This is a genomic window from Pseudoalteromonas sp. OF5H-5, from assembly GCF_021530695.1.
GTDB lineage: Bacteria > Pseudomonadota > Gammaproteobacteria > Enterobacterales > Alteromonadaceae > Pseudoalteromonas.
Genome location: NZ_JAKGBF010000026.1, coordinates 1 through 53,996, shown reverse-complemented (window position 1 = coordinate 53,996; position 53,996 = coordinate 1). Strand labels below are relative to the sequence as shown.

At 43.6% G+C, this 53,996-nt stretch carries 42 protein-coding genes and 4 tRNA genes; 20 read left to right on the top strand and 26 right to left on the bottom strand.

Features of this window, described 5'->3' with window-relative positions; all coding sequences use genetic code 11:
- Nucleotides 1–224: 224 nt before the first annotated feature.
- Complete coding sequence (locus L1271_RS23230) at nucleotides 225–2,381, bottom strand: tetratricopeptide repeat protein (RefSeq protein ID WP_102056248.1); 2,157 nt, start codon at nucleotides 2,379–2,381, stop codon at nucleotides 225–227.
- 101 nt (nucleotides 2,382–2,482) lie between these two features.
- Between L1271_RS23230 and L1271_RS23225 the strand changes: the two genes are divergently transcribed.
- Nucleotides 2,483–3,142 (top strand): hypothetical protein, encoded by a 660-nt coding sequence (locus L1271_RS23225; protein ID WP_174170849.1) that lies wholly within the window; start codon nucleotides 2,483–2,485, stop codon nucleotides 3,140–3,142.
- Between the two features lie 18 nt (nucleotides 3,143–3,160).
- On the opposite strand, the gene L1271_RS23220 is transcribed toward L1271_RS23225, so the two are convergent.
- Together L1271_RS23220 and L1271_RS23215 are read right to left on the bottom strand one after the other, a co-directional pair.
- Nucleotides 3,161–3,889 (bottom strand): SIR2 family NAD-dependent protein deacylase, encoded by a 729-nt coding sequence (locus L1271_RS23220; RefSeq protein ID WP_235368896.1) that lies wholly within the window; start codon nucleotides 3,887–3,889, stop codon nucleotides 3,161–3,163.
- 29 nt (nucleotides 3,890–3,918) lie between these two features.
- Nucleotides 3,919–4,425 carry a winged helix-turn-helix domain-containing protein gene (locus tag L1271_RS23215; protein WP_235368895.1) on the bottom strand — a complete coding sequence of 169 codons (507 nt, stop codon included), beginning with the start codon at nucleotides 4,423–4,425 and terminating at the stop codon, nucleotides 3,919–3,921.
- A gap of 261 nt (nucleotides 4,426–4,686) precedes the next feature.
- Here L1271_RS23215 and L1271_RS23210 point away from each other — a divergent pair, with 261 nt between their 5' ends.
- Both L1271_RS23210 and L1271_RS23205 read left to right on the top strand, forming a co-directional pair.
- Nucleotides 4,687–5,058, top strand: coding sequence for a hypothetical protein (locus L1271_RS23210; RefSeq protein WP_235368894.1), 372 nt, complete (start codon nucleotides 4,687–4,689; stop codon nucleotides 5,056–5,058).
- 137 nt (nucleotides 5,059–5,195) lie between these two features.
- Nucleotides 5,196–5,789, top strand: coding sequence for a porin family protein (locus L1271_RS23205; RefSeq protein WP_010607368.1), 594 nt, complete (start codon nucleotides 5,196–5,198; stop codon nucleotides 5,787–5,789).
- Between the two features lie 55 nt (nucleotides 5,790–5,844).
- On the opposite strand, the gene uvrB is transcribed toward L1271_RS23205, so the two are convergent.
- Together uvrB and L1271_RS23195 are read right to left on the bottom strand one after the other, a co-directional pair.
- Nucleotides 5,845–7,848, bottom strand: coding sequence for an excinuclease ABC subunit UvrB (uvrB, locus tag L1271_RS23200; protein ID WP_102056245.1), 2,004 nt, complete (start codon nucleotides 7,846–7,848; stop codon nucleotides 5,845–5,847).
- A complete protein-coding gene (locus L1271_RS23195) occupies nucleotides 7,848–9,224 on the bottom strand; it encodes an MATE family efflux transporter (protein WP_235368893.1) in 1,377 nt (458 codons plus the stop codon). The genes uvrB and L1271_RS23195 overlap by 1 nt, the downstream gene beginning before the upstream one ends.
- Nucleotides 9,225–10,485: 1,261 nt before the next feature.
- On the opposite strand from L1271_RS23195, the gene L1271_RS23190 reads away from it, so the two are divergent.
- The 12 genes from L1271_RS23190 (at nucleotide 10,486) to nth (ending at nucleotide 20,713) form a co-directional block, all read left to right on the top strand.
- Nucleotides 10,486–10,562 (top strand) — tRNA-Asn (locus tag L1271_RS23190).
- A gap of 19 nt (nucleotides 10,563–10,581) precedes the next feature.
- Nucleotides 10,582–10,658: transfer RNA gene (locus tag L1271_RS23185), tRNA-Asn, on the top strand.
- A 34-nt stretch (nucleotides 10,659–10,692) separates the two neighbouring features.
- A tRNA-Asn gene (locus L1271_RS23180) sits at nucleotides 10,693–10,769 on the top strand.
- Nucleotides 10,770–10,816: 47 nt separating this feature from the next.
- A tRNA-Asn gene (locus tag L1271_RS23175) sits at nucleotides 10,817–10,893 on the top strand.
- Nucleotides 10,894–11,080: 187 nt separating this feature from the next.
- The gene (locus L1271_RS23170) at nucleotides 11,081–13,024 is read left to right on the top strand and encodes an EAL domain-containing protein (protein WP_102056243.1); all 1,944 of its coding nucleotides are present in this window, start codon (nucleotides 11,081–11,083) and stop codon (nucleotides 13,022–13,024) included.
- 598 nt (nucleotides 13,025–13,622) lie between these two features.
- Complete coding sequence (gene rsxA, locus L1271_RS23165; RefSeq protein ID WP_010370383.1) at nucleotides 13,623–14,204, top strand: electron transport complex subunit RsxA; 582 nt, start codon at nucleotides 13,623–13,625, stop codon at nucleotides 14,202–14,204.
- 2 nt (nucleotides 14,205–14,206) lie between these two features.
- Nucleotides 14,207–14,761, top strand: a complete 555-nt coding sequence (gene rsxB, locus L1271_RS23160; protein ID WP_010370380.1) for an electron transport complex subunit RsxB — start codon at nucleotides 14,207–14,209, stop codon at nucleotides 14,759–14,761.
- Between the two features lie 9 nt (nucleotides 14,762–14,770).
- A complete protein-coding gene (rsxC, locus tag L1271_RS23155) occupies nucleotides 14,771–17,596 on the top strand; it encodes an electron transport complex subunit RsxC (protein ID WP_235368892.1) in 2,826 nt (941 codons plus the stop codon).
- Nucleotides 17,593–18,654, top strand: coding sequence for an electron transport complex subunit RsxD (gene rsxD, locus L1271_RS23150; protein WP_235368891.1), 1,062 nt, complete (start codon nucleotides 17,593–17,595; stop codon nucleotides 18,652–18,654). Before rsxC ends, rsxD begins: the two co-directional genes overlap by 4 nt.
- Nucleotides 18,651–19,286, top strand: coding sequence for an electron transport complex subunit RsxG (rsxG, locus tag L1271_RS23145; protein WP_235368890.1), 636 nt, complete (start codon nucleotides 18,651–18,653; stop codon nucleotides 19,284–19,286). The genes rsxD and rsxG overlap by 4 nt, the downstream gene beginning before the upstream one ends.
- Complete coding sequence (locus tag L1271_RS23140; protein ID WP_010370368.1) at nucleotides 19,283–19,981, top strand: electron transport complex subunit E; 699 nt, start codon at nucleotides 19,283–19,285, stop codon at nucleotides 19,979–19,981. The genes rsxG and L1271_RS23140 overlap by 4 nt, the downstream gene beginning before the upstream one ends.
- 96 nt (nucleotides 19,982–20,077) lie before the next feature.
- Complete coding sequence (gene nth, locus L1271_RS23135; protein WP_235368889.1) at nucleotides 20,078–20,713, top strand: endonuclease III; 636 nt, start codon at nucleotides 20,078–20,080, stop codon at nucleotides 20,711–20,713.
- 149 nt (nucleotides 20,714–20,862) lie between these two features.
- Here the strand turns inward: nth and L1271_RS23130 are convergent, their stop codons facing one another.
- A complete protein-coding gene (locus L1271_RS23130; RefSeq protein WP_206471279.1) occupies nucleotides 20,863–21,858 on the bottom strand; it encodes a YncE family protein in 996 nt (331 codons plus the stop codon).
- Nucleotides 21,859–22,158: 300 nt separating this feature from the next.
- Between L1271_RS23130 and L1271_RS23125 the strand changes: the two genes are divergently transcribed.
- Nucleotides 22,159–24,069: an aminotransferase class V-fold PLP-dependent enzyme gene (locus L1271_RS23125; RefSeq protein WP_010607380.1), complete on the top strand. Its 1,911-nt coding sequence runs from the start codon at nucleotides 22,159–22,161 to the stop codon at nucleotides 24,067–24,069.
- 501 nt (nucleotides 24,070–24,570) lie between these two features.
- Here L1271_RS23125 and L1271_RS23120 read toward each other — a convergent pair.
- Nucleotides 24,571–25,281 (bottom strand): SIMPL domain-containing protein, encoded by a 711-nt coding sequence (locus L1271_RS23120; protein ID WP_010607381.1) that lies wholly within the window; start codon nucleotides 25,279–25,281, stop codon nucleotides 24,571–24,573.
- Between the two features lie 145 nt (nucleotides 25,282–25,426).
- On the opposite strand from L1271_RS23120, the gene L1271_RS23115 reads away from it, so the two are divergent.
- Both L1271_RS23115 and L1271_RS23110 read left to right on the top strand, forming a co-directional pair.
- Complete coding sequence (locus tag L1271_RS23115) at nucleotides 25,427–28,096, top strand: bifunctional acetate--CoA ligase family protein/GNAT family N-acetyltransferase (protein ID WP_010607382.1); 2,670 nt, start codon at nucleotides 25,427–25,429, stop codon at nucleotides 28,094–28,096.
- Between the two features lie 32 nt (nucleotides 28,097–28,128).
- Nucleotides 28,129–29,076: an ion transporter gene (locus L1271_RS23110; protein ID WP_102056235.1), complete on the top strand. Its 948-nt coding sequence runs from the start codon at nucleotides 28,129–28,131 to the stop codon at nucleotides 29,074–29,076.
- Nucleotides 29,077–29,091: 15 nt separating this feature from the next.
- Here L1271_RS23110 and L1271_RS23105 read toward each other — a convergent pair whose 3' ends face one another.
- The 3 genes from L1271_RS23105 to L1271_RS23095 are packed head-to-tail and all read right to left on the bottom strand — an operon-like array spanning nucleotide 29,092 to nucleotide 34,194.
- Complete coding sequence (locus tag L1271_RS23105; RefSeq protein WP_235368888.1) at nucleotides 29,092–33,546, bottom strand: EAL domain-containing protein; 4,455 nt, start codon at nucleotides 33,544–33,546, stop codon at nucleotides 29,092–29,094.
- Nucleotides 33,547–33,565: 19 nt separating this feature from the next.
- The gene (locus tag L1271_RS23100) at nucleotides 33,566–33,991 is read right to left on the bottom strand and encodes a GNAT family N-acetyltransferase (protein WP_102056234.1); all 426 of its coding nucleotides are present in this window, start codon (nucleotides 33,989–33,991) and stop codon (nucleotides 33,566–33,568) included.
- On the bottom strand, nucleotides 33,991–34,194 hold the full coding sequence (locus L1271_RS23095; RefSeq protein ID WP_010607386.1) for a DUF3283 family protein: 204 nt from the start codon (nucleotides 34,192–34,194) through the stop codon (nucleotides 33,991–33,993). Before L1271_RS23095 ends, L1271_RS23100 begins: the two co-directional genes overlap by 1 nt.
- Before the next feature lie 167 nt (nucleotides 34,195–34,361).
- Here L1271_RS23095 and L1271_RS23090 point away from each other — a divergent pair, with 167 nt between their 5' ends.
- Nucleotides 34,362–35,051 (top strand): hypothetical protein, encoded by a 690-nt coding sequence (locus L1271_RS23090; protein ID WP_010607387.1) that lies wholly within the window; start codon nucleotides 34,362–34,364, stop codon nucleotides 35,049–35,051.
- Here the strand turns inward: L1271_RS23090 and L1271_RS23085 are convergent.
- From L1271_RS23085 to L1271_RS23060, 6 genes are all read right to left on the bottom strand, one after another.
- On the bottom strand, nucleotides 35,035–35,283 hold the full coding sequence (locus L1271_RS23085) for a DUF1289 domain-containing protein (RefSeq protein WP_102056233.1): 249 nt from the start codon (nucleotides 35,281–35,283) through the stop codon (nucleotides 35,035–35,037). The genes L1271_RS23090 and L1271_RS23085 overlap by 17 nt on opposite strands.
- 142 nt (nucleotides 35,284–35,425) lie before the next feature.
- The gene (gene lpdA / locus L1271_RS23080; RefSeq protein WP_010607389.1) at nucleotides 35,426–36,850 is read right to left on the bottom strand and encodes a dihydrolipoyl dehydrogenase; all 1,425 of its coding nucleotides are present in this window, start codon (nucleotides 36,848–36,850) and stop codon (nucleotides 35,426–35,428) included.
- Between the two features lie 211 nt (nucleotides 36,851–37,061).
- Nucleotides 37,062–38,954 (bottom strand): pyruvate dehydrogenase complex dihydrolipoyllysine-residue acetyltransferase, encoded by a 1,893-nt coding sequence (gene aceF / locus L1271_RS23075; protein WP_010607390.1) that lies wholly within the window; start codon nucleotides 38,952–38,954, stop codon nucleotides 37,062–37,064.
- Between the two features lie 11 nt (nucleotides 38,955–38,965).
- Nucleotides 38,966–41,632 (bottom strand): pyruvate dehydrogenase (acetyl-transferring), homodimeric type, encoded by a 2,667-nt coding sequence (gene aceE / locus L1271_RS23070; protein ID WP_206471282.1) that lies wholly within the window; start codon nucleotides 41,630–41,632, stop codon nucleotides 38,966–38,968.
- Between the two features lie 70 nt (nucleotides 41,633–41,702).
- Complete coding sequence (pdhR, locus tag L1271_RS23065; protein WP_010370324.1) at nucleotides 41,703–42,452, bottom strand: pyruvate dehydrogenase complex transcriptional repressor PdhR; 750 nt, start codon at nucleotides 42,450–42,452, stop codon at nucleotides 41,703–41,705.
- Nucleotides 42,453–43,026: 574 nt separating this feature from the next.
- Nucleotides 43,027–43,779, bottom strand: a complete 753-nt coding sequence (locus L1271_RS23060; protein WP_206471283.1) for a substrate-binding periplasmic protein — start codon at nucleotides 43,777–43,779, stop codon at nucleotides 43,027–43,029.
- Between the two features lie 319 nt (nucleotides 43,780–44,098).
- On the opposite strand from L1271_RS23060, the gene L1271_RS23055 reads away from it, so the two are divergent.
- Nucleotides 44,099–45,127: a DUF1570 domain-containing protein gene (locus L1271_RS23055; protein ID WP_235368887.1), complete on the top strand. Its 1,029-nt coding sequence runs from the start codon at nucleotides 44,099–44,101 to the stop codon at nucleotides 45,125–45,127.
- Nucleotides 45,128–45,963: 836 nt separating this feature from the next.
- Here the strand turns inward: L1271_RS23055 and L1271_RS23050 are convergent.
- The 10 genes from L1271_RS23050 to L1271_RS23005 form a co-directional block, all read right to left on the bottom strand.
- Nucleotides 45,964–46,224, bottom strand: a complete 261-nt coding sequence (locus L1271_RS23050; protein WP_235368886.1) for a hypothetical protein — start codon at nucleotides 46,222–46,224, stop codon at nucleotides 45,964–45,966.
- A 56-nt stretch (nucleotides 46,225–46,280) separates the two neighbouring features.
- Nucleotides 46,281–46,700 (bottom strand): tetratricopeptide repeat protein, encoded by a 420-nt coding sequence (locus L1271_RS23045; protein WP_211859304.1) that lies wholly within the window; start codon nucleotides 46,698–46,700, stop codon nucleotides 46,281–46,283.
- A complete protein-coding gene (locus tag L1271_RS23040) occupies nucleotides 46,697–47,122 on the bottom strand; it encodes a hypothetical protein (protein WP_039491885.1) in 426 nt (141 codons plus the stop codon). Before L1271_RS23040 ends, L1271_RS23045 begins: the two co-directional genes overlap by 4 nt.
- The gene (locus L1271_RS23035) at nucleotides 47,119–47,784 is read right to left on the bottom strand and encodes a GH-E family nuclease (protein ID WP_328266236.1); all 666 of its coding nucleotides are present in this window, start codon (nucleotides 47,782–47,784) and stop codon (nucleotides 47,119–47,121) included. The genes L1271_RS23040 and L1271_RS23035 overlap by 4 nt, the downstream gene beginning before the upstream one ends.
- A gap of 443 nt (nucleotides 47,785–48,227) precedes the next feature.
- Nucleotides 48,228–48,713 carry a PoNe immunity protein domain-containing protein gene (locus tag L1271_RS23030; protein ID WP_235368884.1) on the bottom strand — a complete coding sequence of 162 codons (486 nt, stop codon included), beginning with the start codon at nucleotides 48,711–48,713 and terminating at the stop codon, nucleotides 48,228–48,230.
- 62 nt (nucleotides 48,714–48,775) lie between these two features.
- Nucleotides 48,776–49,174: an immunity 22 family protein gene (locus L1271_RS23025; RefSeq protein ID WP_235368883.1), complete on the bottom strand. Its 399-nt coding sequence runs from the start codon at nucleotides 49,172–49,174 to the stop codon at nucleotides 48,776–48,778.
- Between the two features lie 427 nt (nucleotides 49,175–49,601).
- A complete protein-coding gene (locus tag L1271_RS23020) occupies nucleotides 49,602–50,069 on the bottom strand; it encodes an SMI1/KNR4 family protein (protein ID WP_235368882.1) in 468 nt (155 codons plus the stop codon).
- Nucleotides 50,070–50,078: 9 nt separating this feature from the next.
- Nucleotides 50,079–50,786 carry an HNH endonuclease signature motif containing protein gene (locus L1271_RS24895; RefSeq protein WP_328266233.1) on the bottom strand — a complete coding sequence of 236 codons (708 nt, stop codon included), beginning with the start codon at nucleotides 50,784–50,786 and terminating at the stop codon, nucleotides 50,079–50,081.
- A gap of 1,266 nt (nucleotides 50,787–52,052) precedes the next feature.
- A complete protein-coding gene (locus L1271_RS23010) occupies nucleotides 52,053–52,730 on the bottom strand; it encodes a GAD-like domain-containing protein (protein WP_235368880.1) in 678 nt (225 codons plus the stop codon).
- Between the two features lie 13 nt (nucleotides 52,731–52,743).
- A partial coding sequence (locus L1271_RS23005; protein WP_235368879.1) for a polymorphic toxin type 15 domain-containing protein occupies nucleotides 52,744–53,996 on the bottom strand: 1,253 nt, incomplete at its 5' end.

The following is a 53,996-nucleotide window of genomic DNA, read 5'->3' as shown; positions in this document are numbered from 1 at the left end:
TCGTAGGAGCCGCTTTACGCGGCGATATCTAATGCCATATCGCGATGTGAAATCACTCCTACACATAATATATAACGTCTCGTAGGAGCCGCTTTACGCGGCGATATCTAATGCCATATCGCGATGTGAAATCACTCCTACACATAATATATAACGTCTCGTAGGAGCCGCTTTACGCGGCGATATCTAATGCCATATCGCGATGTAAAAGCAGGTTTGCGTTTTTATTCACAAGGTATGATAACACTCACTTTCAACCCACCTAATTCGCTGTGCACAACGGCAATGCTACCACCGTGCAATTCAACCAGTTTTTGACAAATAGATAAACCTAAGCCGGAGCCACCAAGATCTCGGCTACGGGACTTATCACAGCGGAACAAACGTTCAAACAATCTCCCCAAAGCTTCATCGCCCACGCCTGGGCTTGAATCTTCAATAACACATTGGATTTGCTGGCTTTGATAGCTAATATCCACACAGACTTCTCCCGGCTTGTCGGTATAATTCACACTATTACGAGCCAAGTTATTGAATACCTGAGCGAACCGAGTTACGTCAATGTCGATTTCCAGTTCATCAGGTAGTTCAATATGGGCATTAAACTCAAGCCCTTCATCCGTCACAAAGTCATCAATATCTTCAACAAGACCAATAAAGGCTTGTTTGGCATTGACGCGCTCTAACGCCAAGTTAAGGCTGCCGGTATCTGCCTGCGCGAGTTCGTAGATATCTTTAATTAATGTGTTAAGAGTATCAAGACGGCGGTTAAGCACTTTGTAGCTCTGCTGGGGATTTTCCACCAAATTATGTTCAAGAGATTCAATATGTAGCTTAAGTACGGTAAGTGGTGTTCTTAATTCATGAGAAATATCTGCAAGTAGTTGCTGCTTTAAGTCCAAGGTTTTGTTGAGAAGCTGCTTCTCGAGTTCCAGTGAGCGACGTTTGTTTCTCGCAAGTAGTAAAAATGCGCTCAGTAGAACGACCAAAACTCCCACCACTGCTGCCGTTACTATTTGTTCTACGCGCTGTTCGGCCAGCTCTACATCACGCTGTGTTTTTAGACTTTGTAGCTCATATTGATTTTTCTGGTACTCGGTATCCATCTGATAGGCCAAGGCTTTTTGACTGGCTTCTTTTTCAAGCTGAGAAACCTTAGATTCCGCATATTGTAAGTGATAATTAAGCGCAGACTCAAAATCACCTTTCGCGCTGTAGGCGTCCTTTAACACTCGTAATGCGGTTTCCTTGAGGCCAAGATAAACCTCATCTTGAGCAATAATTTGCTCCATACTTTGAATAAAAAAATCAGCTCGTTCAGGTAAAACAATTTGCGCATAGGTAGTCATCGTCTCTTGATAAAGCACTTTACTTTGTACCGGATCAATTAACTCTAGCGCCTGTTCAACATACTCTTGAGCCTTAGCTTTTTCATTTGCTTTTAATTTAACTTCAGCCAAATTGCTCAGGGCCCAGCCCTGATTTCTGGTGTGGTCATTCTCCTCGAAAATCGTAAATGCTTTTTCAAATGACGCTTGTGCATTGTCATATTGGCTGAGTTTCATTTGTTCACGACCAATGCGGATCAACGTGTAAGCTGAATAAACGACATTGCCCGCTTTAATGTCATAGTCATATGCGGTTTGATAAGCTTCAAGCGACTTTGCATGGTCGCCAATCACTTGATGCGCACCACCTAGGTTATAGTAAACTTGTCCAAGTAAAACCGTATTTTCCTGTTTTTGGCTTTTTAGTACCGCTATCGATTGCTGCAGTAATTCAAGTGCTTTGTCCGGTAATGAAAGATCCGAGTAAACATCTGCTAACTGAGTGATCGCAGACACTTGCAAATCTGGGAGTTCATACTTCTTTGCCACTTCAATTGAGAGTTCGTAACTCTCTATCGAGTCTTTATAACTGCCATTGCTTTTGTAAGCAGCAGCCCGAAAGCGATAAGCGTGGCTTAACAATCGATGCATATCAAGCGCCGATAGCTGAGACACGGCTAGGTTTAAATAACTAATCGCATCGCTAAACTTTCCCTCTTTAAGCATGAGGTCACCATACGTTAACGAGTATTTAGCTTCATATTCGGGTAAGTGATGTGAGAGTAATACCTGTTTAAAACGCTCCACCCATTTATGTGCCTCTTCGAGCTGGAAACCATTTTTTAATGCAACTGTGGTCTTATGGTGAACGTCAGCGATTTCCTCAGGCGTTAAGCCTGACTCTAATACTTGGTCGACTTTTTGAAGCGCGCTATCACGTGTTTCTTGTTGCTGAATTTCTTTTATAAAAGCATCATATAAACGCTCATTAGCGTGAACTAGTGGGCTTAGTAGTAGGCAACAAGTAAGCAGGATTATCTTAAAGTGCAACACGTTATCGTCTCTTTTTTATTATCATTATAAATTGAGCAAAACAGCAGGCGAATAGGCTATCATATTGCGTGAGCATTAAATAATAAATTGTGGTTCTATGTATGTCGAATAATTGTCTAACTCAGTTTTTGTTAGCGTTAAAAAGCGCGGATATAGAAAAAATAAAAGCCGTGTATGCACAGGTGACCAGAGACGAGCAGATTGAGGTCCTCAAGTTTCTTTTTCAAAGTGCGCAGAGTAACACTGTACTCTATGGCCACTATCAAGATATAGCGAGTGTTTGCTTACAAGCAGCACGCTTTCCAGAGGCGATGATAGCTGCGATTAACTCCTTGGAGAAGTTTGCCTTTTTTTCAACACCATTGATCCAAGCTGAGCAAATCAATAACCTTAACCCGCAAGGAAATAACATACTACATATCCTTTTATCGCAAATGTCCGCGAAAGATAACGGTCTAAATTACCTTAGGACCTTATTGCACTTTGAAAGCAAAGAGCTACTTCAAAATGCACTGAGTCAAAGAAATGCAAAAAAGTTAACACCTCTAGAATGCTACTTAGCTTTTAATAGCCATACTGCGCCACTGAGCATTCAAGAATTAAGTGCGTTACTTGGCTTGATGGAAATCGAAAGGCGACATATAAGCGCAGTGGAACCCCACAACGCTAAAGTGATTGAATCACACCTCCAACAACAACACCGGCTCAGTGAATATAAACAATTTCTGCTAGCCACTTACTATCAAAGCAATGCAGGCTAACTTTCCTCAGGCTTTAAATTAAGAGGCAGGCAAACTGGCGATGTATTCACTTGCTGTCATGCGGTGATAGGTGACTTGTTTGTAAAGTAAGTGCGCTGGGTTTGGGTCAACCACTTCAATTGGAATTGCTTTGTGCCTTGCTATTTCCAAGGCCATTTGAGTGATATTGACACTAAAGGAAGTGCCCATAAAAATGATTCTATCCGCAGCATACATTCGTGACTGTGCTTCGCTAATACGATACAGATCGGTGTAGTATTCGTCGAATAACAATACATAGGGTTTAAGTGACACGCCTTTTTCTGGGCCTTGTCGCGCGATCTTGAAAAGTGCTAACAACGACTCGGCCAATCGACTTTCGTCTACCTCATCCCAAGGGGCAGTAAAACACGCTGTGGGCTCACCTTGGGTATGAAAGGGAGTCACTTGATCAACGCGTCCATGGATCGCAATAAAATGATTATTTCCCGCTTTACCATCTAAACCGTCGATATTTTGCGTGATCACATTTTTATCACTAAGCCATTGATGAACCTGATTGGGGCCGTGATTACGGTAAACCACAAAACGATGGTAGTACCATTTTAAGAATTCCGCCGGTTGCGATTTATACATTGCTCGCGTTGCCATTTCTTGAGGAGTGTAATTAGCCGAACCTACCGTCCAAAAACCATCATCTCCTCGAAAAGTCGGAATACCACTTTCGGCACTCACCCCTGCACCTGTGATATACAACGTTTGCAACATGACACAACCTCAACTCAAGTAAATTTGGCTCACGATAACGTAAAGTAGATACCCAAGGCTAGCAACACAAGTGCACCCGCAAGCCCAAACATAGGCAGTTTGCTACCAATAGATTCTGGTCTTTCGAACACTTCAGAAGGTGATTCAGTCACTACTGTTTCTTCTTCCACCGATTTTACATCCTGTTTAGTCGACTCATGGGGAGTAGTCTGAGGTGAAGCCTGAGCTTCCGCAGTCCCTTCAAAGGCCGTACAAGGGATCTGCCATTGATACCCTTTTCGTGAAAAGGTTTTGATGGCATCATCACCAAACAAAGCACGTAAATGGCCAATATTTTGAAATACGACCTGATCGGTTACTTTTCTATCTGGCCATACCTTCTCTAAGATGTCTTCTTTACTGTGGATGGTTTGAGGAGCAGATAAAAATAGCTCCAATATCTGAGCAGGTTTTTGTTTTAAATTGAGCTTTCTGTCGTCTTTATAAAGCTTCAGTTCTTTGCTATCAAACAAAAAATCCTTAAAAGCGAATTTCATTTCCCTAGTTCCCAACTTGGTCTTAATTACTGTAATAGTTATTGTTTTATTCGAATTTACTACAACTTAACATTGCATTTATAACGAAACATGCCGCGAAAATATAGGGCAATGTTACATCGGTTTACAAACTATTGATAAAATCGGCTTTAGTATAGAGCGATCACTCAGAAAATCACTACCTAATCCTTAGAATAATTCGAATAGACTCAAAACCTAAGCATATATAAACTGCATTTTCTGTAATTGTTAGGCTGACTCATGTTACTTGCTTTTATCTACTCCATCGTGTTGATAAAAACCTCATTACTCGGGCTGGGACTTGTCAGTATTGTGCTCTCAACAATCTTTATTCTCGCGCTACATCTCAATATACCCACCCTCTCAGCCAATGCAAAAAGCGAATTTACTAAATCCTTTAGGTTTGTGACCTTCTCGCACCTGCTCGGTTACTTGTTGTTATTGAGTAAACTTTTGTTTATTGATGGCTGGCAAGACGTACCTATGTTCATTGCAAGTCACTTGATCATGCATCATATATGGAGCGGACTTATTGCTGCGATTTTGACATTGACGACCTTACTAAAATATCAAACGTTCATTGCAAAATCTAAGGCAACTAAAAGCACTTAACAAGTGCGACTATTTATATTTGTAAAATAAAGAGAACCAAACTAGACGCCTTCTTACACTTTATGACAGCCCCCCAACAGACCTTGACACCTACCCTATTTATACTGTCCTCAAGTTAACCACAACGGACATTGATTATGAAAATTAAAGCGCTTTTATCTCTTGCATTACTCACAACAAGTTTATCGTCTTTTGCAGAACAAAATAACGAGACGCATCGCGTTGGTTTAGACATCTCTGGCGGCGGCGCTTCTTATAAAAGCTCAAGCAAAGATGGTGATGGTGTAGGCCAAGCATACCTGTATTACAACTATCACTTTACGCCAATTTTGGCGCTTGAATTAGGTTATAACAGCGGTGAAGACTTAGATGATTGGAAGTGTGAGGACGAAAATGATCGCAAGTTTACCTGTACGCAAAACAACAAAACTTTGTTTGGCCTTGGCGCTAACAATTTAGAATTTGATAACTTTGTTGTTGCCGCAAAAGGCTACTATCAAATTTCTGACAACAGCTATTTTTACGGCAAATTAGGTGCGAACTACTACGATTACGAAATCACTCGTGGCCGCACTAAATTAGTTACCGACGATGGCATCGGTTTTGTCGCTGAAGCGGGTTGGCAATATGACTGGGATAACGGCATGGCAGTTAACCTTGGCTATAAGTACCTTGATATGGGTGACTTGGATACATCGAGCCTATCTCTAGGTGTCAGCTACCGCTTCTAATACCCAACCAATAAAAAAGCATGTGAGTCTCACATGCTTTTTTATTCTTTAAAACCTAGGCTTTAATCAAACGCTTTTGTAAGATTTGAACTTGATCGCGCGCTTGAGCTGCTTTTTCAAACTCAAGCTCTTTAGCAAACTTCATCATTTGTGCTTCGAGTCGGTCTATTTCTTTAGCGATCTCTTTCGCATCCATTGCAGGCATACCTGGTTTAAATTTGGCATCGATATCAACCACTTTGTCATCAGCCACTTCCTCACCGAGATCCATCACATCCGTGATCTTCTTATTGAGTGCCGTTGGGGTAATGCCATTGGTCTCATTGTACGCCTCTTGCTTTTCTCTACGTCTTTGCGTTTCATCTATAGCTTGGCGCATTGAGTTCGTCACCCTATCACCATATAAAATCGCTTTACCATGTAAGTGACGTGCCGCGCGGCCAATTGTCTGAATAAGAGAGCGCGTCGAGCGTAAAAAGCCTTCTTTATCTGCATCAAGTATGGCAACCAATGAAACCTCAGGCATATCCAAGCCCTCTCGTAACAAGTTGATGCCGACTAATACATCAAAAACGCCTTTGCGTAGGTCTCGAATGATCTCCATACGCTCAACGGTATCGATGTCAGAGTGTAAGTAACGCACCTTAACGTTATGATCGTTAAGATAATCGGTCAGATCTTCTGACATGCGTTTTGTTAGCGTAGTAACCAGTACACGCTCATTCACTTCCACCCGTTTGTAAATCTCAGAGAGCAAATCGTCAACTTGAGTTGCAACTGGACGCACTTCTACTTCAGGATCTAATAGCCCTGTTGGGCGGATCACTTGCTCGGCAACATCACCCGCTGATTTATTCAATTCATAATCACCAGGTGTCGCCGAAACATAAATGGTCTGCGGCGAAATCGCTTCGAACTCTTCAAACTTTAGTGGCCTATTATCTAGCGCAGACGGCAATCTAAAACCATATTCAACCAAGTTTTCTTTACGACTGCGATCGCCTTTGTACATCGCCCCCACCTGCGAAACGGTAACGTGAGATTCGTCGATGATCATAAGCGCGTCATCCGGCAAGTAATCTAACAAAGTTGGTGGTGGCTCACCTGGTGCACGTCCCGATAAATATCGACTGTAATTTTCAATACCAGAGCAATAGCCAAGCTCGGTCATCATTTCAATATCGTACTGTGTACGTTGAGCAATGCGCTGCTCTTCAACTAAGCGGTTTTTATCCAATAATTGAGTGCGGCGGTCTTTAAGTTCCACCTTAATGCGCTCAATGGCATCAAGGATCTTTTCTCTTGGCGTTACATAGTGAGTTTTTGGATAAATAGTCGCGCGAACGAGGTGTTTTTCAACGGCACCAGTCAAGGGATCAAATAAACTGATCCGCTCTATTTCATCGTCAAACATCTCAACCCGTACCGCAATGGTTTCCGATTCCGCAGGAAAAATATCGATAACTTCACCGCGAACTCGATAGGTACCACGGCTAAAATCCATGTCATTACGCGTGTATTGTAGTTCTGCCAAACGCCTTAACATGTCGCGCTGATCGATAGTTTCACCGACTTTCAGCAACAGCATCATTTTCATATAAGAGTCGGGATCGCCAAGGCCGTAAATCGCTGAAACGGAGGCGACGATGATAGTGTCTCTGCGCTCAAGCAAAGCTTTAGTCGCAGATAAACGCATTTGCTCAATGTGATCATTGATAGACGCGTCTTTCTCAATGAAAGTGTCGCTGGCAACGACATAGGCTTCGGGTTGATAATAGTCATAATAAGAGACGAAATACTCAACCGCATTATGAGGGAAAAACTCTTTCATTTCGCCGTACAATTGCGCCGCTAGTGTTTTGTTATGCGCCATAATGATTGTAGGACGGTTAAGATTATTAATGATGTTGGCCATGGTAAAGGTTTTACCTGTCCCCGTAGCCCCCAGCAAGGTTTGATGTGCAAGGCCCGATTCTAAACCATCACACAGCTGAGCAATCGCAGTTGGTTGATCTCCGTTTGGCTGAAACTCAGAAACTAGCTGAAACTTATCTTCCATTACGCCTCCTTTTGAACCTCGCTTGCTGCAATTTCATTAATTACTTTCTTAAACCAATTGTAGGCTATGGCTGCGGTAAATAAATTCCCCAAAGCAGCGCCTGCAAATAGCCCTGGTAATCCTGCCAACTGTGAGCCTATATAAGCAATGGGTACATAAAATATGAACAACCGGATCACACTTAGAATGAGCGCATTCATCGGTTTATGCAACGCATTAAATGACGAATTGGTTAATATGATCACGCCTTGAAGGCCGTATCCTAGCGGCATGATATAAATAAATAACTGTATGGTTTCAACGACAGCAGGTTCATTACCAAAAGTATGACTGATGTAGTAAGCGCTCAATACCAGTAATAGATAGACCGCAAATTGAAAAGCAAGCACAAATTTAAGTGTTTGGGTATAGGCATCAGACACACGCTGGTATTGTTTTGCACCAAAGTTCTGACTTACAAAAGGAGGCAAAGTCATAGAAAGCGCCAAAACCACGAGACTTGCGATAGACTCGATACGACTCCCAACGCCAAATGCGGCCACAGCTTCTGGTCCATAACTGGCAATAAGTGCGGTCATTACCGCCATTGCCAACGGCGTCAGCATATTTGCGCCAGCTGCAGGCAGGCCGATGGTGAGAATTTTTTTTGCCGCATTTGTGAAGCTGGTGTATTTTGCAGACAGTGAGATAAGACGTTTTTTAACTATCAGCAAATATAAAATAATAGTTACCCCAAGACTCCAAGATAACACACTGGCCACTGCAGCCCCTTTTACACCCATTGCATCAATTGGCCCAAATCCGAAGATTAATATCGGGTCCAGCACCGCATTTACTAATCCCCCGAGTCCCATGACTAAACTTGGCGTTTTGGTATCACCACTGGCACGCAGCACTGAATTACCAATCATCGGCGTTATCAATAAAATCGAGCCAATGAACCACACGGACATATAGTCGTGTATAAATGGCATAACCGCTTCACCTGCCCCGAGGAGAATAAAGATCTCATCGACAAAAATAAAACCAAGAATAGAAAGCAGCGAAACAAAAATGGCAGAGATAATAATAGCCACTGCGGCATCAAACTTAGCTTCGTCGAGCAAATTGCTACCCAAAGCCTTCGCGATAACGGCGGATGTGCCAACACCTAGCCCGATGGCTAAGCTAATTACAGTAAAGGTAACTGGAAAGGTGAAGCTGATTGCTGCGAGCGGCTCGGTGCCAAGCATACTAATAAAGAAAGTATCAACGAGATTAAACATCATCAGCGTGATCATCCCGAATATCATGGGGATCGTCATTCGCTTTAAAGTCGCCCCAATATCACCAAAAAGGATATCGTTGCCATTGGAATTTGACTTAGCTTGAGTCATAACAACCTATTTCTGATACTTTAAGCGGCTCATTGTATGCTATTCAAGATGTTGACGCTATGCGGGAAACGTTAAGAGTCGTTATAAAGTCTAAATTAGCAACAGTTACCTATAAAAAGCTTGTGTTACGTCACAGGATTAAGGTTTAGTGTTGAAAATAACGATTCAGTAAGTTTTGACAAAAAAGTTACAACCTCGCTTGCAAAGTAGCATGTTTTTTGCACAACCAAAAAGGTAAAAAGTTCATAAAAGCTTCACACTGAGCAACAAATAAACAAAAATAACCAATCAAATATAAGCTATTGATATTGTTGAAATTAAATATTTATCGAATTTTACTTGAAACGGCTGCAGCGCCCTAATTTCATAGTCTTGCAATACTTCTCAAATAATAATAAACAATGTTATCCACAGATTCCGTGGATAAGTCGCTCCAAGCCAATAGAATAAAGGTTTTCAGCTTGGAGTAATTTTGATCAACGGCGAGTTTAGTGTGATCATTCTTAAAACAACAACTGGATCAATTTAGATCTCTAGGCTAACCTTGCTTCTGGAAGTAAAAAGCATCTAGCTACTAAGAATAACGAATATCACATATACAACTGTTTTAATTGAACTTTTTATTAATTCGTTGATTCTCACTTTGACGATAGTAACTACTTACTGTTTGCTACACCGCGTTTAAATAGAGATTATCAATATCACACTATTCATGCTCATTGATCTCATTCACGTGACAATTGCAATGATTTAAAGATCTCAAGAAAACATCATAAAATGAGCAGTTAGGGATATAATTCAAACAAAACGTTCAAAAAATACATTAAACAGAATATATCACTGTATAGATAAACAGTAAACACTGTATATGTTAATTTTATTCGACATCCCCCTACATGATGATTTAGGAATTTTATACAACAGCTTCTATTTCATATTTTGCAGCTCTTCATGATATGAGGTTTTTGAAACCGAAACTCGCTAAGAGTCATTATATTAACGATGATAAATTACCTATCACTCAACTTTTGCTTAGATTACTAGGCGGCAAGTCGAGCGCCGCGCTCAAAACCCACTCAGGGGAACAAAAATCAAACCGCAAAGGTCAACAGGACCTATATCAATAATACTAAACAAGCTAAAAAGCCAACAAATAGCGCATTAATTCATCGCTTAGTAGAGTTTTTTACGTTTCTGTGATTTTAGTGGTTGACACCTTGCAATGTCGTCATTAATATTTCGCCCCGTTGAGAGATACGCTTCCCCCTTAGCTCAGTTGGTTAGAGCGACGGACTGTTAATCCGCAGGTCCCCCGTTCGAGTCGGGGAGGGGGAGCCAAATTCTCACACTTGACTATTCCCCCTTAGCTCAGTTGGTTAGAGCGACGGACTGTTAATCCGCAGGTCCCCCGTTCGAGTCGGGGAGGGGGAGCCACTCCTTCACCGGAAAGTCAACATTTTATTGTAGTTCCCCCTTAGCTCAGTTGGTTAGAGCGACGGACTGTTAATCCGCAGGTCCCCCGTTCGAGTCGGGGAGGGGGAGCCAATCAATAAGATAGTGCTCAAAAGAGCATTCCTAAAGTTCCAAATTGTTCCCCCTTAGCTCAGTTGGTTAGAGCGACGGACTGTTAATCCGCAGGTCCCCCGTTCGAGTCGGGGAGGGGGAGCCAATTCCACGAAAGCATTAGACTTTTTCCAGCATTTACACTACTCTACAAGCAATATTCTCACTGCATTTGCCCAAATAACAACCTTCTCTGCAATTTATCGACCAGACAAAAATCAAACCGATGAATTTGATAAAGAAATTGGCAATGCACCCGATACTATGGAATAACTCTCTTTAAGAAGCGTACTATGGCTGGTTTTAAAAAACTTATCGTACTCCAAGTCACCTCTTGGCTATTATTCTCCTTGATTGGTAGCTTTTTTTTCGCAACAAGTTTTGACTCTGCAATCAACAAAGCACAACAAAGTGCCCATACCATGGTGACAGAGTATATAAAGGATAAGAAACTCACTGAAGTTACTCCTGAACATATCCGTCAGGCCTTAAATAGCGGGGATGTTTTCTCAACTTTTATCGTACGAGACTTTGACGGCCAAACTGTTTTGCAAGTCAACACACCAAGCAACCTCCCCTTTATCGCCGAACTCATAGAATCAAATATCAATGCTATTCGCCCCCAATTTGCTGTTAACGATACCAAAGACATCAAAATTGAATTCTTGATCAATGCACAAAGTCAGGCGCAATTACTACAACAAGCCCTACTGCTACTTATCGTTATTTCAGCGCTAGTTGCCTTTATTCCTGTTTTCTTTATGCAAGGCGTCTATAAGAAGCTCAATCGCAACGTCAGTATGACCGTGGCCAGTGCGGTAGATTCATACATCACACAAAACCAAGTTACCGACAATATTGAGTTTGATTTTAATGATGGCAAAGTGGCGGAACTCGGGCATGATTTAGTCCCCTCTTTTAAACGATTAGCTAGCTTTTTAAAGTCAAAGCAAGAAGACATTAAAAATGCCGCTCACACTATCAAGCAAGAAGCGTATAAAGATGTAGTCACCGATCTTGGCAACCGCAATATGTTCGTTGAACATTACGAGCAGTATATCGAGTCATCAGCTAAAAAGGCATTTGGCTCGTTGGCGATGATCCGCTGTTCTGAATTGCAGGTCATTAACCAAACTCGTGGTTATCAAAAAGGTGATGAATACATTAAGTCGGTATCGGATATCATCAAACACGTTACAGGTACTTATGCCGGCAGCCAGGTGTTCCGTTTAAATAGTTCCGATTTTGCAGTGATCTTACCCAATGTGCCAAGTAAAGAAGCGGAAGAGTTTGGTGAAACACTGCAAGCGCGTTTTACTCAGTTCCAGCAAAACCAAGAACTATCATCGGTTGCAAACACTGGGATTGTACCTTACGAGAACGGTAAACCACTTGGAGAGCTACTCTCGGTTGTTGATAATGCCATGAGTATGGCACAAAGCAAGCAAGCCAATGCTTGGCATATTCAGCGTGAATCTGACCTAGTGAATAATGTTAGTGCTGGATTTGGCAACCAAAACTGGCGTCGCGTGATCCGCGATGTGATCAACAGCAAACGTGTTAGCTTGATGATGCAAAATATCATGCCAATTGGTAAAAATTCTAAGGCCTATGCTGAGATCCAGTCTCGCTTCAAAACTGAAGAAGGACAGATGCTACCAACGGCTTCTTTCCTTGCCATGGCGGAAAAGCTGGAAATGGCCATCGAGATTGATCAGCTGATCATCGACACCTCGCTAGAACTTATCAAAACGCGTAACTTTAATGAAAAGTATTTTGGGATCAATGTCACCGCATCGAGCGCTCATAACGATCAATTTGTGATCTGGTTAGAGCGTCGTTTGTTAAAAGAAACCAATCTCGCCTCTAAACTGGTATTTGAAGTTAGCGAGTTTGGCTTACAGCAAAATATTAAAGCCAGTAAGCGCTTTATTGATATGGTTCATCGTGCTGGCGCTCGTATCACCGTTGAGCGTTTTGGTGTGGGTTTGACGTCGTTTAAGTTCTTTAGAGACTTAAAACCTGACTATATCAAAATGGATGCAAGCTATACTCGTGGTCTTGAAGAAGACAAGAATAATCAATATTTTATGCGCTTAATGGTTGACCTTGCGCACCGTATCGGTGTCAACGTATTTGCCGAAGGTATCGAGAGCCAAGAAGAAAAACACATAGTCGAAACGCTTTGTTTGGACGGTGTACAAGGCTATTACATCGAAAAGCCGAAAGAAATCTAAGTAACCAGAGCTTGGATAATTCACCTATTACCCAAGCTCGCAAAAAGCTCTAAGGGCAGCTTCTTTACCCCTCACTTTCCCGCTGCCATTACGCTGACTTTCGCACACTATCATTTGCCACACCAGTTACAATCTGTGTTACTATTGGCAGGAATTATCATCCAAGTTTGTCCATGGGATCTTAAGAAGTTCACAAAGATAAGCTTGAAGATTATTTCGGCGCTAGCGGTAATCCAATATCTAGCAATAAAATCACTCTATCACCATGATTTTATTGTTAAAAAGTCATATATTTAGCCTGATAAGCAAACTCTGAATTAGGATTACTTGCTAATAACTGAATGAAAACTGTCAGCATTACATGACAAGCTACAGCCTCATAAAATGTGAGACGCTAGCTTAAATGATAGCAAGGCACATGTTTTCACTTAAAAAATTCAAAGCGGAACGGTGCTATCGGTTTAATTCTACTAAAAAGTATTTTTAGCAGAATTAAATCCAGTCAAAACTTGCACCTAGTAAGTTCTTTAATACAGTTAACTATCACCTCGATTTGACGGGAAAACCCGCATAAAGTGAATAAGTTATAGAGGCAGGAATGACCGAATACATTTTGTTGCTCATTGGCACCGTGCTGGTGAATAACTTCGTTTTAGTCCAATTTTTGGGCTTATGTCCATTTATGGGGGTATCTGGAAAATTGGATACCGCAGTGGGAATGTCGTTAGCGACCACCTTTGTTCTTACGCTAGCCTCAGTCACCAGCTATTTGGTCAATCAGTATATTTTATTGCCGCTCGATCTCACTTTTTTAAGAACGATGAGCTTTATTTTGGTTATCGCTGTGGTTGTGCAATTTACAGAGATGGTGGTACGTAAAACCAGTCCAACCTTGTATCGGTTACTGGGAATTTTCTTACCTTTGATCACCACCAACTGCGCTGTACTAGGCGTCGCACTACTTAATATCAAAAAAGACCACACCTTTTTAGAGTCTGCAGTCTATGGTTTTGGCGCTGCGGTTGGCTTTTCTATGGTTTTGGTGCTATTCGCCGCTTTGCGTGAGCGTTTGGCTGTCGCTGACGTGCCGACACCCTTTAAAGGCGCATCGATAGCGATGATCACCGCAGGACTTATGTCGCTTGCGTTTATGGGCTTTTCTGGATTGGTTAAGTTTTAGATATGACATTACTTTACGCATTACTTGCACTGGGTGCGCTGGCGCTTATTTTTGGTATTGTGCTTGGCTATGCAGCAGTGAAATACCGAGTTGAAAGCAACCCAATTGTTGAACAAATAGACGCTATTCTGCCACAAACTCAATGCGGCCAGTGTGGCTATCCCGGCTGTCGACCTTACGCTGAAGCGATTGCGAATGGCGATGACGTAAATAAATGCCCTCCCGGCGGTGAAGCTACAGTGAAAAAACTGGCGGACTTAATGGGCGTAGAAGCAAAGCCACTGGCTGGCGGAGAAGACGCAGAGCCGGTCAAGAAAGTGGCTTACATTCGTGAAGACGAATGTATTGGCTGTACCAAATGCATTCAAGCTTGCCCCGTGGATGCTATCGTTGGTGCAACCAGACAAATGCACACCGTGCTCATCGACGAGTGCACAGGCTGCGATCTGTGTGTCGAGCCCTGCCCGGTCGATTGTATTGATATGATCCCGGTTGCACAGACCAAGCAAACGTGGAAGTGGCAGCTAGACGCCATTCCTGTGACACAGATTGATTAAGAGGTTTAAGTGGAAACATTACTTGAACAAATAGAAAGCGGAAAACTGTGGCAGTTCCCAGGTGGCATCCATCCACCAGAGCAAAAGACATTATCCAACCAGCAACCGATTGCTCGTTTACCTTTGCCTGATAAACTAATCCTGCCACTAAAGCAGCACATTGGTGCCAATGGTAGCCTGTTAGTTAACTCTGGCGATCACGTCCTTAAGGGTCAAGCATTGACGGCTCCAGGCACGAACTGGTCGCTGCCCATTCACGCCCCCACATCTGGCACCATTGAAGCGATAAAACCGATGCCGTCGGCGCATCCATCCGCGCTACCTGAGCTCAGTATTATTTTGCACCCAGACGGTGAAGATAAGTGGACACCACTGAACCCAATTAGCGACATTAGCACGCTGGATAACAAACAGCTTATCGATATTATCCACCAAGCTGGTATTGCCGGTATGGGCGGTGCGGGATTCCCAACCTATGTCAAAGCAGACAGCCCAAAGCCCATTGAGTTTTTAGTCGTCAATGGCATTGAGTGCGAACCATATATTACAGCCGATGATCGTTTGATGCGTGAGCACGCCAAAGAAATCATCGCAGGCGTCGAAGTGCTACAAGGCATATTGAAGCCACAAAAAGTGTTATTTGGCATTGAAGATAATAAACCTGAAGCCATTGCGGCGATCGCCGCAGCGGCTCAGCATAATCAGGATATCTTAGTCCGTAGTGTGCCAACCAAATACCCTTCTGGTGGTGAAAAGCAACTGGTCAAGCTATTAACTTCCAAAGAAGTACCAAGTGCTGGAATACCAGCGGATATCGGCGTTCTAGTGCAGAACGTTGGAACACTGTTCGCAATTTGGCAAGCCATTTTTGAGGGTAAACCACTTATTGAGCGTGTAGTTACCGTGACCGGTAATACCATTACTCAGCCAAGCAACGTGTGGGCTTTACTCGGCACTGAAATAAAGCACCTGCTAGACTCACAAGGCTTTTCGCCAGTAGAGGCACAGCGCGTAGTCATGGGCGGTCCAATGATGGGCTTTACCTTGCCATCGGTTAGGATCCCTGTGGTCAAAACCACCAACTGTATACTCGCGCCAGACAACCAAGAACTTGCGATCCCGGGTGATGAAAAGGCATGTATTCGCTGTAGTGCCTGTGCAGATGCCTGCCCTCAAAGCTTATTACCGCAGCAGTTACAATGGTTTGCTAAAGGCAAAGAGTACCAAAAATTAGAGGAATACAACCTCTTTGACTGTATCGAATGTGGTGCGTGCTCTTATGTTTGCCCAAGCGAAATCCCCTTAGTGCAATACTATCGAGTTGCCAAAGCCGACATTCGCGAACAAAAGCTTGAACAAGTCAAAGCAGAGCGTGCTAAAGAGCGTTTTGAAGCGAGAAAAGAGCGCTTAGAGCGCGAACAAGAAGAACGCCAAAATAAACATAAACGCCGTTCGGCGGGTGCTGCGCCGAGAGCCGCAGATAAAGAAAAAGTGCAAGAAGCACTCTCACGCGTTAAGGATAAGCAGTCAGATAAATCCGCGGTCCAAGCTGCGATTGCACGCGCCAAAGCCAAACGAGGTGAGAACGGCGAATTAGAGCCGGATAACAGCGCCATTGCAGAAGAGCGTGAAAAACGCAAAGCGCAGGCGCGTAAATATAAAGAAGAAAAAACTGATCAGCCTGAAAGCACAGATAAAAAAGACGCAGTAGCCGCCGCCATTGCCCGTGCAAAGGCGAAAAAGGCCGCAGCCCAAGCATCATCTGAGTCTGAGCCAGCAGCAACAGATGATAAAAAGGCAGCCGTAGCTGCTGCAATCGCCCGGGCTAAAGCCAAAAAAGCAGCTGCAGAAGGCACTGCTGACCCTGAAGCCAATGCAGCGCCAAGCGATAAAAAGGCTGCCGTTGCTGCCGCAATTGCCAGAGCTAAGGCCAAGAAAGCTGCTAAAGAGGCGGAAGAAGCTGGCGCAAGCGTGAGCGAACAAGCAGAAGCCGCCCCAACAGAAAGCGCCGAGGAAGATCCACGTAAAGCCGCCGTTGCTGCCGCAATTGCCAGAGCTAAGGCCAAGAAAGCAGCTAAAGAGTCTGAAGAAGCTGGCGAGAGCACAGTCGAACAAGCAGAAGCTGCTCCAACACAAAGCGCTGAGGAAGATCCACGTAAAGCCGCCGTTGCTGCCGCAATTGCCAGAGCTAAGGCCAAGAAAGCCGCTAAAGAGGCTGAAGAAGCTGGCGAGAGCACAGTCGAACAAGCAGAAGCTGCTCCAACACAAAGCGCTGAGGAAGATCCACGTAAAGCCGCCGTTGCTGCCGCAATTGCCAGAGCTAAGGCCAAGAAAGCAGCTAAAGAGGCTGAAGAAACTGGCGAGAGCACAGTCGAACAAGCAGAAGCCGCTCCAACACAAAGCGCCGAGGAAGATCCACGTAAAGCCGCCGTTGCTGCCGCAATTGCCAGAGCTAAGGCCAAAAAAGCCGCTAAAGAGGCGGAAGAAGCAGGCGCAAGCGTTAGCGAACAAGCAGAAGCCGCTCCAACGGAAAGCGCCGAGGAAGATCCACGCAAAGCCGCCGTGGCCGCCGCAATTGTCAGAGCTAAGGCTAAGAAAGCCACTAAAGAGGCACAAGAAGCTAGCGAAAGCGTGAGTGAGCAAGGCAAAGAAGCAAATGAGCCAACGGCGGGATCAGAAACAGACTCCAGCGGTACAGAGCAAGGTGCTGAGGGCACATCTGAGCAGCAACAAGCCAGCCCTGAAGCACGTAAAAAAGCCGCCGTTAAAGCCGCAATTGCGAGAGCAAAAGCGAAGAAGCAAGCGAAAGAACAAGAAGGAAATGAACCGTCATGAAACTAACCATGGCCTCATCCCCGCACAATCATAGCCATAAATCAGTCAACAAAATCATGATGACCGTCATGGCAGCCTGTATTCCCGGGATCTTAGTCCAAACCTACTATTTTGGTTTTGGTGTATTGATCCAGTTGGCTTTGGCGCTTATTACCGCAAGCCTTGCTGAAGCGCTAGTGCTAAAGCTAAGAGGTCGAGCGATATGGCACAGCCTCAGCGACGGTAGTGCTTGGCTCACTGCTGTGCTACTGGCCATCAGTATTCCGCCACTAGCCCCTTGGTGGATAACTGTCATTGGCGCATTTTTTGCCATCGCAATTGTAAAACAGCTATACGGTGGCCTAGGCTTTAACCTTTTCAACCCGGCCATGGCGGCCTATGTATTATTGCTGATCTCCTTCCCTGTACAAATGACTTCATGGTCACCTATTCAAGCGCTCACGCTAGAGTCGCTAAGCTTTGTCGACCAACTCGCGATGATCTTTACCGAGTCCACCAGCCAAGGTGTCTCACTTGACGTATGGCGTGCAGGGGTGATTGACGGTGCGACTGGTGCCACGCCATTAGACTCGGTAAAAACCGCAGTCTCGCAAGGCTTAACCGTGAATGAGGCGATGAATAAGCAGGGTTTTGGAGCACTTGCGGGACTTGGTTGGCAATATGTTAACCTGGCCTTTTTGCTAGGTGGTCTTTATCTGCTAAAAGCCAAAGTGATCAACTGGCATATTCCTGCAGCCTTTATTACCAGTCTTGGCCTTGCTAGCGCAATTGGCTATATCATTGCCCCTGAATCAGAGCCGGGCACCCTATTCCATTTGTTAAGTGGCGGCACTATGCTTGGTGCCTTTTTTATAGCCACCGATCCGGTGTCGGCCTCTACCACTAACTTAGGTCGCCTGATTTACGGCGCGGCAATCGGCTTAACAGTCTATGTTATTCGTCAATTTGGTGGCTATCCAGACGCCGTTGCATTTGCAGTTGTGATCATGAATATGGCAGTACCACTTATCGATCATTACACTCAGCCTCGTACTTATGGTCATGGAGCAAAATCATGATAATTCAATCGATGCAGAAAAATGGCCTCATCCTAGCGGCATTTGCACTGGCAACAACAGGAGCGGTCGCACTGATTAATGACCTCACTAAAGATAAAATTGCCAGCCAAGAGCAGCAGCACCTGATGCAACTACTTTCTCAGGTGATTGCAGCAGATAAGTACGACAATACTCTGTATTTGGATTGCACCACCAGCAACGCCTTAGAACTCGGCCCTGGTGGCCCGCACACAATTTACAGAGCCAGACTCAATGGCGAACCCTCAGCTCTTTTAGTGAGACACATCACCCCCAAAGGCTACAGTGGCAATATTGATGTCTTAACCGCTATCGATAGACAAGGTCTGATCTCAGGTGTGCGTGTAACGCGCCATGAAGAAACCCCAGGCCTTGGTGATAAGGTCGAGCTGGCAAAATCGGCTTGGGTAATGACTTTCAACGGTGTTCAAGTTGAAGGTGAAGCAGATCCTAAAATGAATGTGAAAAAAGACGGCGGTCAATTTGATTCATTTACTGGCGCAACCATTACCCCACGTGCCGTGGTAACCTCGGTAAATCAGGCCGCATGGTTTGCCAAAACGCATTTTGATGCGCTATTTAACGCGCCTAATACTTGCGAGGTGTCGCAATGAGTCAGTTAAAATCGCTCTTTCAAGAAGGTACATGGCAAAATAACCCTGCACTGGTACAGCTTTTAGGGCTATGTCCGCTCCTTGCGGTGACTTCAACGGTAACCAATGCGTTAGGGCTTGGTATCGCCACACTACTGGTACTGGTTGGTTCTAACTTTACCGTATCGGTGGTGAGAAACTGGGTGCCAAAAGACATTCGTATTCCCGTGTTTGTGATGATCATCGCTGCCTTTGTTACGGTTATTCAACTGCTCATGAACGCTTATACCTTTGGTCTGTATCAATCCCTTGGTATATTTATTCCGTTGATCGTGACCAACTGCGCCATTATTGGTCGTGCCGAGGCATTCGCTTCGAAGAATAGTCCGCTGTTATCGGTTTGGGATGGTTTAATGATGGGACTAGGTTTTGCACTGGTGCTATTTGTACTGGGTGCAATGCGCGAACTCATTGGTCAAGGAACACTATTTGATGGTGCCGAGCTACTCCTTGGCAACTGGGCAAGTGTATTGCGTATTGAGATCTTCTCATTCGATCATCAATTTTTAGTTGCAATCCTGCCACCTGGCGCCTTTTTAGGGCTTGGCTTTTTGATTGCTGCTAAAAACATTATCGACGCCCAACTCAAAGCCAAAGCAGCGCCAACAGCCGAAGAAGTAAAAGGCCCAAGAGCACGGGTCACTAACTTAAACTAATGCGGTAATAATGCCAATTTGCAGCGATACCGTCACTATCGCTGCTTAATGAAAACAACTGCATGCTACCGTCATTGAATTTAGCAAGTAAATCTTATGAATAAACAAAAACGTATAGAAATACTCACGCGGCTCAGGGACGAAAATCCGCACCCTGAAACTGAGCTAGAATACTCGTCACCCTTCGAGCTTTTAGTTGCCGTTACCCTCTCAGCACAAGCCACTGATGTTGGGGTAAACAAAGCGACACGCAAACTCTTCCCTGTTGCCAACACGCCTGAGAAAATTCTGGAGCTTGGCCTTGAGGGCTTAAGAGACTATATCAAAACCATTGGTTTGTTTAATTCAAAAGCCAATAACGTCTATAAAATGTGTCAGATCCTCGTTGACAAACACGGCTCCGAAGTTCCTGAAAACCGTGAAGCGCTAGAGGCACTGCCAGGTGTCGGCCGGAAAACCGCCAACGTGGTACTAAACTGCGCTTTTGGCTGGCCCACTATTGCTGTAGACACCCATATATTCCGCGTCTCCAACCGCACCAAATTTGCCATGGGTAAAGATGTAGTAGCAGTCGAGCAAAAGCTGGAAAAGGTTGTACCAAAAGAGTTTAAAGTGGACGTCCACCATTGGCTTATTCTCCATGGCCGCTATGTGTGTACTGCGCGTAAACCTAAATGCGGCAGCTGTATTATTGAAGACTTATGTGAGTTTAAAAAGAAGACTGATAGTTAATCTTTGTTTTAGCATAAGCACAACTTTTATTTGTGGTGGTTACCGTGAATTTGTTGTTTCGTAAAATTGTTCAAGCGATATGAAAGCACAGATCGCTGCGTAAAGCAGCTCCTACTTCAAGCCACATTCGTATCGACGTGATGGTTAGCCTAAGGCAATACCACTGCTGAATACCCTATTCCATCTGGTCCGTTACCAGTAGGGAGTTCAAATAAGGTTTTGCCAGATACAATATCTATAACAAGGACCTTATTTTTTTGGTAAGCGGATAAAAATAAAGTGCGATCGTCTGGATGGAGGATCACGCCTTTTGGTCCTGTTCCCGGCTCAAACTTTATTTGACGCAGCTTTTCTTTGTGCATTGCATCGATCACATCAAGGGTGTGATTCCTATAGTCTGAGATCACAGCAAACTGCTCATCGCGGGTAAGTAACACACGGTATGGAAAGCTATAGCCTTTCCATTGCTTAATTATACGCTCATTTGCTACATCAAACACGGTAACTAAGCCATCATCGTTGCTACCAACCCAGAGCTCTGAGCCACTTTTATTTATGGTGATAGCCTCTGGTACTTTTGGCATTGAAATTTTGCGAAGTAAGGCACCTGACTTTACATCTAATTCAGACACTGAATCTGCGCGCATATTTGTGGTGTAAACACGCTCGCTAGACGCCGGCAGCGCCACCATATGAGAGCCTCTTTGCTCTGTTGCTATTACTTTATCAATTTTCCCCGACTCTATATCAACGATTACCACACTGTCGGAGCCTTCAGACGATACTGCAACGCGTTTTTGGTCTTTTAAAAACAACACGCCATGTGGCCTTGGATAACGAGAAAAATCAATGGTTTTAACTTTTTTTGCTTGCCGAACGTCAAAAACACTTAGACTATTGCCACGTGCATAATTAGTGACAACAGCCGTATGCCCGTCGGCACTCATTGCTAATTCATGTGGTCCTCTGCCGGTTGCGAGCGTCAGCTTAATTTTTCGGCTGCTAAGATCGATGAAATCAACCGAGTCCCCCTTTTTATTTACAACAACCAATGTTCCCGACAAGTTATTTGTATCAGCCCATGAAGGGAAGCTGATTAAACACCCAAATAAGAACACATACACAACATAATTAACCAATCTCATTTTGACTCCTATTGATCTGTTAGCTAATACTGTTGTTTTTATCACTACTGTATTTATCATTGAAAAGCAATCGTAATACAGCCTTCAAAAACACCCTATCCCAAATTTAACTCAGACATGCCTGATACTCGAAACCTTCCTGTTTCCTATGTTGAATAGCACACTTTCCATCACTCGCAACAACTTCCTCGCCTACATCCGTTTTACAATTTCTAGAACATTTTCAATGTATTGATTTCACAAATCACTACGCTTTCTTTATGCTAATGAAAGTCTTTAAATTTTAATGCGAATATCATTATGCTACCTGTCCTTCGTATCTTGTTAATAGAACAAGAGCCAGCTGTATTGCAAGCGCTCTCAAGCAATTTGTCAAAAACGATCCCTAATTTTGAGCGAGAGGATGTTCAAATCGATATTATTGAATGTCTCGAACTTTCAAAAGCCTTGGAGCATGTCACTGAAGATGGTGATATTCAAGCTGTCGTGCTGAGTTGGGATGTGCAACAGAAAAGTGGCGAACAAACCTATAGTCGCTTTATCGAGCAATTAAAAAGTATTCGTCTAGAATTACCGGTTTATGTTATTGGTGATGACACTAAAGGGCTTGAGATAGTCAACGAATCCGAGGAAATCGAGTCTTTCTTCTTTAAAGATGAAGTTATCTCAGATCCTGAAGCCATTTTAGGGTATATGATCAACGACTTTGATGACAGAGCCGAGACGCCATTTTGGACGGCGTATCGCAGTTATGTCGGCGAAGCGAACGACTCTTGGCATACTCCAGGTCACAGCGGCGGTTCGAGCTTTAGAAACTCTCCTTATATCAAAGATTTTTATCAATTCTATGGCCGTAATGTATTTGTCGGAGACTTGTCTGTATCGGTTGATTCGTTAGGTTCACTGTCAGACAGCACCAATACCATTGGCCGCGCTCAGGAATCCGCAGCAGCAACGTTTGAGGTTAAACGCACCTACTTCGTGACCAACGGTTCGTCCACCTCGAATAAAATTATTTTGCAAACCCTACTTCGCAAAGGTGATAAGGTGATCATCGACCGCAACTGTCATAAGTCTGTGCACTATGGCATTTTGCAATCGGCCAGTTTCCCTATCTATTTATCGAGTATCTTAAATCCCAAATATGGCATATTCGCACCGCCTTCACTGGCTGACATCAAGCAAGCGATTGAACAAAATACCGATGCAAAACTACTGGTGCTCACAGGCTGTACCTATGATGGTTTGCTGAGCGATCTGAAACAAGTCGTAGAATTCGCCCATCAGCATGGCATCAAAGTCTTTATTGATGAAGCTTGGTTTGCTTACTCGCTATTTCATCCCAGTTTGCGCCATTATTCCGCCATTCATGCAGGTGCCGATTATGTTACTCATTCGGCGCATAAAGTCGTATCGGCATTTTCGCAGGCGTCTTATATCCATATTAATGACCCTGATTTTGATGCTGATTTCTTCCGTGAGATTTACAGTATCTACGCCAGCACCTCGCCCAAATACCAACTTATAGCGTCTTTGGATGTGTGCCAAAAGCAGCTAGAGATGGAAGGCTATAAGTTACTCAATGCACTGCTGAACCATGTTGCAGAATTCAAACAGCAGATGGCCTCGCTCAAACATATAAAAGTGCTTGATAAGCAAGATTTTATGAACATATTCCCACATTTTAGTGGCGATAATATGGGGCATGATCCGCTTAAAATCCTCATCGATATTAGTGAACTGCCATACTCATTAAAGGATATTCATAAGTTTCTGCTAGACGAAATTGGGCTGGAGATTGAGAAATACACGCACAGTACCATCTTAGTCTTACTAACCTTGGGTGGTACACGCTCAAAGATCATTCGTTTATACAATGCCTTAAAGAAGCTCGATGGCGGCAAGGTAAAACTATCGAAGTCAACGCGACGCTCGCGCTTGCCTGAGAATTTACCCGCAATTGACCTTGCTTGTATTCCTAGTGATGCCTTCTACGGTGAACGTGAATCTGTACCTATTAGCAAGAGCAACAACCGTATTTGTGCAGGTTTAGTCACCCCATATCCTCCGGGTATTCCGCTTTTGGTGCCGGGTCAACATATTACCCAAGAGCATATTGAATATCTCAAGGAACTGGCAGGCCAAGGATTGACCATTCAAGGTAGTTTCGATGGTGAGATCTACGTGCTTAAGGAGCAAGAGGAAAAATAAAGCGAGCCACTATCGTTAGTTGACTCACTGAGCAGCGATGTCATTAGACATTGCTGCACCAGCATTACATAAAAGATTATAAAGAGCTGTTAACTCACTGAGTATAGCCTTAACTGAGAAACAATTTGTTTATCAGGCTAATTACTACTAAGAATTATGATCCACCTGAGAACACATAAAAATTTAAAAATCAAATCGTTACCATCAAGTCCTGTATTATTACCCTTTAGCCTAAATTGACTAGCTCTACCCATCTAATCAATACACGCTGATAGAAAGGCACTATCTTTGGCTCAGCTTAAGATATTCCACTGATGATACAAAGTAATCAACCTGAGTCTTGGATAAGGAATAAGCTAACTTATTGTTTTTAAAGTTCACCTTAATTTCCCCCTTGTCCAGCCAGAGAGTTTTAGTGGTAACACTGCTTCCTGTAGGCAAGGCAAATTTACGCACCAATAGCTGGCATAGGGAGTGAATTCAATGCAGTTAGCGCTAATACTAATCCGATAAATAGTATTCTACGCTCGTGACCACACGTACAATTTTGATCTGCGGTGTATTACTGTCTCTATCGCGAATGCTAAATTGCCCTTGTCTTGCTGATTTTATTTTGCCAAGTACAGAGTCGGAATCTTTAGCAAATTTGACCGCCACTTCTCGTGCTTTTTGTGTGGCTTCTTGCACCATTTCAGGCTTAATATCATTAAGGCCAGTAAACAAATATTCAACTCGATTTTGATAATCATCTTTGGTGATGGCAATACCTTGTTTGGCCAGCTCACTTAACTGCCCTAGCGCTTGCGATACCTTATCTGGATTATTGGAGTACACTGTCACACCAGCTTTTGCCACATACCGAAACCCCTGATTATTTTGTCCGTACTCTTGGGCGTATTTATCTGTAATAGAAGGCGCTGATATCGAAAGCTCGGAAGCATCAAAGCCATGTAAGGTTAAGAACGCGCGGATAGCTGCGTTTTTCTTTTCAGTGCGCTCAACCAACGCTTCCAGATCGTTATCTGCATCACGATAAAATACAGGCCAAATCACCGTATCTGCCGTTACTTCCTTTTCCGATAACCCCTTTACACTTACCGTTCGCTCCATTCCTTTTACTTCTAGAATGGTCGATTTTACCATCCAGCCACTCACTATCACCGCCAGTGATAGCAAAGCCGCAGGAGCTAAATATTTACTCATAGTAGACATATCTTTGTCCTCAACGTTACGCCTCAGTCATGGTTTTCGTACAATTATTATAGGGATAGATCAAAGTCTACCTTAATTGCACTCGAAAACTGCGAGCAAAATGGTAGAGTGGTGCTTATGAGCTGCGGCTGAACTAGGAAACAGTATGAGCGTAAAGCGTATTAGCCAATTTTTTAACCCCCAATCTATTGCGGTGATTGGTGCTTCTAACAATCCAGATCGCGCCGGCTTTATTGTAATGCGTAACTTGCTGCAAGGCGGCTTTAAAGGGCCCATTATGCCCGTCAGCCCAAAACATACCGCAGTGCATGGAGTGCTTGCTTACAATACTATTAGACAGTTACCCAAAGTCCCTGATCTCGCTGTTATTTGTACCAACAAACAAACCCTAGTGCAAATCATCAATGAGCTTGGCGAAATTGGTTGTCAGCATGCAATCATCATCGCGGCGGGTCTCGATAATCAGCATAAACAACTATTAAAAGAAGCCGCCAAAATAGCCAAAGTCACCTTGCTTGGTCCTAATTGCCTCGGTTTACTCATTCCTCACTTGGGTATTAATGCTAGTTTTTCTCATACGGTTGCAGCACCCGGTAAGCTTGCTTTTATTTCACAATCGGCGGCGGTATGTTCAACCATACTGGACTGGGCACAACATAAAAAAATCGGCTTTTCTTACTTTGTTTCCGTTGGGGATTGCCTTGATATCGATTTCGACGAACTACTCGATTTCCTCGGACGGGATCCAAAAACCCAAGCTATTTTGCTTTATATTGATAATATCGACGATGTTAGGCGCTTTATTTCCGCAGCTCGAGCCGCTGCATTTAGTAAGCCCGTCATCGCCATAAAAACCGGTAAAACCAAGGCTGGCGCAATCGCTGCGCTGAATCACACCGGCGGCAATACCTCCGATGACGCAGTTTATGATGCCATGTTCCAACGTGCAGGTATGCTGAGGGTAAACGATCTTAGGGAGCTATTTGCTGCCACTCAAACCCTTGCTTTACACCCCAAATTGCTGCAAGTAGAACAGCTGACCATTTTAACCAATGGTGGCGGCCCTGGCATTATGGCGGTCGATACCTTACTACAGAACTCAGGCAAACTGGCGGTACTAAGCGAGCAGACCAAGCAAGCGCTCAGCGCCCTGATCCCACAAACGGATCATGCTTGTAACCCTATAGATATTTTTGGTGATTCCTCGCCAAAACGTTACCAACAAGCACTAGAAGTTCTGTTAAAAGCTGACGAAGTCAAAAACTTATTGATAATTCATACTCCTTCAGCGCTTGCGCCAAGTACCGCTTATGCCGAGATCATTGCACAAACCCTAGCCAAAATTCCAAAAATGGCGCGCCCTTATGTGATGACGAATTTTATGGGTGAAGAAGCGGCATATGCTGCAAGGCTTGTATGCGCAAATGCTAAGATCCCAACTTATCGTACACCCGAAGGTGCAGTTGGTGCCTTTATGCACTTGGTGAGCTACCGCCGAAACCAAAAACATCTCACACAGACACCAGAATCCTACAGTGATGAAGACCAGCTGCAACACCTGCAAAGCAAACGTTTAATCAATGACTTTTTAAACTCTGGCGCCAATAAACTCGCGACCCATTTAGCTTCTCAAGTGCTGGCTAATTACGATATAGAATGTATAGAGACGCAAATCGCACTCACCCCCTCAGAAGCAAAAGAGCAAGCTCAGCAGCTTGGCTTTCCCGTTGCACTTAAACTGATAAGTCATGACATCCCCTCTAAGTCGGAAGTAGGTGGGGTTGTGCTCAACCTCAATGATGCCGAAGAAGTAGAGCAAACCGCATTTTCGATGTTACTACGGATCCGCGAGGCTGCCCCCGAAGCTGAAATAGAAGGCTTCTCTTTACAACGCATGGCAAAACGCGCAGGAGGACAAGAATTACGGATAGCAGTAAAAACCGAACCCGGTGTTGGCCCTGTTATTTTACTGGGTGAAGCGGGCACCGGGCTTAATTTCTCGCAAGCTGCGGTGGCATTACCGCCACTGAATATGAACCTTGCAAAGTACCTGATTGCAGCCGCCCATGACAAAGGCTTTATCAAGGAGCGAGCACTGCCTGAAAAGGTCGATAAATACCGTCTGTGCGCCCTACTCACTCGTGTCTCTCAAATGGTAGTCGACCAACCCGATATTATTGATATGGAACTCAACCCTATTTTGGCCTGTTCGGGTCAGTTCCAAGTGCTCGACGCCAGTATTACGCTAAGACGATACGAGCCAGTATCAGGCCGTAAACGCTTGGCCATCCGGCCTTACCCCCGAGAGTTGGTAAAAACCGTGACATTAAAAGATGGCCGCCCTGCAACCTTGAGACCTATTCGCCCTGAGGATGAAAGAGCGCACCAAGAATTTGACCAGTCTTTAAGTAAAGAAGATAGATACCGCCGCTTTTTTGGCGAGCTGCCGCAATTTAATCATGAGCAACTCGCCAAAATGACGCAAATTGACTACGACCGAGAAATGGCGTTTATCGTCACTGTGCCGAATAAATCTAGCTACCAAACGCTTGGGGTATCACGCGTATTGATGGACCCAGATAACCAAGTGGCTGAATTTGCCGTAGTGGTACGCTCAGACTGCCAAGGACTTGGGCTTGGACGAATACTCATGGAAGCTGCTATAAAACACTGTCGTAAACAAAACGTACAAAGTATAGAAGGGATCACTCTGCCAGAAAATAGCGGTATGATAGGTCTTGCCAAAAAGCTCGGATTCACCGTATCTCGAGATTTTGAGGAAGGCACCATTCAGATGGTGTTACACTTAAACTAAACACAAAAAAGATAAGGGATGCTGGCAACTTGATGCAACTTCACATCAGAGAAAAAACGGCTGCGGTGCTCGAGGCTACAGGGCAATACCGCCGACTCGGGCGGGCAGTTGATATCTTCCTCATCACCCTGATTTTAACCAATGTCGTTGCCATCGTGTTGGAATCTGAGCGCGACTTAGCAACTGTGTACCATCACTACTTTCTCACCCTAGAGTTAGTCAGTGTGACCATCTTCGCCATTGAATACTTACTGAGATTTTGGTGCTGTGTCGATAAGCTTGATTACCGCCATTTGGATATACCAAATTGGAAAAAGCGCCTAAAGTATCTGATATCACCGCTGGCGGTGATTGATCTCATCGCTATTTTGCCAACCATATTAATGGCCTTTATCACCTTTGATCTGCGTTTTTTACGTGTTATTCGATTACTCAGGATCTTTAAGCTGACGCGCTACTCTCGGGCCATGCAGTTGCTACTCGCAGCATTTAAAGAAGAATCGAGTTCATTACTTGCCGCCTTTTTTATCATGAGCGTTGTGCTAATCATGGCCTCTTGCGGAATTTATCTTATTGAACACGATGTGCAACCGGATAAATTTGGCTCCATTCCTAAAGCGATGTGGTGGGCGATGGCTACTCTAACCACCGTGGGTTATGGCGATGTTGTGCCTATCACCCCGCTTGGACAATTTTTTGGTGGCCTTATCACTTTACTCAGTATGGGCATGGTCGCGATCCCCACCGGCCTCTTGGCCTCAAGCTTTGCGGACCAAATGCGCAAACGTCGAGATGCATTCAATGAGGCGGTATTGCATGCGTTAGTCGATGGTGATGTCGACAAAAGTGAACAAGCCCATTTAGAAGCCCTTCGTATAGAGCTTGGCTTAAGTCAATTGGAAGCAAACCAAGCAATTAAACTAATGAGTAGTCAACGCGTCCATCATATGTACTGTCGTCACTGTGGTAAAAAGCTGTAGCCAAAGAGACTACAGCTATATTTCAGAGAGTAGCTGCGAGACTTGTTCGCCACTAATCGCCGAGCTGAAACGGTAACCTTGATAATAATCAACTCGCTCTGCTTTGATGCGTTGATACTGTAGATCGTTTTCCACCCCTTCTGCGACACATTTTAATCCCAATCCATGCGCTAAATTTACACATGAGCGAATAATTAAATAGCTTTCAGGATCCTCAGCAATTTGCTGTACAAAGCTTTTATCTATCTTGATGACATCAATAGGCAATTGTTGCAGATAGGTCAAAGAGGCATACCCCGTCCCAAAGTCATCCATATAGATACGACAGCCCAGTGCTTTTATTTCTTTCATCACTTTCACCGCGCTCTCAACGTTAGAAAGCAGAGCTGTTTCTGTTATCTCAAAGGCCACAGAATGACCCGACACTTTACTGCGGCACAGTGCTTGTTGAATATCCTCGACTAAGCTTGAGGATTCAAAATCAATGGCCGAGAGATTAATGGATATATATAGGTCTTGCTTCATGGTTTGCCAGTGTCTCAATTCAACTAATGCCCGAGAAAGGGTTTGTAAGGTAAGCTCGGTAACGACACCGGCATGTTCAGCAGCAAGCGCATACTCCTGCGCACAAAACTCGCTATTTTCAGGCCAGCGTAATAGCGCTTCAAAGCCAAGCAGAGTATCGCTTTCTACATCGACAATAGGCTGATAATGATTACTAAATTCACCATTTTTTAAGGCCCTCATAAGTGCTTGCTCGACTTCTCGTGAACGCCTAACCTTGCCATTCATTTCTTCGCGAAAAAACTGATAACTGGAAATTTGCTGTACATTAACATGCTCAAGCGCAGCCTTTGCAGCTTGGTTTAACTCAAAAGCGTCTGACGCATCGTCGGGATACATTGCAATACCAATGGCAGGTTGCATAAGTACGGTATGCCCTGCGGCTTCAATTGGAGTACTAAATGAGTGAACCAAACACTCAACATACTGATGAACCTGTTCAGGGTTGTCGAGGTGCTCCATCAACACATAAAACGACTTATCATGCCCCGTCGCTAAGCTATCTAACTCACGGAAGCAGCAGCGTAGCTTTGTTGCAAGCAGAGGAAGCAACTCAGCGACAAAGTCTGCACCATAGATATCGTATAGGTTCTGCAAACGGTTAAACTTTATGACCAAAAGTGCGAAATGTGTATGTTGCGAATGCACGATTGCGTGCTGCACTCTATCCATCAATAACGCTTTATTTGGTAACTTAGTTTGTAAATCATAGTTAGCAAGCTGGTATAGCTCTTTTTCTGTGCGCTTTTGCTGGCTAATATCGGTAAGCACCACCACATAACTGTATAGTTCACCATCGCTATTCGCCACGGCACTAATTTTTATAAGTACGTCTCTTTCGTCACCATTGGGCAAACTCACCACTTCCTCAGAGCTTAAATGCTGATGCACAGCCAGCGCCAACGTCTGGCGTAGATACATCATACGTTTTTGTCTCGACATCCCAAGCTTCACCGCTGTGCTTGATGATGGGATAGAGTCAAGGTTAAAGGCATTTTGCATCGCCCGATTACAAGCCTGAATACGCAGTCTTTTGTCTAAGATCATTACCCAGTCACGGGTCTGCTCAAACGCCGCCCCAAATAATGCGGCTCGCTCTTCAAATAAACGCTCACGCGTTAAGTTGGTATAGGTGCCTGCCACCTGAGTTGGATTACCTTCATCCCACTCAAGTACCTTGCCAAAGTCCTTATACCAACGCCACTGACCTTTGCTGTCTTTTAATCGATAAGTACAGTCGATAAAGCCTTTGTTCGTTGTGACGAACTCAAGCCACTGTAAGCGAAACATGGCTCTATCCGAGGGATGTATCTTTTGCAGATAATCATCCAAGCCGACACTCTCAAGCTCGTAATCGAGCTCCGTAACTAATCGAGGCTGATAGATTAAGGTACTACCCGCATGCCACTCCCATACGCCGGAGTTACTTCCCTCTAGCGCCATTTTCAACCTAGCTTCGCGGTCTTGTGTTTCCTTATGAGCGGCAAGAATAAGTTGCTCAACGCGATACTTTCGATAGCTCCAAAGAGACAGTAGTAAGAGCGTAAGAAAAACATATCCGGCAATCGCAACAGGTGAGCGCCACGCGGGGTAATTTACATTAATGGTTAATTTTGCAGGCGGTGTATAATCTCCCGTTAACGGATCTTTAGCCCAAACTTTTAACGCATATTCACCGGGATTAAGTTTAGGAAATACCACGCGATTTTGATTACGACTCAGGATCTTCTGACCACCAGATATTTGATACTCATAAATAATCCGATCCTGATAACTAAATGCCATTGCAGAGAATGACACTTCGAGTCCAATGTCATCATGCTCAAGCTCGATGTGATCAAATTGCTTTAATCCGGCTTTTTGATTTGGGCGAGAAATTAAATCCACGCTGGTGATATTGACATGATCAAGTAATGGCTTTTTAGGTCTGTTGTCATCGGGAGAAAACACCACAAACCCTTTCAACATACCATAGGCTATGCGACCGTCTTCCAACATCACCGACGCGCCACCGTTAAACTCATTAGAAAGTATGCCATCTTCGGTCGTGAATTGTTGTAAATGCAAATTATCTGGGTCTAGACGCCAAATACCTTTATGAGATGACATCCAAATCATACCTTCCTTGTCTTGACGCATTTCATACATCAAAGTATCTATTTTATGGGCTTTTAAATCGATGTTATAAATTGGCTCGTAACCATCTAACGTCAGACCAATCAAACCAAAGGATGATAGCGACAACCACAAGATATTATTTTTATCTATGGTGTAGGTAGTGATATCGACCGCTAAATGCTTATTTGCTTTCGGCGCTTTATAGATCTCAGTTAGCGTTTCCAACTGCGGATCATATTGCAGCAATACGCCAGCATAGTAGTAAAGGGGTTTAAGCGGTTCGTTTGGAAGTGGTGGGTAGAAGCCATAAGTAAGAAACGGATCGACATTTTCAAATGACTTCGTCAGGTGTGTCAGCTCTGCTGTATTAATATCGTAAACGAACATCCCAACGTCACTATTGACGAAATAAAACTTACCATCAGATAACAACTCCCCACCTTTCACAAAGGATGTCAATATCTCTTTATCTTCTGGATTGTTAGCCTTGGGCCTTGTTACTTCGTGAGTAATAGGGTCAAAGACAAACAGTCCTTTTACCGTCGTGAGCCAAAGCTTATTTTTATACTCCGCAATCTTCCAGATAATAAACTCTGAGAGAATTTCGTCACCCAAGTAACCCTTTAGAAACTGTTTAGTCTCTCTGGTTTTTGGATTGTATCGTGTTAGGCCGTCATTCGTTGCCAGCCACAAAAATTGATTAGATTCATGCATCGCCCAGACATTACTGTGAGAAAAACCTTCACCTTCAACGGTAAGATCACTAACATTATCAAACGCCAGCGTACTGTCTGGTAAGTAAAATGCACCGTCTTCTTTTGTGGCGACCCAAAGGCCACCATAGTTGTCTTTAACAATATCGATAATACTGGTATTTGACGGCAAAAATACGCTTGAAGACAAACGCCTATCTCGAACCGCATTACCATCTTCAATCGTGTAATAAACAAGACCTTTGTCAGTACCAAGCAGCAAGGTATGTTCATCATGCCTGAGCATTTTCCATATGTTTAGTTCGGGAAGCAGCGTTTTAAACTGTACCTCTGCGTCAAAATCTTTTAGTAGTTGAGAAATATCTAGCTCATACATCCCCTGAACCGCACCCACGAGCAAGGTATCCTGGTCTAAAATAAATAGTGATTTAGTATTTGTTTGATAAGGATGTTCAATGGGAGCAAGGTGATCGAGGGTTCTTAATTTTTTCGTTGTTAAATGATATGCAAACAAGCGCTCTGAAGTGGCGATAAACAAGATGTCTTGATGTTGATAAACAGCGCGTATAAAACCACTTTCTTCATCTAACGGTAAAGTCACCTCACTCTTGAGCTTACCTGAGTGGATATTGAGGGTCGCAACATCATTGGTACGCACAACCCACATATGATCATCATCTTTGGTCAAAACAATATTAACCAAATTAGAATAAAACTCGTCCTCTGTAGACGGTGGTTCTATATATTTTCTATACTCATCTTTCATCGGATCGTATCGCAGTAACCCTGCAATACCCGTCGTGATCCAAATCCCACCAAGGTTGTCCTGATAGATATAATTTACCTGCACTTTATCAAGTACGCCATCGGGTCCATTTACATCCAATACCTGATAGCCATCGTAACGGTTAAGCCCACCTTCAGTGGAAAGCCATAGATACCCTTGCTCGTCGATAAGCAGTGTATTGACGTAACTTTGTGATAACCCTTCAGCAGGTGAAAGTCGTGAAATTTGCGCGGCATTTACCAATGCAGTAAATAGGCAAATGCAAAATATAAAACACAGGCGAAACATAAAAGGCCGAGATTGTTAATTAGACGTAATACATTGCCACGAGTTGACGGTTTTGTCCAAGATAACTAGATAAGCGAGAAGCGAGTTCAGACGGTAATTGGCATGAGTTATTTTGAAACCCAAGTGCGGTATAAAAATGACAGAGGTGGCGATATGCAAAGGTATAAACTGTTTGCCCAGGGTTTACACTGCGAAAATGATAAACAGCTGATTCAATTAATTTTTTTGCAACACCTTTGCGTCTAAACTGCGGTGCAACATAAACGCCTACAAGTAACCAATAGCCATCTACAGGCTGTAAACGACAAGCCGCTATAATTTTACTATTATCTTTAACTACCCAAACGTTGTCGTGTTTTGCAGCTCGTCCTCGTGCTTTTTGAGCATCATAAAACTTATTAACGAGCGGTGTCATTATCGCTGGGAGTAGTTCAACCGAATACATCAAGCAAGCATCAGGCTCAAGTAAAATTCAAACTTTTGCTTCAACGTATCCTGTTCAGAGAGTGGCCTTTGATTGATCGCGTCATAGATTGCTTCTCTACTTTTTTTGCCTCGTTTTATTTGGTACGCCCAAAACGATGCTTCATACTCAAGTTGAATTTGGTATTTTTCTTGTCTAGGTAGCAAACATAGGTTGTGGCTCATTACACATCATTCAATTTTAAGTGAAGGGAACCACAAGTGTATCACAAGCCAACACACCTATTGCAGCAAAATCTAGTTTTGATTAAACCGAGATGCTGTGCACTTTTTTGTAAAAATTATGTATACTAATAGCCTCTACTTCTAAGTAATCAGTTGACGGAGTTGGATTGAAAACCGCATTACTATGTTTAATTATGATGATTTCAACGGCGACTCAAGCAGCCACAGATACGCCAAAAGTTATGCATTTCAATCAACCGCCAAAGACCCCGCAAGCACTCTATGTAATTGAACTTATGGGAATGGTTTATCAATCTCTCGACATAGAGCTACGCCTTGAAGAATTTAATCACAAAGGCTCTCTAATTGCAGCTAATGCAGGAAACCTAGATGGACAGTTAGCTCGAGTTGCGAGCGTGGAAAAGGAGTATCCAAACTTGCGTCGTGTTGATTACCCGTTGTTTCAGTTTAACTTGCAGCTATTCACCCTTTGTGGCGATTGTAAACTTAGGGAGCTTCAATCCTTAACGGTTCGCAGCGGCTATCCTGTAGCGACCACATATTTGGCTGAGCACCAAATCCAAGCTTATGTTATCGGGGTGAAAAGCGCGGTAGCACAACTCAATTTAGTCATGCAGAAGCAAGTTGAAGGAGCACTTATTCTCGACTTTCACTTGAAGCCACATTTAAAAAATATCAATGAAGAAACCCTACAAATAAAAAATTTAGCCGTCGTTGAGAGCTTTCACTTCGTGCATAAGCGCAATGAACAATTAATTCCACTAATCAAGGCAAAACTAGAGGAATTCGAACGAAAGGGGGTAATAAAAATGCTCAAAGCTAAATATCAAATTTAAAGTTTTCTCCTGTTTGCTCATCTGTTTGCTCCGTTTTTGATTTACGTTGCAAGTACCTTTTATATCGTTGCTGACACAGCGCAATAACTTTACGTTTTTGCTCGTTATTAAGATTATTCCACTCAAAGCGCTCTTCGCGACTGCGATAGCAACCTTTACAATAACCGCGATTATTTACCTGACAGATCCCCTTACACGGACTTGGGATCTCAAATATCTCAATTTGTTCCATGTACACTCAACACTTTTGCCCCTTTTCTAAGCATACTGTTTAGTAACTAGTCTGCCAAGGTTATAAAGAGCGAGTTACAACCTAGGGTCCCAAAAACAAAAAAACCCAGCACAAGGCTGGGTTTTTGAAAGCTCAGAAAAACTTACTTTTTCTTCACTGCTTTTTTGTTTGGAAGGTCAGTGATTGAACCTTCGAAGATTTCAGCAGCTAGACCGATTGACTCATTCAGCGTTGGGTGAGCGTGGATAGTAAGCGCTAGGTCTTCACCGTCAGCACCCATCTCTACTGCTAGGCCGATTTCACCAAGCATTTCACCTGCATTGATACCAACCATAGCACCACCGATCACACGGCCTGACTCTTTATCAAAGATAAGCTTAGTAGAACCTTCAGTACGTGCAGAAGCGATTGCACGACCAGAAGCTGCCCACGGGAATACCGCAGTTTCAATGCTTAGACCTTGCTCTTTTGCTTCTTTCTCAGTCACACCAACCCAAGCGATTTCTGGATCTGTGTATGCAATTGAAGGAATACACTTAGGATCGAAGTAATGCTTCTTACCAGAGATAACTTCAGCAGCAACGTGACCTTCATGAACCGCTTTGTGCGCAAGCATAGGTTGACCTACGATGTCACCGATAGCGAAGATGTGATCAACGTTAGTCTTCATTTGCTTGTCAGTGCTGATAAAGCCACGCTCATCAACATTTACGCCCGCTTTGTCAGCGTCAATTAGCTTACCATTTGGTGTACGACCAACAGCAACTAGTACTTTGTCATAACGAACTTGGCCTTCAGGTGCTTGCTTGCCTTCGAAAGATACGTAGATACCGTCTTCTTTCGCTTCAACAGCAACAACTTTAGTAGAAAGCATCACGTTAAACTTGTCTTTAACGTACTTTTGGTAAATCTTGATAACGTCTTTGTCAGCCGCTGGTACTAGTTGATCAGCAAACTCAACTACGTCAATCGCTGAACCTAGTGAACGGTAAACAGTCCCCATCTCAAGACCAATGATACCACCACCTAGTACAAGTAGCTTTTCAGGCACGTCTTTAAGCTCAAGTGCACCTGTAGAGTCGATGATACGCTCGTCTTCAGGAATGAAAGGTAGGCTTACAGGCTGAGAACCCGCTGCAATGATTGCGTTATCAAAGGTCACTGTTTTTGCACCGTCAGCACCTTCAACAGCGATAGTGTTAGAACCTGTGAACTTACCGTAGCCGTTAACTACAGTTACTTTACGCATCTTAGCCATTCCGCCAAGACCACCTGTAAGTTGACCGATCACAGACTCTTTCCATGAACGGATTTTGTCTAGATCAATTTGTGGAGCACCGAAAGAAACACCGTGAGAAGCCATTTCTGCTGCATCGTCAATTACCTTTGCAACGTGAAGAAGGGCTTTTGAAGGGATACAACCAACGTTCAAGCACACACCACCTAGCGTGTCGCGAGATTCGATTAGTGTAACGTCTAAACCTAAGTCTGCTGCACGGAATGCTGCAGAGTAACCACCAGGACCACCGCCTAGTACAACAACTTGAGTTTTGATTTCGTTGCTCATGTTATTACCTTAACTGTTATTTGAACGGGTTTACTCGTCGAGAGTAGCCGACCCAAAGTGCCTGCCAAACACCCGATTCGGGGCACAGGGCAGAGAGAGTTATTATTGCTCGAAAGTGTATCATTCACACTCTCTATTGTCCCGCCTAATTATCAAGCGGAACAATAAAATACAAGAAAACCGCATCACCTAAGTCATGCGGTTTCTATTCTTACATTACTAGCTGGCGAATATCGCTTAAGTAGTTTGCAAGTGTCACAGTAAAGCGAGCTGCTAGTGCGCCGTCAATGACACGATGGTCGTATGAACAGCTTAGCGGCACCATTAGGCGCGGCTCAAACTCTTTACCATTCCATTTCGGTTTGAAGTCTGACTTAGAAACACCAAGAATCGCAACTTCAGGAGCATTAACGATTGGCGTAAACGCCGTACCGCCGATACCGCCTAGGCTTGAGATAGTGAAACAGCCGCCCTGCATATCAGCAGACGTCAGTTTACCGTCACGTGCTTTCTTAGAAATTTCCATCAACTCGCGTGATATCTCAATGATGCCTTTCTTGTTCACGTCGCGAACAACAGGAACCACTAGACCATTTGGTGTATCAACCGCGATACCGATGTGAACATATTTCTTCAAGATTAAGCTCTCACCATCTTCAGATAGTGAAGAGTTAAACGTTGGGAACTCTTCAAGTGCTTTTGCAGCCGCTTTCATCACGAATACTAATGGCGTGATCTTCACACCCATTTTCTTCTTCTCAGCTAGCACATTCTGTTCTTTACGGAACGCTTCAAGCTCAGTGATATCTGCTTCGTCAAACTGCGTAACATGTGGGATTTGTACCCAGTTACGATGAAGGTTTGCACCCGATAGCTTATTGATGCGAGAAAGTTTCTTCTCTTCTATTTCACCAAACTTGCTGAAATCTACTTTTGGCCAAGGAATAAGACCAAGCTCACCGCCGCCAGTGTTGCCACCTTTTGCGATTTGACCAGATTCAACTTGCTTAACCAGCTCTTTCACGTAGTTTTGTACGTCTTCTTTTAGTACACGGTTCTTACGACCTGTACCTTTAACGCGAGCTAGGTTAACGCCAAACTCACGCGCTAAACGACGTACCACAGGTGATGCGTGGGCATACTGATCATTCGCCACAAAATCATCTTTTTGTGCAGAGGCTTTTGGTGCTTCAGATTTTGCCGCTGAAGCCGCAGGCTGAGCTGGTTTTTCTTCAGTTTTAGCAGCTGCCTGAGGTGCAGGTGCCGCGCCTTTCACTTCGAATACGAAGATTAAAGAACCCGTTGATACTTTGTCGCCGGCATTGACTTTGATCTCTTTAATCGTACCTGCAAACGGAGCTGGTACTTCCATTGAGGCTTTGTCGCCTTCAACCGTGATAAGAGATTGCTCTTCTTCAACGCTGTCACCAACAGCAACCATGATTTCAGTAACTTCAACTTCGTCGCCACCGATATCTGGTACATGCACTTCTTTTTCAGCTGATGCAGCAGGTGCTTGCTCTTGAGCAGGCGCTTCTGCAGCTTCGTTAGTCGCAGGTGCATCACCGCTACCTGCCACTTCGAAGATGAAGATCAATGAACCGGTTGACACTTTGTCACCCGCGTTGATTTTCACTTCTTTGATAGTACCTGCAAATGGTGCTGGTACTTCCATTGAAGCCTTGTCGCCTTCAACCGTGATAAGCGATTGCTCTTCTTCAACAACATCGCCCGCAGCTACTAAGATTTCAGTTACTTCAACTTCATCGCCACCAATATCTGGTACGTGAACTTCTTTCACTTCTGTCTTGCCAGAGGCGTTTGCTTCTGGCTTAGCTTCTTCTGCTGGTTGCTCTGCCGGTGCTTCTTCACCTGCCGCTTCAAAAACCATGATCAAAGAGCCAGTCGATACTTTATCGCCTTCCGCTATTTTGATTTCTTTAACTGTTCCCGCCACAGAGGCAGGTACTTCCATTGATGCTTTGTCGCCTTCAACAGTGATAAGCGATTGCTCTTCTGCAACCGTGTCACCTACGCTTACTAGGATCTCGGTTACTTCAACCTCATCGGCACCAATATCTGGAACATGAATTTCGATTGCCATCACTCGTCCTCTTATGCGTAAAGTGGGTTAGTTTTGGTGGTGTCGATATCAAATTTCTTGATAGCGTCAGTCACTACTGATTTTTCAACTTTGCCTTGCTTAACTAGCTCGCCAAGTGCAGCAACTACCACGTAACCGGCATTCACTTCAAAGTGACGACGTAGGTTTTCACGGCTGTCTGAACGACCGTAACCGTCTGTGCCAAGTACTTTGTATGATGCGCTCGGCATAAATGCACGTACTTGATCAGCGTAGTTTTTCATGTAATCCGTAGCAGCAATTGCTGGCGCGTCACCAAGTACGCTGGTGATGTAAGCCACTTTTTGCTCTGCTTCTGGGTTAAGCATGTTGAAACGCTCTGCATCTTGACCGTCACGAGCAAGCTCGTTAAATGACGTTACAGAGAATACGTCTGAACCGATACCGTAATCGTCGCTTAGGATCTGCGCCGCTTTACGTACTTCGTTCAAGATAGTACCCGAGCCCATTAGCTGAACCTGTGCTTTGTCGCCTGTGTAGCTTTCAAGCTTGTAAATACCCTTACGAATACCTTCTTCAGCGCCTTCAGGCATTGCTGGCATATGGTAGTTTTCGTTCATGAGCGTTAGGTAGTAGAACACGTTCTCTTGCTCTGGACCGTACATACGACGGATACCATCTTGTAGAATAACCGCTACTTCAAATGCAAACGTTGGGTCGTAAGAAATACAGTTAGGCACTGTACCTGCTTGAATGTGTGAGTGACCATCTTCGTGCTGTAGACCTTCACCATTTAGCGTTGTACGGCCGGCAGTTGCCCCTAATAGGAAGCCACGCGCTTGTTGGTCGCCCGCCATCCACGCCATATCACCTACACGTTGGAAACCAAACATTGAGTAGTAGATATAGAACGGGATCATTGGTAGGTCGTTCGTGCTGTATGACGTTGCCGCTGCAACCCATGACGACATCGCGCCTAGCTCATTGATACCTTCTTGTAGTACCTGACCTGACGTTGCTTCTTTGTAGTAAGAAACGATATCACGGTCTTCTGGGCTGTAGTTTTGGCCGTGCGGGTTGTAAATACCGATTTGACGGAATAAACCTTCCATACCAAAGGTACGTGCTTCATCAGCAATAATTGGAACAATGCTCTTGCCGATATTCTTGTCTTTTAACAAGATATTAAGCGCACGAACGTATGCCATTGTGGTTGAGATATCACGCTTTTGTTCTTCTAGAAGCGGTTTAAATGCATCTAGTTCAGGTAGCGTAAGCGTTTCTGTGAAGTTAGGTAAACGCTTAGGTGTATAACCGTGAAGCGCGTTACGGCGAGCATGTAGATATTCGTGCTCTTTTGACCCTTCTTCTAGCGTCAAGTAAGGTAGCTCTTGTAATTGCTCATCAGATACCAAGTCATCTAGGCCTAGACGTGAACGTAGGTGTGCTACGTGTGTCATGTCCATTTTCTTAACTTGGTGAGCAATGTTTTTGCCTTCAGCCGCAGCGCCCATGCCGTAACCTTTTACAGTTTTAGCTAAGATCACAGTTGGACGACCTTTGGTTTCTTGTGCCGCTTTAAATGCAGCGAATAGTTTAGATGGCTCATGACCACCGCGCTTTAACGCGAAGATTTCATCGTCAGTCATATCAGCAACAAGCGCTGCTGTTTCTGGGTAACGACCGAAGAAGTGTTCACGTACGAAGGCACCATCTTTTGCTTTGTAAGTTTGGTAATCACCGTCAACTGTTTCATTCATCAGTTGCAGCAATTTACCCGTAGTATCTTTGGCAAGTAGCTTATCCCAACCAGAACCCCAAACGACTTTGATCACGTTCCAACCAGCACCTTTAAATAGGCCTTCTAGTTCTTGGATGATCTTACCGTTACCCATTACTGGGCCGTCAAGACGCTGTAGGTTACAGTTGATTAGGTAGCATAGGTTGTCTAGTTTTTCACGGGCAGCGAAAGAAATCGCACCACGTGATTCTGGCTCGTCCATTTCACCATCACCAAGGAAGGCGTAAACGCGTTGCTCAGACGTATCTTTTAGACCACGGCCATCTAGGTATTTAAGAAAACGCGCTTGGTAGATAGACGCGATTGGACCTAGACCCATAGAAACCGTTGGGAACTGCCAGAATTCAGGCATTAACTTAGGGTGTGGGTATGAAGAAATACCGTTACCATCTACTTCCTGACGGAAGTTATCTAGCTGCTCAGCGCTTAGGCGGCCTTCAACAAATGCACGAGCATAAATGCCCGGAGAGATGTGACCTTGGTAATACACTAAGTCACCACCGTCTTTCTCGTTTGGTGCACGGAAGAAGTGGTTGAAACACATTTCATAGAATGCAGCTGACGACTGGTAAGAGGCCATATGCCCGCCCAGCTCAAGATCTTTCTTCGAAGCACGAAGTACGATCATAATAGCATTCCAACGGATGATAGAGCGAATACGACGCTCAAGGTTCACATCCCCTGGATACGCAGGCTCTTGATCTGCTGGGATAGTGTTGACATAGTTAGTCGTAGTGCCTGTTGGCATATCTACGCCATCAAGACGCGCTTGCTCTAATACTTGCTCTAACAAGAACTGAGCGCGCTCTACGCCTTCTTCTTTTACGACCGACTCAAGCGCCTGTAACCATTCTTGGGTTTCTAGCGCGTCTACGTCAATTTTATTGACTTCAGACATATGGAGTGTTCCTTATGTTTAAAATACGAATTTATTCTATTTGTGCCAATTCTTACTGAATCAAGTCCGATTACTGCTGTTTTGTTCTACGCAGTGAACGTTCTATTCGCGAACGCTCTTTACCGGCTTCTAATAACGCTTCTTCGATAAAGGCTAAGTGGGCGTTACTAGCAAGTCTTGCTTGTTCAGGGTTACCATTGATCACCGCATCTAATAACAACTTTCTGTGCTCACCGAGCTGCTCACTCACGTCTGATTTTTGCACCAAGACCGTTAAGTTTTGCAACACGTTTTGCTCAAGCAATGACTGCATCCCTTTTACAAGATGAAGCAGGACGACGTTATGTGACGCTTCTGCAACGGCAAAGTGAAAAGCATTAATTGCCCTTGCCTTTTGCATCAAGTCATCACCTATCTCTGCAATATTGTCAAAGCTTTGTTGTACCTTTGCAAAGTCATTCTCTGTGCCCCTGAGTGCCGCGTAGTAGGCGGCGATGCCTTCTAATGCATGACGAAACTCAAGTAAATCAAACTGAGATTCTGGATGCTTACTGATCAAGTCAAATAACGGATCAGTCAGCCCTTCTTCCAGCTGATTTTTAACATACGTGCCACCACCTTGACGACGGGTAACAAGCCCCTTAGCTTCCAATTTCTGGATAGCCTCACGAAGTGATGGACGCGACACTTCAAACTGCTTAGCTAGTTCACGCTCAGGCGGCAACTTTGCACCGGGTAATAACGAGCCCTCGAGGATCATATTCTCAAGCTGTTCTAGTATTACGTCGGATAATTTTGCTGCTTTAATCTTTAAAGACATTGAAATAACGCCAATTTTTTATGATGTGACCTAGCCAGACCGCTGACTTATTTTAATCAATTTGGTAAGAATTAACTTCATAGGTAAATTGGTCATACCAAATTTGCACAATACGTTATCAAAATCCATGACAACTGTCAAAATTCAGCCCAATTCAATAATTAGCTGAGTGTAAAAACAACAGTTGGCGTGCATAAACTTTAACCAAGAATCGGGGAAATTTAAAAGACGATTTAAATGGTCAGACCAGATGAATATGTACCATTTAACGTAAAATCAAGCTGCCGGAAAGGTGGTTTGGATAAGGCAAGTCTAAATCTAAAGCAGCCAATGACGATTCAAGATAGTCTTTACGATTGTTGGCTGCAAAGCATGCTCTAAAATCCCACTGAATACACTATTAGGCTTTATGTGTAATAACATTCTTTATGCTTTATATACCGTCAAAATAGCCAACAGGCTATGAAAAACATTAAAAACATTAAAAACATTAAAAACAAATTTAGATTCTAACTTATGAATGATTTCGCAACGGATCAGGACATTATTTGGTTTTAGCAAAACCAAAAAGCAATCAATCAGTAAACACACGAGAGCAGCGAGCACGATACTGAGCAACATAGTCTTCATCCGCCCATAGTTTTTTAAGCCCTTCGTTATACAACTCGACATATTCACTATGATGCTTATTGATAAGCAAATAGCCTTTTTGGATAAAAGCGGGGATCGCTTGCGCAGCTAATAACTCCGCTTCTTCCGCAGGCAGTTCCTGCTGATAGGACTTCGCCGATTTTTCGTCCATAATCATAATATCCGCACGGTTTCGTAGGATCAGTGCCACATTTTTACTGGTATACGTGGCATATGAAGTTTTGATTTCAAGCGTCTCTATCGCCTCTAGCAGAGAAGGCGGATAAGTTAACCCTTGATTGAGCAACAATCTAAATGGCTTGAGATCTGCATAACTCGTATAGGTAAACGCTAAATCTCGATGATGATAAAAGCGTGCTGTTTCTTCAGTGAGTGGGTATTGAGTGTAAATATAGTCTTTGCTCCTTTGCTCACTGTAATACCAATAAGCACTACCAATGTAAGCCGCCTTCATTCCCTCTTGATAGGCGCGTTCCCAAGGCATAAATAAAAATCGGACTTTGATATCAGAGAGCGCAAAGACATCTCGGATCACAGCAGCCACACAGCCTTGATCTTGTTTCGCTTGATCTAAGTACGGCGGCCATTGCCCCGTCGTAATATTCACCTGAGTATCAAGCGCGCTCGCACTCCCGCTCACACAACACAGTAAAATCAACGGCCAAACTACTTTCATCTGTATGCTCTGTTATTTTTTCAAAAAGTATAGGCAACGAATTAGATTATGGGTACATTGTTGTAGAAAAAAGAATGGCAAATCATGCAAACGATACGCTATGACACACTAAAGTAGATGTTATTTAATGCCATGGGAGTAAGCCGATAATCAAATTACCCATTGCCAAGTTTACCGATAATCGAGTATAACCAGAGTCTCTGGGCATGTATTACACAAGGATATCACTTTGGTTTGGCGGGTCTTTGTCCTACTACTTATCATCACGCTGATATTGTTTGCGCTTTATTTTATCTATCCAAGTGCAGCAGCAAACTCGATGCGGTCTATCAAACCTTTATTGACTGAATTAGGCATACAGCTAGACACCCATACCGAAAAACGTTTAAGTCAGCCAGACACCACTCCTCACCTAACGGTTGCACCACCAAAAGTAACAAGACAGCAGCTACCTGAAATACCAGAAAAAACCTTTTATAACCTAAACGGGCACAGTGATATTGTTAATATGTTCAGCGGTATCTCAACACCTACCTGCGGAGCACTAAAGCGCGAAGTATTTTCCTTGCAAACGCAATTCAACGACATTGAAAATTTTAAACTTAATCTAACGGGTGAACCCATGAGCCCTTATGTTGAATATCAGGCACAGCAAGCCCTCAACGTGGTGTATATGATGTTTAAGCACTTTTTTAACCAGTTAGCGCATAAAAAAGCCTTATCTCCCATCCAGTTGAACATGCATATTGCCGCCAATGACGCTGACTACAATGAGCTAATCCTCTCTCGCGATGCCGAGCCCGCTGGCACCTTGGGCATGTACTTCTTGTTTCAAAACCAAGGCTTTATCAATGGCGGTCGCACTGAAGAAGAAACGCTAAGAACGCTCATTCATGAGTCCGTGCACGCCCTCGTTTTTTACTATTTCGGCGTAACCCCTCGATGGGTAACGGAAGGCTTAGCCGAGTATTTTGAGCACCTAAGAATTACCGAAACAGGTCAATTTTCAGTTTACCTCTCTGACGAAGATTGGTTAACGAAAGAAGGGATTTTGAAATCGCGCTTTGCCAAGCTTGATATTAACACCCTATTCAATAGCGAAAATCAGTGGCAAACCATGCAAAGTACCACCTTATATGCCAATAGTTATCTGTTTACGGGATTTATGGTCGAGCACAACAGCAACGCTTTTTTCGAGTATTTACGACAAGAAAGCAGCAATCCGTGCAATATTGTACCTGCACAAAACATCGAGCTACTCTTTCGTAATTTTAATGAAAATGTCGAATCACAATTTGAGGGATGGCGTAACACACCTCGCCAAATTCAAAGCGGTACATGGCAATAACTCTTCCTGTGAGAGTAAGCACGGATTATTTTAGCAATTACGCTGTTTGTAACAACGACACAAACTATCAGCATAGCCTCCTAATTAGCAGTGCAGATAGTTTTGTAGGGAGGCGGTTCACCCGCCGAGAAGTATGTTTTTCGGGTGATGAGGGAGTGCCTTTTCTTTCGGCATCAAAGAAAAGGTAGTCGTAGTCTATGGATGGGCGTCGAAACCTGTCAGGAGGACGGGCTGAATTCACGATAAATTTCGAGAAATCAGCCGTTAGCAAAATAAACCTCCATGTTTAATATCAAAACGCATCCATGCGCTCCTCGTTTATTTTTTTTAAACGACGCGATCGAGCGAACCGAGAAAACGTCGCCCCGGCATCACACTCAATCCTCAAATCCTAAGCAGATATAGTGCAACCGTCTTGTAAGGCACGTACATGATGCCAGACAAGACTTAGCCGACATCCTGTCGGCACATTGCATATCGGCTTATGCTTTTCGGGTGTGATGGAGGGGGAATACGTTGCTTGTGGAATTTCCACTTTCTCAGTAGCAATAGAGTAGTTTATAAGCTCAAAAGCGGCTCCAGCCTCACAGTGTAAATAGCGTTGTGGGAGGCGCTTTACCCGCCGAGAAGTTATGCTTTTCGGGTAGTCGCAGCCCATGAATGGGCGTCGAAAACTGTCAGGAGGACGGGCTGACTTTACGATAAATTTCGAGCTATCAGCCGTTAGCAAAATAAACCTCCATGTTTAATATCAAAGCGCATCCATGCGCTCCTCGTTCATTTTTTTAAAACGACAAAAAAGAACGAACCAAGAAAACGTCGCCCCGGCATCACACTTAATCCTCAAATCCTAAGCCGATATAGTGCAACCGTCTTGTAAGGGTGAGGTTGCCAAAGCCACTGCCTTTTACTGTGATATTACCTTGGCTTTGAATGAGTTGACTTCCCGCCGGCGCGGTGATGGTAAAGTTGTTGTCTGCCTTGAGCTTTATATCACTTTGGATAACACTGCGATGGCTGCGACCCGCCTTAAGGGTGATATTTTGTGTGGCACTTAAGCCAAGGCTCTTGAATTTTGTGGTAAATATATCGAACAAAATATTGCACGATGTATATGCTAACTGTCATGTGCTGTCCTTTGCGTAGAAATGGTTTATAACTTGATTTCGGACTTTAAAAAGTCGTAATAAAAAAGCCCATCCTCTCCATGGTCTTCAAAAATTTCTTTTCCGGCTAACATATAGGCCTTAAGTAAAGCATTTTTACTGCGCTCTTTATCACCTAACTGATAATGACACTGGCCAGCTCTAAAGTGAATAAATGGGTTGTCAAGTGCTTCAGGGTAGTTTAATGCATCCAGCATTGAATCTAGGGATTGTTGATATTCATCAAGCATATAATAACTATCCCCAATAGATACTTTAAGCCAAACGGCTTGCTCCCAATCTTCATCTGGATCAGCGAGTAAGTCGAAGGCTTTTTTCCAGAGTGTCATTGCGCCTTGAAAATCTTCTTCATCAAAAAGGTCATTGCCTTGCTCGCAATACTCTTCTATCTCGTCATGTACATTCATTGGTTATACTCATTAAAGAAGGTTTTGTATTTCTTAGGTTGTTCTACAAAGCATCTACCCCGTGAAATAGAATTGGCTTTAGCAAACCATTCATATGCTTGTTTAAAGTTACCCATTTCAAATAATATAATTCCTTTTATGAAGCTTGGGCTATCATCATATGAAATGCAAAAGTCTGAATTTAAGTACTCATCAATTAGTGCTTCGGCCTCAGCAAGCTTCTCGATCGTAATAAAGTGTTCACAAGCAGAAGTAATAATAATTAATGATTCTGACCACTGACTCTTCGGTGAGGGGATTAATTCGATAGCTTCTTGCATTGCAACAAATGACTCATCTATTTTTCCTCTGTCTCTAAACTCCAGAGAACGATTAAATTTTTCATTAATCTCATCACTTAATCTTTCATCTAATTCTTTCATTTTTTCAACTTATTAATTGGGGATAAATAGGTTTCTTTTAACTTAGCTCCCGCTGAACGGTTTAGGCTGTAATGGTCCAATGTATAGTTATTTGGGTCAAGCATCCACTTCCTAACTTCTTTCGACTTTGCGCCATATTGCCTACCTTTCGTATTCCACCACCTTACTGCATCTGTCGGGTCATGTGCCATGTCTGCTTGCGACAGCGGGTGCCAATTTCCTTTGCTGTCTTTAAACTGGGTTTTACCGAATTTATCTCTTATCTTACCTTCTTTACGCATCCTAGCAATGACCTCTTTACCAGTGCGAGATGTTTTACTTGGTGTTTTTCCAAGGTATTTCAAGCGGTTCGATATCTTACGAGCTTTCTTAGTTTTTGTATTATTTGAACTATTGTTTTTAGCCCCCGGCAGCTCATTCCCTTTTGGCGGTTCCAATTCATCGGCTTTGGCTTTGGTGGGCTTGTCGGTAACGCCTCGAATTGGTGATTGGCCTTGATATTCATCCAGTGCTTTATTAACTCGCTGTCCGATTTCTTGGGCGGCTTGTTGCATATGCTGGTCGATTTTGGGGGTGACCTCGTCTAGGCGTTTAACCGTGGCTTGCATGCCTTCGATGGCGGCGTCTGGAAGTAGTAGGTCGTAGTGCCAACTGCTAGACATTTCATCGAGTGAATCGCGCAGGCCTTTGACGATGTTTTTAACTTCCGTGGCGGATTGTTTTCCTAGGTCTTGCCAGTTGATGTCTCTTAGGTATTTAACTGGGTCGCCTTTGCCGAGCTTGCGTAAAACGGCAAGCGCAGCAGAGAGGGATTCTCCGGTATTTTTTAAGATAACCTTACCCACGCCTTTGACTGCTGAGCCCACAACTGGCACTAAACCAATGCCGGTGAGGGTAAAGGCAAGCCAAGCGTCGGTGTCGTTGGCTTCATCATCGTCGGTCAGTAACATGACATTGGCAATGATATCTCGTAAATCCATGACTTGGTCGATAATCGGTATCATGGAAATCGAGGGACTGACTACTGTCGGTGAAGGTTAGCGGCTTAGCCCTGCAACACCCAAGTGGTTCAGCCTATCCTTTCTTAAAAATCATGCGCAGAAGTTTATCTGATTAAATCAACCGGAACATAAACACTATCTTCTAAGGATTCTCTTGGTATTTCTAGAACATTAGCGACTAAAGCTAATTCAAAGCACCAATAACCAATATAATAATCCGTGTACTCGAATTCGCATTCACAGTTATGATTATCATGCCAGTCCGCCAAGCCCTCTAACTTGCTGTACCAACTTTGTGCAAATTGCTTGAGTAAATCAGGCTGGTGTTCATTGGGTACTGTAAAAGCGAGTGAAAGGTTTTGATAGATTTCAGGGGAGTAGAGTGTGGGCGAAATAAGTCTATCGTTATCACCAAGTGCAATGGCTATATTATCAAGTAAGGTGTCTTTGCCGCGTTCGTCAATAACATCGAGTACTTCCTGAATATGGGCTGGAGCGACATCACAGGCTTGTAAAAGTGCCAGCCACCACAAAGTGTAGATATAACGATTGATATTAGAGGAGCCGACAGCATCGATTTGCCCGCCCAACTTTTCAAAAGCATGACGGTATATTTGATGATTTGCAGGTAACCTAGGCCTTATAACTGATTCTAATCATCTTCCTCATAAGCAAATGAACCGATAAAAACAGGGTCACTTTGAACAGAGCGTGTTATTTTTTTAGGGTCATAATCAAAATCAAACTGACAAACAAGCCACCTTGCTTTGGTAATACCGATTGACTTAGCAGAGTCTATGGCACTTTTTTCAAAGGAACTTGCATAAGATATTTCTGTAAAAAGTTCTGCAATATCGACAATTCCTGATTCTATATACTCAGATTCTTGATTTGCTAAGTCATAATAACCAACGCCACACAGATCTTGTAGAACATCAACTTCTATAGATTCATCCGCAGCTTCAACTCCAAGCCATATAGAAACAACACCTTCTTTTTCAAACCCCTGAGTATAATAGTCGTCTTCTTCTAGGCATTCCTCTTTGGTCATTTTAATGCGCCTTATTTATGAAATCCCTTGGGCAATGAAATATAACCACCTTCAACCCACTTTCTGATATTGTTTTTAAGGATCTAGACTTTCAGATCTTTTTATTATTTTTTGCAATTGATTGTAGATCTTTTCGAGTTTGGAGCTCTCGCTCCCAGGGTGAGAGCATACAGTGTTAACTACCATTAACACTGAAGGTCAGCTCTGCCTCAAGTTCACCGTCAATTGAGGTTCGTACATATTTGCGACGTATCGAATCTTCACGACCAGTGTGTTTTACAAAGTTATAAACAACCGGTCTGAACAGTGCAGTTTTCCGCCGAAATTGGTTCACTTTTCTGACAAGCACCTTTCTTAATTACGACATCTAATACCCAATGCTAATAAGCGGGACGCAAACTAACCGTTTATATTAGCTATATTCAGCCTAGCAGAGACGTTCAACAAAAGCTTCAAAACTATCCGAAACTAGTACAAAAACAGGACTTAATTCATCTGATTCATTATGATCCCAGAGTACAACTGACGGCTCAATATCGCTATCTTTGAAGTTTAAACATAAAAAGTCTCCACCAAAAACATGAGCAAAAGGAAGTAACTCAGCCCCCACTAAATCTTCATTGTCGGTTAGGCGCTCTTCAATCTGAGCGAGTACTACTTTTATTTCGTATTGCATAATATCGTCTGACAAGTTTGAATCGTTTGTAATAAGAAGTGTTCGCTCAATCAACCGCTCCTCATTGTCTATGTCGTAAGTTAACCCTTCAAAAGCAACGCCATTGTTGTTGCGGAAAAACTCGATAAATGAATGTGGAAGTTTCACTCTGCAAAAGCTTTCCAATTCAAATATGCTTGAGTTATTTAACTCATAAGAGTCATTACGTTTAGTGATCATATATAACCTCTATCTTTTGCTGTATGCCCAATGGCCTTTCGACCTTCCACCTTGGTGGTTAATCATATTATGAGGACCAAAAGGAACCAACTCCATAACACCAGGAATCTCTGAGTGATGCCAAGTGTTACCATCTCTCATACCTACAGGCAACTTTTCATCGAGCCACTTAAATTGAATGTAATCTGATTTTTTCCATAGTCCTTCTGGCAATTCTAACTTTGCTTTAATTAAACCAGCTGACGCAAAGTCAGGGTATTTTGTTCCAGATTTAAACGAAACATTAGGAACCAAACCTTTATCAATAGCCTTTTGCTTGATTGCTCTTTTTTCTTTAATAGTAAGCTTATCGCCTTCTGGAAAATCTTTCCAAGACCAAGGTTTATTTGAATTAATTAAACTCGCATAATCGGAAGCTTGTATCTCTAGTTTTTCAGCTGCTAACAACTTGTTTTGACCGCTGGGCAGCTCATTCCCTTTTGGCGGCTCCAATTCATCAGCTTTGGCTTTGGTGGGCTTGTCGGTAACGCCTCGAATTGGTGGTTGGCCTTGATACTCATCCAGTGCTTTATTAACTCGCTGTCCGATTTCTTGGGCAGCTTGTTGCATATGCTGGTCGATTTTGGGGGTGACGTCGTCTAGGCGCTTTACCGTGGCTTGCATGCCTTCGATGGCGGCGTCTGGGAGTAGTAGGTCGTAGTGCCAACTGGTAGACATGTCATCAAGTGAATCGCGCAGGCCTTTGACGATGTTTTTAACTTCCGTAGCGGATTGTTTTCCTAAGTCTTGCCAGTTGATGTCTCTTAGGTATTTAACTGGGTCGCCTTTACCTAGCTTGCGTAAAACGGCAAGCGCAGCAGAGAGAGACTCTCCGGTATTTTTTAAGATAACCTTGCCTACGCCTTTGACTGCTGAGCCCACAACTGGCACTAAACCAATACCCGTTAGGGTAAAGGCAAGCCAAGCGTCGGTGTCGTTGGCTTCATCATCGTCGGTCAGTAACATGACATTGGCAATGATATCTCGTAAATCCATGACTTGGTCAATAATCGGTATCATGGAAATCAAGGTACCTACCACGATTTGTGACGTAGAAGGGTTTTGATTAAAGTCGCCTTGTAGTGTGCCCCATAACCAATCGCCTGCTTGGGTTGCAATGCCGTTGGCTTCTATCAGTGGTGCAGTATTGCCGCTGCGTACCATTTCAGCGGCTCGCGCTGGGGTGATTTGTCCATACAGTGGATTTTTAGGGCGATTATCTTCTGGTAGGTAATCGCGTTTGTCCTCACCATATTGCACGGTGTATTGACCGGGTGGTGCATTCTCAATTTTTGCTTTACCGCTGTCGTCTAAGTAACCAGTCAGCGCTGTGCCGTTTGCAAATCGAATGGTATAAGGTGCGCCCATAATTGGGCTGCCATCTTGATAAGTATAAGACAACTCAATGGTACTGCTCATCATGGTGGCAATGCCATCGGCGGCAAGTGAGAGTCGAGCATTCTCAGAAAGCGCTTGAATTTGCGGTACACTCGGCATCGTGGCGCTTTGTTTGCTGCCAATATCTTGCTCCATGCTGCCGTCAAACACGGTCATGGCTTTGCCTTTTAAGGTCAGTAGCTTGTCTGCAAAGATGTTGACGTTACCACTTGAGTCAATACTGATTTCACTGCCACCATTGGCAAGGGTGAGGTTGCCAGAGCCACTGCCTTTAATCGTGATATTGCCTTGGCTTTGAATGAGTTGACTTCCCGCTGGGGCGGTGATGGTGAGATTGTTGTCTGCCTTGAGGTTGATATCACTTTGGATAACACTGCGATGACTGCGACCCGCCTTAAGGGTGATATTTTGTTCGGCGCTGACGTCAATTTGATTAGCGATGAGTTCAAAGTTAATCATCATCGCATTTTCAATTAATAAGTAAGTGTTTTTAGTGGTAAGGAGTTAAGTGGTTTTTATTTGCTACTTTAATAACAGGAGCATTTATTATGAATAAGCCTTAGCTATAAGCCCTTGTTGGTCTAGTATTTCTTTCTGACCAAATGATGCTAATACACTTAGATGGGCGAAAACATTTACTTTACTGACATTGTCAATGGTAGGCTGCCCACCAAGAAAAAAAGCGGGTTCAAAAGCATACATTTCGTTATATTTTAATTGAGATAATCGAAGTTTACATTTCTCAAAAAGTAAGCCTCCACTCGTATCATCTATATCCAGCGATGTTGGCCTTTTTGCACTAAAGAAAAACTGTATGGCATCGTTTTCTTCTCCAACTGCTATGTCTTCGGCATTACCTTCTTTCTCTATAATCCAACCGTGAGATGGGTCGATTAGATATTTATGTCCAAATTTCTCTCCCCATAAGAATAGCTCTCCAAAAGCACTGCGAGCAATTACATAATATGTGTCTTGCTCGATGATACCTATATCTCCAAGCCATGCATCTAAGGTATCTTCAAAATCATCGGGATTAGTTAACCAAAAAAGTCCTTCCCCGAAACCAGAAAATCCGTATTCACTCCAATATTCTAATAATCTAGTAGGTAGTTTACCTTCAAACTTTTTTATTATTTCTGCTGGGGCTTGATTTTTTTCACTAGGCTCTTCAAACTTTTCAAGAAACCACTCGAAATCTTCATCTATTTCAAATTGTTTGGTCATTATTCTAACCTCCTTACTTACACCGTTCTAATTCTATATTCATTTGGGTGGTAGGGCCCATTGTTCTCAACGCAACCCTTGCTGCCTCATCCATACCGGAAACTCTCCCCCCTTTAGACCACTGAGAACCGAGAGAGGAGTTTACATTTTTATTTCCGAGTTTGTTGATCTTATCACTACCGCCCGCTATCAGGTCAGGATCATGTAAAGCAGCTAACTGAGACATTTGTTCTTTTATCTTCTCTGTTGCGACTTTATCAGCATTTCGACCTTTAATACCCTGCTTTCTCAAACTTTTTAATATTGATTCATACATTTCGTCCTCTAACTTCTTTCTTGCTGATACTTGTGCCATTCCGCCATTCGTTAGAATTTTTCTTGCTTTTTTATGTCCATGCTCTTTAACAAGGTCAGTCAAGGTTTTACGGTTTTCTAAATATTGTTCAACCGTCATTTTATTGATGCCGTGCTGCTGAGCTTTTAGTTGTTTATAAAACTCTTTTTCTAGAGCTTGCTTACCACCCTTAAAGTTCTTCGCTAAGTCTTCGCCAGGCATGAAGCAAGGAGGTCTATACTTCTTCATTTTTATAGCTCTGAGTTTAGCCCCCGGTAACTCATTCCCTTTTGGTGGCTCCAATTCATCGGCCTTGGCTTTGGTGGGCTTATCGGTAACGCCTCGAATTGGTGGTTGGCCTTGATACTCATCCAGTGCTTTATTAACTCGCTGCCCAATTTCTTGGGCGGCTTGTTGCATATGCTGGTCGATTTTGGGGGTGACGTCGTCTAGGCGTTTTACCGTGGCTTGCATGCCTTCGATGGCGGCGTCTGGAAGTAGTAGGTCGTAGTGCCAACTGGTAGACATGTCATCAAGTGAATCGCGCAGGCCTTTGACGATGTTTTTAACTTCCGTGGCGGATTGTTTTCCTAGGTCTTGCCAGTTGATGTTTCTTAGGTATTTAACAGGGTCGCCTTTGCCGAGCTTGCGTAAAACGGCAAGCGCAGCAGAGAGGGATTCTCCGGTATTTTTTAAGATAACCTTACCCACGCCTTTGACTGCTGAGCCCACAACTGGCACTAAACCAATACCCGTTAGGGTAAAGGCAAGCCAAGCGTCGGTGTCGTTGGCTTCATCATCGTCGGTCAGTAACATGACATTGGCAATGATATCTCGTAAATCCATGACTTGGTCGATAATTGGTATCATGGAAATCAAGGTACCTACCACGATTTGTGACGTAGAGGGGTTTTGATTAAAGTCGCCTTGCA

Coding starts and splice junctions, on each gene's coding strand:
- L1271_RS23225 (WP_174170849.1), top strand. CDS start 2,483: ATGTCGAATAATTGTCTAACTCAGTTTTTGTTAGCGTTAAAAAGCGCG.
- L1271_RS23220 (WP_235368896.1), bottom strand. CDS start 3,889: ATGTTGCAAACGTTGTATATCACAGGTGCAGGGGTGAGTGCCGAAAGT.
- L1271_RS23215 (WP_235368895.1), bottom strand. CDS start 4,425: ATGAAATTCGCTTTTAAGGATTTTTTGTTTGATAGCAAAGAACTGAAG.
- L1271_RS23210 (WP_235368894.1), top strand. CDS start 4,687: ATGTTACTTGCTTTTATCTACTCCATCGTGTTGATAAAAACCTCATTA.
- L1271_RS23205 (WP_010607368.1), top strand. CDS start 5,196: ATGAAAATTAAAGCGCTTTTATCTCTTGCATTACTCACAACAAGTTTA.
- uvrB (WP_102056245.1), bottom strand. CDS start 7,848: ATGGAAGATAAGTTTCAGCTAGTTTCTGAGTTTCAGCCAAACGGAGAT.
- L1271_RS23195 (WP_235368893.1), bottom strand. CDS start 9,224: ATGACTCAAGCTAAGTCAAATTCCAATGGCAACGATATCCTTTTTGGT.
- L1271_RS23170 (WP_102056243.1), top strand. CDS start 11,081: ATGGCTGGTTTTAAAAAACTTATCGTACTCCAAGTCACCTCTTGGCTA.
- rsxA (WP_010370383.1), top strand. CDS start 13,623: ATGACCGAATACATTTTGTTGCTCATTGGCACCGTGCTGGTGAATAAC.
- rsxB (WP_010370380.1), top strand. CDS start 14,207: ATGACATTACTTTACGCATTACTTGCACTGGGTGCGCTGGCGCTTATT.
- rsxD (WP_235368891.1), top strand. CDS start 17,593: ATGAAACTAACCATGGCCTCATCCCCGCACAATCATAGCCATAAATCA.
- rsxG (WP_235368890.1), top strand. CDS start 18,651: ATGATAATTCAATCGATGCAGAAAAATGGCCTCATCCTAGCGGCATTT.
- L1271_RS23140 (WP_010370368.1), top strand. CDS start 19,283: ATGAGTCAGTTAAAATCGCTCTTTCAAGAAGGTACATGGCAAAATAAC.
- nth (WP_235368889.1), top strand. CDS start 20,078: ATGAATAAACAAAAACGTATAGAAATACTCACGCGGCTCAGGGACGAA.
- L1271_RS23130 (WP_206471279.1), bottom strand. CDS start 21,858: ATGAGATTGGTTAATTATGTTGTGTATGTGTTCTTATTTGGGTGTTTA.
- L1271_RS23125 (WP_010607380.1), top strand. CDS start 22,159: ATGCTACCTGTCCTTCGTATCTTGTTAATAGAACAAGAGCCAGCTGTA.
- L1271_RS23120 (WP_010607381.1), bottom strand. CDS start 25,281: ATGTCTACTATGAGTAAATATTTAGCTCCTGCGGCTTTGCTATCACTG.
- L1271_RS23115 (WP_010607382.1), top strand. CDS start 25,427: ATGAGCGTAAAGCGTATTAGCCAATTTTTTAACCCCCAATCTATTGCG.
- L1271_RS23110 (WP_102056235.1), top strand. CDS start 28,129: ATGCAACTTCACATCAGAGAAAAAACGGCTGCGGTGCTCGAGGCTACA.
- L1271_RS23105 (WP_235368888.1), bottom strand. CDS start 33,546: ATGTTTCGCCTGTGTTTTATATTTTGCATTTGCCTATTTACTGCATTG.
- L1271_RS23100 (WP_102056234.1), bottom strand. CDS start 33,991: ATGTATTCGGTTGAACTACTCCCAGCGATAATGACACCGCTCGTTAAT.
- L1271_RS23095 (WP_010607386.1), bottom strand. CDS start 34,194: ATGAGCCACAACCTATGTTTGCTACCTAGACAAGAAAAATACCAAATT.
- L1271_RS23085 (WP_102056233.1), bottom strand. CDS start 35,283: ATGGAACAAATTGAGATATTTGAGATCCCAAGTCCGTGTAAGGGGATC.
- lpdA (WP_010607389.1), bottom strand. CDS start 36,850: ATGAGCAACGAAATCAAAACTCAAGTTGTTGTACTAGGCGGTGGTCCT.
- aceF (WP_010607390.1), bottom strand. CDS start 38,954: ATGGCAATCGAAATTCATGTTCCAGATATTGGTGCCGATGAGGTTGAA.
- aceE (WP_206471282.1), bottom strand. CDS start 41,632: ATGTCTGAAGTCAATAAAATTGACGTAGACGCGCTAGAAACCCAAGAA.
- pdhR (WP_010370324.1), bottom strand. CDS start 42,452: ATGTCTTTAAAGATTAAAGCAGCAAAATTATCCGACGTAATACTAGAA.
- L1271_RS23060 (WP_206471283.1), bottom strand. CDS start 43,779: ATGAAAGTAGTTTGGCCGTTGATTTTACTGTGTTGTGTGAGCGGGAGT.
- L1271_RS23055 (WP_235368887.1), top strand. CDS start 44,099: ATGCGGTCTATCAAACCTTTATTGACTGAATTAGGCATACAGCTAGAC.
- L1271_RS23045 (WP_211859304.1), bottom strand. CDS start 46,700: ATGAATGTACATGACGAGATAGAAGAGTATTGCGAGCAAGGCAATGAC.
- L1271_RS23040 (WP_039491885.1), bottom strand. CDS start 47,122: ATGAAAGAATTAGATGAAAGATTAAGTGATGAGATTAATGAAAAATTT.
- L1271_RS23035 (WP_328266236.1), bottom strand. CDS start 47,784: ATGTCTAGCAGTTGGCACTACGACCTACTACTTCCAGACGCCGCCATC.
- L1271_RS23025 (WP_235368883.1), bottom strand. CDS start 49,174: ATGACCAAAGAGGAATGCCTAGAAGAAGACGACTATTATACTCAGGGG.
- L1271_RS23020 (WP_235368882.1), bottom strand. CDS start 50,069: ATGATCACTAAACGTAATGACTCTTATGAGTTAAATAACTCAAGCATA.
- L1271_RS24895 (WP_328266233.1), bottom strand. CDS start 50,786: ATGTCTACCAGTTGGCACTACGACCTACTACTCCCAGACGCCGCCATC.
- L1271_RS23010 (WP_235368880.1), bottom strand. CDS start 52,730: ATGACCAAACAATTTGAAATAGATGAAGATTTCGAGTGGTTTCTTGAA.